Annotated in this window: 52 protein-coding genes and 2 pseudogenes (2 of these 54 running past the window's edge); 24 read left to right on the forward strand and 30 right to left on the reverse strand. The window is 70.8% G+C overall.

From position 1 onward, the window contains the following. The 4 genes from ACFYT4_RS11100 to ACFYT4_RS11115 form a co-directional block, all read right to left on the reverse strand. Nucleotides 1-444 carry the beginning of a hypothetical protein gene (locus tag ACFYT4_RS11100; protein ID WP_389267262.1) on the reverse strand. The gene continues 702 nt to the left of window position 1, outside the view, so the window shows 444 of its 1,146 coding nt (coding positions 1-444); its start codon is at nucleotides 442-444; its stop codon lies beyond the left edge, outside the window. Nucleotides 445-482: 38 nt separating this feature from the next. Beyond that, a complete protein-coding gene (locus ACFYT4_RS11105; protein WP_389267263.1) occupies nucleotides 483-1,406 on the reverse strand; it encodes an N-acetylneuraminate synthase family protein in 924 nt (307 codons plus the stop codon). A 363-nt stretch (nucleotides 1,407-1,769) separates the two neighbouring features. Continuing rightward, nucleotides 1,770-3,434, reverse strand: a complete 1,665-nt coding sequence (locus tag ACFYT4_RS11110; protein WP_389267264.1) for a cytidylyltransferase domain-containing protein — start codon at nucleotides 3,432-3,434, stop codon at nucleotides 1,770-1,772. A gap of 32 nt (nucleotides 3,435-3,466) precedes the next feature. After that, nucleotides 3,467-4,795: a DUF6716 putative glycosyltransferase gene (locus ACFYT4_RS11115; RefSeq protein ID WP_389267266.1), complete on the reverse strand. Its 1,329-nt coding sequence runs from the start codon at nucleotides 4,793-4,795 to the stop codon at nucleotides 3,467-3,469. A gap of 206 nt (nucleotides 4,796-5,001) precedes the next feature. On the opposite strand from ACFYT4_RS11115, the gene ACFYT4_RS11120 reads away from it, so the two are divergent. The 4 genes from ACFYT4_RS11120 (at nucleotide 5,002) to ACFYT4_RS11135 (ending at nucleotide 9,274) form a co-directional block, all read left to right on the forward strand. Continuing rightward, a complete protein-coding gene (locus tag ACFYT4_RS11120) occupies nucleotides 5,002-6,018 on the forward strand; it encodes a glycosyltransferase family 2 protein (RefSeq protein WP_389267267.1) in 1,017 nt (338 codons plus the stop codon). Beyond that, nucleotides 6,018-7,337: an alpha-2,8-polysialyltransferase family protein gene (locus ACFYT4_RS11125; RefSeq protein ID WP_389267269.1), complete on the forward strand. Its 1,320-nt coding sequence runs from the start codon at nucleotides 6,018-6,020 to the stop codon at nucleotides 7,335-7,337. The genes ACFYT4_RS11120 and ACFYT4_RS11125 overlap by 1 nt, the downstream gene beginning before the upstream one ends. Nucleotides 7,338-7,798: 461 nt before the next feature. After that, nucleotides 7,799-8,758 carry a threonine/serine dehydratase gene (locus tag ACFYT4_RS11130; protein ID WP_389267270.1) on the forward strand — a complete coding sequence of 320 codons (960 nt, stop codon included), beginning with the start codon at nucleotides 7,799-7,801 and terminating at the stop codon, nucleotides 8,756-8,758. Nucleotides 8,759-8,983: 225 nt separating this feature from the next. After that, entirely contained in the window at nucleotides 8,984-9,274 is a 291-nt protein-coding gene (locus tag ACFYT4_RS11135) for a dihydrofolate reductase family protein (protein ID WP_389267271.1), read from the forward strand. 98 nt (nucleotides 9,275-9,372) lie between these two features. On the opposite strand, the gene ACFYT4_RS11140 is transcribed toward ACFYT4_RS11135, so the two are convergent. From ACFYT4_RS11140 to ACFYT4_RS11150, 3 genes are read right to left on the reverse strand one after another with little or no spacing between them, the layout of a single operon-like run. Beyond that, the gene (locus ACFYT4_RS11140) at nucleotides 9,373-9,594 is read right to left on the reverse strand and encodes a DUF397 domain-containing protein (protein ID WP_389267272.1); all 222 of its coding nucleotides are present in this window, start codon (nucleotides 9,592-9,594) and stop codon (nucleotides 9,373-9,375) included. Then, nucleotides 9,594-9,809, reverse strand: a complete 216-nt coding sequence (locus tag ACFYT4_RS11145; protein ID WP_389267273.1) for a DUF397 domain-containing protein — start codon at nucleotides 9,807-9,809, stop codon at nucleotides 9,594-9,596. The genes ACFYT4_RS11140 and ACFYT4_RS11145 overlap by 1 nt, the downstream gene beginning before the upstream one ends. After that, nucleotides 9,799-10,599 carry a Scr1 family TA system antitoxin-like transcriptional regulator gene (locus ACFYT4_RS11150; protein WP_389267368.1) on the reverse strand — a complete coding sequence of 267 codons (801 nt, stop codon included), beginning with the start codon at nucleotides 10,597-10,599 and terminating at the stop codon, nucleotides 9,799-9,801. Before ACFYT4_RS11150 ends, ACFYT4_RS11145 begins: the two co-directional genes overlap by 11 nt. 307 nt (nucleotides 10,600-10,906) lie before the next feature. Here ACFYT4_RS11150 and ACFYT4_RS11155 point away from each other — a divergent pair, with 307 nt between their 5' ends. After that, a complete protein-coding gene (locus tag ACFYT4_RS11155; protein WP_389267274.1) occupies nucleotides 10,907-11,152 on the forward strand; it encodes a hypothetical protein in 246 nt (81 codons plus the stop codon). A 1-nt stretch (nucleotide 11,153) separates the two neighbouring features. Next, nucleotides 11,154-11,582 (forward strand): hypothetical protein, encoded by a 429-nt coding sequence (locus ACFYT4_RS11160; protein ID WP_389267275.1) that lies wholly within the window; start codon nucleotides 11,154-11,156, stop codon nucleotides 11,580-11,582. 496 nt (nucleotides 11,583-12,078) lie between these two features. Here ACFYT4_RS11160 and ACFYT4_RS11165 read toward each other — a convergent pair whose 3' ends face one another. Further along, complete coding sequence (locus ACFYT4_RS11165) at nucleotides 12,079-12,924, reverse strand: NAD(P)H-binding protein (protein WP_389267276.1); 846 nt, start codon at nucleotides 12,922-12,924, stop codon at nucleotides 12,079-12,081. A 730-nt stretch (nucleotides 12,925-13,654) separates the two neighbouring features. Here ACFYT4_RS11165 and ACFYT4_RS11170 point away from each other — a divergent pair. Together ACFYT4_RS11170 and ACFYT4_RS11175 are read left to right on the forward strand one after the other, a co-directional pair. Next, on the forward strand, nucleotides 13,655-14,935 hold the full coding sequence (locus tag ACFYT4_RS11170; protein WP_389267277.1) for a glycosyltransferase 87 family protein: 1,281 nt from the start codon (nucleotides 13,655-13,657) through the stop codon (nucleotides 14,933-14,935). A 33-nt stretch (nucleotides 14,936-14,968) separates the two neighbouring features. Further along, nucleotides 14,969-15,427 carry a MarR family winged helix-turn-helix transcriptional regulator gene (locus ACFYT4_RS11175; protein ID WP_389267278.1) on the forward strand — a complete coding sequence of 153 codons (459 nt, stop codon included), beginning with the start codon at nucleotides 14,969-14,971 and terminating at the stop codon, nucleotides 15,425-15,427. Between the two features lie 211 nt (nucleotides 15,428-15,638). Here the strand turns inward: ACFYT4_RS11175 and leuE are convergent, their stop codons facing one another. After that, entirely contained in the window at nucleotides 15,639-16,325 is a 687-nt protein-coding gene (leuE, locus tag ACFYT4_RS11180; protein WP_389267279.1) for a leucine efflux protein LeuE, read from the reverse strand. Nucleotides 16,326-16,505: 180 nt separating this feature from the next. Next, nucleotides 16,506-18,089, reverse strand: coding sequence for a methylmalonyl-CoA mutase (locus ACFYT4_RS11185; protein WP_389267280.1), 1,584 nt, complete (start codon nucleotides 18,087-18,089; stop codon nucleotides 16,506-16,508). Nucleotides 18,090-18,235: 146 nt separating this feature from the next. On the opposite strand from ACFYT4_RS11185, the gene ACFYT4_RS11190 reads away from it, so the two are divergent. Continuing rightward, the gene (locus ACFYT4_RS11190) at nucleotides 18,236-19,207 is read left to right on the forward strand and encodes a peptidoglycan-binding protein (RefSeq protein ID WP_389267281.1); all 972 of its coding nucleotides are present in this window, start codon (nucleotides 18,236-18,238) and stop codon (nucleotides 19,205-19,207) included. A gap of 388 nt (nucleotides 19,208-19,595) precedes the next feature. Here ACFYT4_RS11190 and ACFYT4_RS11195 read toward each other — a convergent pair whose 3' ends face one another. The 4 genes from ACFYT4_RS11195 to ACFYT4_RS11210 all read right to left on the reverse strand — a co-directional run bounded on the left by ACFYT4_RS11195 (nucleotide 19,596) and on the right by ACFYT4_RS11210 (nucleotide 24,703). Then, nucleotides 19,596-20,609: a hypothetical protein gene (locus ACFYT4_RS11195; protein WP_389267283.1), complete on the reverse strand. Its 1,014-nt coding sequence runs from the start codon at nucleotides 20,607-20,609 to the stop codon at nucleotides 19,596-19,598. After that, a complete protein-coding gene (locus ACFYT4_RS11200; protein ID WP_389267369.1) occupies nucleotides 20,609-21,502 on the reverse strand; it encodes an RNA polymerase sigma factor in 894 nt (297 codons plus the stop codon). The genes ACFYT4_RS11195 and ACFYT4_RS11200 overlap by 1 nt, the downstream gene beginning before the upstream one ends. A gap of 516 nt (nucleotides 21,503-22,018) precedes the next feature. Then, a complete protein-coding gene (locus ACFYT4_RS11205; RefSeq protein WP_389267284.1) occupies nucleotides 22,019-22,672 on the reverse strand; it encodes a hypothetical protein in 654 nt (217 codons plus the stop codon). A 531-nt stretch (nucleotides 22,673-23,203) separates the two neighbouring features. Further along, the gene (locus ACFYT4_RS11210; protein WP_389267285.1) at nucleotides 23,204-24,703 is read right to left on the reverse strand and encodes a glycoside hydrolase family 20 protein; all 1,500 of its coding nucleotides are present in this window, start codon (nucleotides 24,701-24,703) and stop codon (nucleotides 23,204-23,206) included. A gap of 609 nt (nucleotides 24,704-25,312) precedes the next feature. Here ACFYT4_RS11210 and ACFYT4_RS11215 point away from each other — a divergent pair. The 6 genes from ACFYT4_RS11215 (at nucleotide 25,313) to ACFYT4_RS11240 (ending at nucleotide 30,428) form a co-directional block, all read left to right on the forward strand. Beyond that, nucleotides 25,313-25,822 carry a 2-oxo-4-hydroxy-4-carboxy-5-ureidoimidazoline decarboxylase gene (locus ACFYT4_RS11215; RefSeq protein WP_389267286.1) on the forward strand — a complete coding sequence of 170 codons (510 nt, stop codon included), beginning with the start codon at nucleotides 25,313-25,315 and terminating at the stop codon, nucleotides 25,820-25,822. Nucleotides 25,823-26,174: 352 nt separating this feature from the next. Next, nucleotides 26,175-26,555 (forward strand): succinate dehydrogenase, cytochrome b556 subunit, encoded by a 381-nt coding sequence (gene sdhC, locus ACFYT4_RS11220; RefSeq protein WP_389267287.1) that lies wholly within the window; start codon nucleotides 26,175-26,177, stop codon nucleotides 26,553-26,555. An 8-nt stretch (nucleotides 26,556-26,563) separates the two neighbouring features. Further along, a complete protein-coding gene (locus tag ACFYT4_RS11225; protein ID WP_389267288.1) occupies nucleotides 26,564-27,040 on the forward strand; it encodes a succinate dehydrogenase hydrophobic membrane anchor subunit in 477 nt (158 codons plus the stop codon). A gap of 21 nt (nucleotides 27,041-27,061) precedes the next feature. Beyond that, complete coding sequence (sdhA, locus tag ACFYT4_RS11230) at nucleotides 27,062-28,816, forward strand: succinate dehydrogenase flavoprotein subunit (protein WP_389267289.1); 1,755 nt, start codon at nucleotides 27,062-27,064, stop codon at nucleotides 28,814-28,816. Then, entirely contained in the window at nucleotides 28,816-29,574 is a 759-nt protein-coding gene (locus ACFYT4_RS11235) for a succinate dehydrogenase iron-sulfur subunit (protein ID WP_389267290.1), read from the forward strand. Before sdhA ends, ACFYT4_RS11235 begins: the two co-directional genes overlap by 1 nt. A 320-nt stretch (nucleotides 29,575-29,894) precedes the next feature. Beyond that, a complete protein-coding gene (locus ACFYT4_RS11240) occupies nucleotides 29,895-30,428 on the forward strand; it encodes a hypothetical protein (protein ID WP_389267291.1) in 534 nt (177 codons plus the stop codon). 245 nt (nucleotides 30,429-30,673) lie between these two features. On the opposite strand, the gene ACFYT4_RS11245 is transcribed toward ACFYT4_RS11240, so the two are convergent. Next, nucleotides 30,674-31,618: an alpha/beta fold hydrolase gene (locus ACFYT4_RS11245; protein ID WP_389267292.1), complete on the reverse strand. Its 945-nt coding sequence runs from the start codon at nucleotides 31,616-31,618 to the stop codon at nucleotides 30,674-30,676. Nucleotides 31,619-31,787: 169 nt separating this feature from the next. Between ACFYT4_RS11245 and ACFYT4_RS11250 the strand changes: the two genes are divergently transcribed. From ACFYT4_RS11250 to ACFYT4_RS11260, 3 genes are read left to right on the forward strand one after another with little or no spacing between them, the layout of a single operon-like run. Beyond that, nucleotides 31,788-32,243 carry a hypothetical protein gene (locus tag ACFYT4_RS11250; protein ID WP_389267293.1) on the forward strand — a complete coding sequence of 152 codons (456 nt, stop codon included), beginning with the start codon at nucleotides 31,788-31,790 and terminating at the stop codon, nucleotides 32,241-32,243. A 6-nt stretch (nucleotides 32,244-32,249) separates the two neighbouring features. Next, entirely contained in the window at nucleotides 32,250-32,678 is a 429-nt protein-coding gene (locus ACFYT4_RS11255; protein WP_389267294.1) for a thiol-disulfide oxidoreductase DCC family protein, read from the forward strand. 11 nt (nucleotides 32,679-32,689) lie between these two features. Continuing rightward, complete coding sequence (locus tag ACFYT4_RS11260) at nucleotides 32,690-33,535, forward strand: TetR family transcriptional regulator (protein ID WP_389267295.1); 846 nt, start codon at nucleotides 32,690-32,692, stop codon at nucleotides 33,533-33,535. Nucleotides 33,536-33,664: 129 nt separating this feature from the next. Here the strand turns inward: ACFYT4_RS11260 and ACFYT4_RS11265 are convergent, their stop codons facing one another. Continuing rightward, nucleotides 33,665-36,166, reverse strand: a complete 2,502-nt coding sequence (locus ACFYT4_RS11265) for an MMPL family transporter (RefSeq protein ID WP_389267370.1) — start codon at nucleotides 36,164-36,166, stop codon at nucleotides 33,665-33,667. 123 nt (nucleotides 36,167-36,289) lie between these two features. On the opposite strand from ACFYT4_RS11265, the gene ACFYT4_RS11270 reads away from it, so the two are divergent. Together ACFYT4_RS11270 and ACFYT4_RS11275 are read left to right on the forward strand one after the other, a co-directional pair. Next, the gene (locus tag ACFYT4_RS11270; protein WP_389267296.1) at nucleotides 36,290-36,976 is read left to right on the forward strand and encodes a response regulator transcription factor; all 687 of its coding nucleotides are present in this window, start codon (nucleotides 36,290-36,292) and stop codon (nucleotides 36,974-36,976) included. A 176-nt stretch (nucleotides 36,977-37,152) separates the two neighbouring features. Continuing rightward, on the forward strand, nucleotides 37,153-38,571 hold the full coding sequence (locus ACFYT4_RS11275; protein WP_389267371.1) for a sensor histidine kinase: 1,419 nt from the start codon (nucleotides 37,153-37,155) through the stop codon (nucleotides 38,569-38,571). 43 nt (nucleotides 38,572-38,614) lie between these two features. On the opposite strand, the gene ACFYT4_RS11280 is transcribed toward ACFYT4_RS11275, so the two are convergent. Beyond that, nucleotides 38,615-40,159 carry a metallophosphoesterase gene (locus tag ACFYT4_RS11280; RefSeq protein ID WP_389267297.1) on the reverse strand — a complete coding sequence of 515 codons (1,545 nt, stop codon included), beginning with the start codon at nucleotides 40,157-40,159 and terminating at the stop codon, nucleotides 38,615-38,617. Nucleotides 40,160-40,259: 100 nt separating this feature from the next. Continuing rightward, nucleotides 40,260-40,439 (reverse strand): annotated as a pseudogene (locus ACFYT4_RS11285) (SCO4848 family membrane protein); the annotation flags it as partial. A gap of 92 nt (nucleotides 40,440-40,531) precedes the next feature. Between ACFYT4_RS11285 and ACFYT4_RS11290 the strand changes: the two are divergent. Continuing rightward, on the forward strand, nucleotides 40,532-40,768 hold the full coding sequence (locus tag ACFYT4_RS11290; protein WP_389267298.1) for an SCO4848 family membrane protein: 237 nt from the start codon (nucleotides 40,532-40,534) through the stop codon (nucleotides 40,766-40,768). 52 nt (nucleotides 40,769-40,820) lie between these two features. Here ACFYT4_RS11290 and ACFYT4_RS11295 read toward each other — a convergent pair whose 3' ends face one another. The 5 genes from ACFYT4_RS11295 to ACFYT4_RS11315 form a co-directional block, all read right to left on the reverse strand. Beyond that, nucleotides 40,821-42,002: a methyltransferase domain-containing protein gene (locus ACFYT4_RS11295; RefSeq protein WP_389267299.1), complete on the reverse strand. Its 1,182-nt coding sequence runs from the start codon at nucleotides 42,000-42,002 to the stop codon at nucleotides 40,821-40,823. A 505-nt stretch (nucleotides 42,003-42,507) separates the two neighbouring features. After that, nucleotides 42,508-42,708 (reverse strand): hypothetical protein, encoded by a 201-nt coding sequence (locus ACFYT4_RS11300; protein ID WP_389267300.1) that lies wholly within the window; start codon nucleotides 42,706-42,708, stop codon nucleotides 42,508-42,510. 90 nt (nucleotides 42,709-42,798) lie between these two features. Beyond that, nucleotides 42,799-43,647, reverse strand: a complete 849-nt coding sequence (locus ACFYT4_RS11305; RefSeq protein ID WP_389267301.1) for a helix-turn-helix domain-containing protein — start codon at nucleotides 43,645-43,647, stop codon at nucleotides 42,799-42,801. 10 nt (nucleotides 43,648-43,657) lie between these two features. Next, a complete protein-coding gene (locus ACFYT4_RS11310; RefSeq protein WP_389267302.1) occupies nucleotides 43,658-44,176 on the reverse strand; it encodes a DUF6879 family protein in 519 nt (172 codons plus the stop codon). Next, nucleotides 44,157-44,423: a hypothetical protein gene (locus ACFYT4_RS11315; RefSeq protein WP_389267303.1), complete on the reverse strand. Its 267-nt coding sequence runs from the start codon at nucleotides 44,421-44,423 to the stop codon at nucleotides 44,157-44,159. Before ACFYT4_RS11315 ends, ACFYT4_RS11310 begins: the two co-directional genes overlap by 20 nt. 160 nt (nucleotides 44,424-44,583) lie before the next feature. On the opposite strand from ACFYT4_RS11315, the gene ACFYT4_RS11320 reads away from it, so the two are divergent. Next, on the forward strand, nucleotides 44,584-45,267 hold the full coding sequence (locus ACFYT4_RS11320) for a hypothetical protein (RefSeq protein WP_389267304.1): 684 nt from the start codon (nucleotides 44,584-44,586) through the stop codon (nucleotides 45,265-45,267). Between the two features lie 751 nt (nucleotides 45,268-46,018). Here the strand turns inward: ACFYT4_RS11320 and ACFYT4_RS11325 are convergent. The 4 genes from ACFYT4_RS11325 to ACFYT4_RS11340 all read right to left on the reverse strand — a co-directional run bounded on the left by ACFYT4_RS11325 (nucleotide 46,019) and on the right by ACFYT4_RS11340 (nucleotide 49,375). Continuing rightward, the gene (locus ACFYT4_RS11325) at nucleotides 46,019-46,516 is read right to left on the reverse strand and encodes a hypothetical protein (RefSeq protein ID WP_389267305.1); all 498 of its coding nucleotides are present in this window, start codon (nucleotides 46,514-46,516) and stop codon (nucleotides 46,019-46,021) included. A gap of 2 nt (nucleotides 46,517-46,518) precedes the next feature. Then, nucleotides 46,519-46,758, reverse strand: a complete 240-nt coding sequence (locus tag ACFYT4_RS11330; protein WP_389267306.1) for a hypothetical protein — start codon at nucleotides 46,756-46,758, stop codon at nucleotides 46,519-46,521. Nucleotides 46,759-46,853: 95 nt separating this feature from the next. Then, entirely contained in the window at nucleotides 46,854-47,168 is a 315-nt protein-coding gene (locus tag ACFYT4_RS11335) for a hypothetical protein (RefSeq protein ID WP_389267307.1), read from the reverse strand. 464 nt (nucleotides 47,169-47,632) lie between these two features. After that, complete coding sequence (locus tag ACFYT4_RS11340) at nucleotides 47,633-49,375, reverse strand: recombinase family protein (RefSeq protein ID WP_389267308.1); 1,743 nt, start codon at nucleotides 49,373-49,375, stop codon at nucleotides 47,633-47,635. Nucleotides 49,376-49,635: 260 nt separating this feature from the next. On the opposite strand from ACFYT4_RS11340, the gene ACFYT4_RS11345 reads away from it, so the two are divergent. Then, complete coding sequence (locus ACFYT4_RS11345) at nucleotides 49,636-50,868, forward strand: D-alanyl-D-alanine carboxypeptidase family protein (RefSeq protein WP_389267309.1); 1,233 nt, start codon at nucleotides 49,636-49,638, stop codon at nucleotides 50,866-50,868. A 365-nt stretch (nucleotides 50,869-51,233) separates the two neighbouring features. On the opposite strand, the gene ACFYT4_RS11350 is transcribed toward ACFYT4_RS11345, so the two are convergent. The 3 genes and pseudogenes from ACFYT4_RS11350 to ACFYT4_RS11360 form a co-directional block, all read right to left on the reverse strand. Next, nucleotides 51,234-52,262: a YihY/virulence factor BrkB family protein gene (locus tag ACFYT4_RS11350; protein WP_389267310.1), complete on the reverse strand. Its 1,029-nt coding sequence runs from the start codon at nucleotides 52,260-52,262 to the stop codon at nucleotides 51,234-51,236. Between the two features lie 40 nt (nucleotides 52,263-52,302). Next, the gene (locus tag ACFYT4_RS11355; RefSeq protein WP_389267311.1) at nucleotides 52,303-53,271 is read right to left on the reverse strand and encodes a decaprenyl-phosphate phosphoribosyltransferase; all 969 of its coding nucleotides are present in this window, start codon (nucleotides 53,269-53,271) and stop codon (nucleotides 52,303-52,305) included. Continuing rightward, nucleotides 53,268-53,525, reverse strand: a pseudogene (locus ACFYT4_RS11360) (phosphatase PAP2 family protein); the annotation flags it as partial. The pseudogene ACFYT4_RS11360 and the gene ACFYT4_RS11355, both read right to left, overlap by 4 nt. A gap of 905 nt (nucleotides 53,526-54,430) precedes the next feature. On the opposite strand from ACFYT4_RS11360, the gene ACFYT4_RS11365 reads away from it, so the two are divergent. Next, nucleotides 54,431-54,990, forward strand: the 5' end (the start) of a protein-coding gene (locus tag ACFYT4_RS11365) for an FAD-binding protein (RefSeq protein ID WP_389267312.1). 826 nt of this gene lie beyond the right edge of the window; only the first 560 of its 1,386 coding nucleotides appear in the window; it begins with the start codon at nucleotides 54,431-54,433; the stop codon falls past the right edge of the window.

Genomic DNA, 54,990 nt, shown 5'->3' on the forward strand with positions numbered 1-54,990 from the left:
CACGACCGTCAGCTCGGTGCTCGCGCGTACGAAGGTCAGCAGCAGCTGCACCAGGCGGGAGAAAGGGTCCCCGATCACGATCCGCCCGGCCCTGTGCAGCAGCGGGGCGAGCCGCCGTACGGCCTTCAGCGGCCCGCCCGCCCCGCCGCGCGCCTCCTGCCAGTCCACGGTGACGCCCTCCGCCCGGGCGAGGTCGGCCATCCGGCTCAGCTGCCCCCGCGTCGGAACGTCGGCCGGGGGCAGCACGACCACGGTGAGCCCGCGGTCCCGGCCGGAGCCCGACTCCCCGGACGGGGCGGCGCCTCCCGTGCCGCCCGGCGCGGAAACGGGCGTGGACGGCGCGGGAACGGACGCGGACGGCGCGAGGCGTCCGTCCCGCCGTCGGTGTGCCCACTCCAGGACGTTGAGGAGCTGGACCGGGCTCTCGACGAGCGCGAGATTCATCTGCGGGGAGGTCACTTCGCGGGGCGGGCGCGGGCGGTTCAGACCGTGGCCGGTTCGCGGTCGCCCGACTCCGCCACGACGCCGGGCACCCGGCGCAGCTTCTTCATCGGGGCCAGCTCCGAGGGGTACACCTGCTTCACGCCGTCGCCGAGCGCGGTCTCGATCGTGCGGATGTCGCGGACCATGCGCGCCAGACCGCCCGGCTCCACGGACGCGGCCTGGTCGGAGCCCCACATCGCGCGGTCGAGGGTGATGTGCCGCTCGACGAAGGCGGCGCCGAGCGCGACGGCGGCCAGGGTGGTCTGGAGGCCGGTCTCATGCCCGGAGTAGCCGATCGGGACGTTCGGATACTGGGCCCGGAGGGTCTCGATCACCCTCAGGTTCAGCTCCTCGGGCCGCGCGGGGTAGGTCGACGTGGCGTGGCAGAGCAGGACGTTGTCGCTGCCGAGCACCTCGACCGCGTGCCGGATCTGGCGCGGGGTCGACATGCCGGTGGACAGGACGACCGTCCTGCCGGTGGCGCGCAGGGCGCGCAGCAGTTCGTCGTCGGTGAGGGACGCGGAGGCGACCTTGTGGGCGGGCACGTCGAACTTCTCCAGGAACGTGACGGCCTCCGTGTCCCACGGTGACGCGAACCAGTCGATGCCGCGCCGGGCGCAGTGCTCGTCGATACGGCGGTAGTCGTCCTCCCCGAACTCCACGCGGTGGCGGTAGTCGATGTACGTCATCCGCCCCCAGGGGGTCTCGCGCTCGATGTCCCACTGGTCGCGCGGGGTGCAGATCTCGGGCGTGCGCTTCTGGAACTTGACCGCGTCGCAGCCCGCCTCGGCGGCGGCGTCGATGAGCGCGAGGGCGTTGTCGAGGTCACCGTTGTGGTTGATGCCTATCTCGCCCGTGACGTAGACGGGGTGGCCGGGACCGGCGGTCCGGTCGCCGAGGGTGCGCAGACGGGACGTGCTCATGGTGCGGTTCCTTACTGTGCGAGGTGCGAGGTGCGAAGGGGGTTCCGTTGTGTGCGGATTCATGGGGAGACGGCGACATCGGCATGAGCCGCCCGGAATCCGTACGGGGCGATCCGTGCCGGTGCCGTGTCCGTATTCGTGTTCGTGTCCGTTCCGTGGGGAGCGGGTGAGGTGGGTACGGGGCAGGGGGTCACGGCCCTGCGCGCTGCCGGGCCGGGAGGGAGCGGGGCCGGGCCCGGGAGGAGGTCGGGCCCGGGAGGAGGTCGGGCCCGGACGCCGTGTCGAGCCCGGGAGCGGGATCACGCCCCCGGGAGCGGGATCACGCCGGAGGGCCGGGTCGGGCCCGGGGGCCGACGGGCCGCGTCATGGGCCAGAGCCGAGCCCTTGAGCGGGGCCGAGCCCCTGTCCCGGGCCGGCTCCCGGGTCCGCCTCCGGCCTCGGGTCCGCCTTCGGTCCCGGGTCCGCCTCCGACCTCGGACCCGCCTCCGGTCCCGGGTCCGCCTCCGGTCTCGGGTCCGCCTCCGGTCTCGGGTCCGCCTCCGGTCTCGGGCCGGGGCCGGCTCCCCGTCCCGGGCCGGATCCCGGGCCGGATCCCGGGCCGGATCCCGGGTCGAGTCGCGGGCCGAGGAGCCAGGCCGCGACTTCGCGGATCGCCCCCTCGCCGCCGCGCGTCGCGGTGACGGCCCGTGCCGCGGTCCGTACGGCGTCGTGCGCGTCGGCGACGGCCACGGGCCAGCCCGCGAGGTCGAAGCACGGAAGGTCGTTGACGTCGTTGCCGACGTAGAGCACCCGCTCGGGCGCGATCCCCTGTTCCTCGCACCACTGCTTGAGCGCGAGGTCCTTGTGGTCGATGCCGTGCAGTACGGGTATCCGGAGCTTGCGGGCGCGGGCCGCGACCACCGGGTTGGCCTCCGTCGACAGAATCAGCAGGGCGAGCCCGGCCGCCCTCAGCCGGGCGACGCCGAGGCCGTCCCCGCGGTGGACGGCGACCGTCTCGCGGCCCTCCGAGTCGATGTGGACCTTGTCGTCGGTCTGGGTGCCGTCGAAGTCGAGGACGACGGCGTCGACGTCGTGCCGGGTGGGACGCGCGGCGGTGTCCAGCAGCGGTGCGAGCGCGCGCGCCCTGTCGAGGTCGTGGGGGTCGTCCACCTCCAGGACGCGCGCGGGATCGGTGGGTACGAGAGCGGTCCGCCCGAAGAACCGGTGCCGGGCCGCGCGGAATCCTCCGGCGTCCATGGCGTACGCGGCGCCGGTCTCCAGGTAGTCCTGCGGCCGGTCCTGGCGCCGCGGCCGGTGGGCGGAGTCGTGGTTGACCCCCTGCCCGCTCCCCGGGGCCGCCCGCCCCGCCCCGGAGCGGGCCGCACCGCGCCCGGAACCCGTCGGCCCGGGCCCGGAACCCGCCCGTCCACCGCGCGGGGAGGAGCCCCGGCCGCCGTCCACGGGACCGGTGCTCCGCTCCCCCGCGTCCGCCGGGGGCCCGGTCTCCGCGCCCGTCGCCGGTAGGGCCTCCGGGCCCGTCCCGCGTACGGCTTCAGCGCGCACGGCACGTACGGCCTCCGCCTCCGTCGCCGGTACGGCTTCGCCGGGCGCGGCCTCCCGCCACACGAACCCGTGGAAGGGCGCCACCGTCACCGCGCTGTCCGCGCCGCCCTCCGCGACCGCCGCCGCGACGCCCTGCACATCCTCCCGGGTCAGGAACGGGCTGGTGCACTGCACGAGCAGCACCACGTCCACCGGCTCGCCCCGCCGCTCCTCGAAGACGTCCATCGCGTGCAGCACGGCCGCCTCGCTCGTCGCCGTGTCCCCCGCGATCGCGGACGGCCGCAGGACGACATCGGCCCCCGCGCTCCGGGCGGCGGCGGCGATGCCGGGGTCGTCCGTCGAGACGACGACATCGGTGACCAGCCGGGCGTCGAGGCTCGCGCGCACGGCCCGTGCCACCAGCGGCACCCCGCCCACGGGAGCGAGATTCTTGGCGGGAACGCCTTTGGAGCCGCCACGGGCGGGGATCACGGCGAGGACGGTCATGCGGTGGTCTCCCGGGAGAGTCGTTACGGGGTTCACAGCTGGCCCATCCGCCGGATCACCGGGGCGACGCGCTGCACACCGTGCCGGTAGGCGCCGCGGGCCACCCCGCGTACGGCCACCCGCATCGCGCGCCGTACGCGGGTGCCTCCCTCCGCGCCCGGGCCGGCCCCGGTCAGCGGGGTGCCGTCGGGGGCGAGATGGTGGCGGGCGAGGAGAGGCGGCAGATAGCCGGAGGCCGAGGTGAGGGTGTAGTACGGCGTGATGGGCGGCAGTTCGGACCGCCGGTCCAGCAGCCCGGCGAGCCGGTCGCGCGCCGTGTCGAAGGCGGTGTCGTACGCACCGCCGGCGGCGACGCCCTGGTCGGCCGTCCAGCCGTGTTCCGGTACGGGCCGGTGGCCCGCGTCGAGGCGGTCGAAGGACGTCAGCAGCCCGGAGCCGATGAAGTGGTGGTTGCCGAGGGCCTCCCGTACGCCCAGGTCGGTGAGGACGGCGGTCGGGATGCCCCGGTGCAGTGACTCCAGCGCGGCCGTCGAGGAGACGGTGACCATCAGGTCCGTACCGTCGAGGACCTCGCCCATGTGTCCGTACACCAGGCTGAGGTTGGGCGGGAGTCCGCCCGGGAGTCCCTCGGCGAGGGTCTGGTACGGGAGTTCTTCGATGTGGGTGGTGTGCTCGCCCGGCCTGGAGCGCAGTTTCAGCCGGACCTCACGGCCGGGGTGGAACCGGGCGTGCTCCACGAGCCGCCGCAGCACATAGAGCCGGTCGGCGCGGGTGGCGGGCACGGAGGGCTGGGCGGCGAACACGAGCGTGTCGCGCCCGGGCTCGGGCCGGTAGGGCGCGCCGCCGAGGAAGGGCAGCGCGGCCTCGGTGACGGCGGAGGCGTCGGCGCCGACCCCTTCGTACACCGCGCGGAACCGCCGTGCGTCGTAACGGGAGTTGGCGAGGACCATGTCCGCGCCGTGCCGCAGCAGCAGCCCGTCGGTGAGCTTTTCGTAGACGACGCCGACGTAGCCGGCGACGAGGACGGGGCGGCGCCGCTGCTTCAGGGCCGCGAGGCCGTGCAGCATGGCCTGGACGGCGCCGCCGACGAGGGCGAGCACGACGACGTCGTACGCGCCGTCCTCCGCTTCGGCGACGGTCCGCAGGAACTCCGGCCCGGTCACCTCGCGCAGTTCGTCCGCGGCCACACCGACCTCGGCGAGCTGCCGGACCGTCGGCGTGGCCCGGCCGCGCAGCAGGAGTCCGGTGAGGCGGGCGGTGTCGGGGGCGATACGGCGCGCGGTGAGGGCGCCCCATTTCCACCGGGTGTCGGAGTCGGCGAGTACGGCGACGCGTACGGCCCTGTCGGTACGTGATGGCACCCCAGGGACACTAAGAAGGTTTTCCATGAATTGGACCAAGGAAAGATAAAGCACAAGTAAAGAGAAGGAAAAGCAGAGATTCCTGCAAGGTACACAGACTCGCCCCGACGGCACGGCAGTTATTACGTGATAGAGAGATTGACAAAAATTTCCCTGACATCTGCAACTTATGAGACCCTCTGGAGCATCAGGGGGCAGCCTTCCGGATGTCGCGCTACATTGCACGAGTGAAACTCTCCGTCATCGTGCCGTTCTACAACGTGCAGACATACGCGCCCGACGCCCTCAGAAGTCTCCAGGCCAACACCAGGGACGACTTCGAATTCATCCTGGTCGACGACTGTTCCACGGACGCGACCCCGGAGATCCTGGAGCGCGGCGCCCGCGACATCCCGGGCGCGCGGCTGATCCGGCACGAGCGGAACGGCGGGATCGCCAAGGCGCGCAACACCGGCATCGACGCCTCGGAGGGCGAGTACCTCGCCTTCCTGGACGGTGACGACTGGACCGCGCCCGGCCACTTCGAGCGGCTGCTGACCGCGACCGAGCGTCTGGGCTGCGACTTCGTCCGCAACGACCATGTGCAGAGCACCGGCAGCGCCCGCACGATCCACCGCGTGCCCGTCGCGCGGCGCGGCGAGGTGCTGCGTCCGCGCGACGCCATCCTGCCGGCGAACCGGTCGACCTCGGTGGACTATCCGTTCCCGTGTGCCGGGCTGTACCACCGCCGGCTCGTGGACCGGGGTCTGCTGCATTTCCAGGAAGAACTGCGAACAGCGGAGGACCGGCTGTGGATCTGGCGGCTGCACCGGAAAGCGGAATCTTTCGCCGCCATCAGTGAGCTGGGTATCTTTTATCGGCGCGGAATCCCGACTTCGCTGACTCAGGTCGGTGACGGGCGCCAGCTCGACTTCGCTGTCGCATACGATCTGATACTCAAGGAAACAGCCGAGGATCCGGACGCGGCGCAACTGCTGCCGAAAGTGGTCCGTACCTACTGCGCGATGATCAGCCATCACCTGGCGAGGGTGGAGAACCTCGAACCCGCGGTGGCCCGGAAATTGCGGAGTACCAGCGCTGCGGCGCTCAAGCGCATGCCGCAGGACGTTCTGCGGGAGGTTCTCGCCGGCATGGATTCCGAACGCGCGACCCGGCTGCGGCGGCTCCGAAGGCGCCCCTCCGCCGGCGGCTCCACCGGCCCCACCGGTGAGGTCGCGGCCTGATGCCCACGACGCAGATCTTCTACGCCTCCTCCCTCTACGGCACCGCCACGCTGGCCGCCGCCATCGACAGTGGCTGCTTCGCCCCGGCGGACCGGCGGCTGCTGCTGGTCGCCAACAACGCCGCCACGCCGGAGACGTCACCGTCCCTCGACACCATGCCGGGCTTCGAACGGCTGCGCGGCCGGTTCGACGGCGTGCTGTCGTGGAACGAGACCGTCGCGCCCTTCCACCCGGGCGGCTGGTCACCCCGCCGGGACGACGTCCCGCTGTGGGAACGGTACCTGCGGATGCTGTGGGACCTCGGCGACGACCGGGTCGAGCTGGCCGTCGAGTCACTCCAGGTGACACCGGCCCTGTCGATCGCCCAGATCTTCCCGGACGCGCCGCTGGACGTCTACGCGGACGGGCTGATGAGCTACGGCCCCACCCGCAACCGGATCGATCCGCTCGTCGGCGGGCGGGTGCGCAGGCTGTTCCACCTGGATCTGGTGCCGGGTCTGGAGCCCCTGCTGCTCGCGGAGTTCGGTGTCGAGGCCCGGGTGGTCCCGGCGGAGGCGTTCACGAAGGTCGTGGCGGACCTGTCGGACGCGGCGTCCCCGGGCCCGTACGAGGAGGGGGCGGCGCTGCTGCTGGGCCAGTATCTGGCCGCGCTCGGCATCCTCACCCCGCAGGAGGAGGAGGACCTCCATCTGCGGATGGTGCGCGGCGCGGTCGCCCGTGGCCACCGCCGTATCGTCTTCAAGCCCCACCCCACCGCCCCCGCGTCCTGGACCCGCGCCCTGGAGCGCGAGGCCGCCTCGCTCGATGCCGAACTGACCGTCCTGGACCAGCCGCTGCTCGCCGAGGTGCTCTACCTGCGGCTGCGGCCCGCGCTGGTCGCCGGCTGCTTCTCGACGGCGCTGTTCACCGCGAGCACCTTCTACGGCATCCCCGCGGCCCGGGTGGGAACCGAACAGCTGCTGGAGCGGCTGACCCCGTACCAGAACAGCAACCGCATCCCGGTGACGATCACGGACGCGGTGCTGCCGGAGCTCGCGGACCTCGGTCGGGGCGTCGCGGGCCCCCTGTCCGTCCCCGAGGGGCTGAGCGGCCTGGTGAACGCGGTCGGTTACGCGATGCAGGCCCAGATACGCCCGGATCTGCGCGAGGCCGCGGAGACGTATCTCGCCGCCCATCTCACCCCCCGTACTCTGCGCTACTTCAAGCGCCGCCGCCTCACCGCCCTGGGCCTGCCGGGTGGCATTCCGGTGCCCCGCCACGCGGCGGTCCGCCGGGTCGTCCGCAAGGCCCGTCGCCTGAAGCGGGCGGCCCGTGGCTGACGGCGACCGCGGGCCCGGGGGGCCACCGCGACGAGGTGCTCGGGAGGGTCCGGCCTGGGCGGTGCTCGGGAGGGCCCGATCGGTTGCGGTGTTTCCGGCGGGCCCGATCGGGCGGTGTAACGGAGGGCCCGTCTCAGCGGGATTCCCGGGGGCTCGCCCCAGAAGGTGTTGCGGAGGGCCCGGCGGCGCGGGTCCTGCGAGACCGCGCCGCCGGGTGCACCGAACGCTCCGGCTCCGGGAAAGGGGACTCCCCGGAACAAAGGGGGCATATCGAAGCGCCTGGTGCAGATCGTGGCGAACGGTCCATCTACACGTGTCAGGTGTCCTGGACCGTTCGTCCTCCGTACGAGAAGCCTCGCCGAGCCCCATACGTCACACAATTACCTCCCAGGTAATCGGCGACGGCGCGGACGCGGCGACGGGACCAGGGCGGATGCCCGCGCATGGCCGATGATGGACGCATGATCGACCTCTCGGATGTGGAAGCGGCTGCCCGGCTCATCGAAGGGCGAGTCGTCCGTACGCCGACGGTGCCCAGCCCGGGTCTGTCCGAGCTGCTCGGGGTCCCGGTGACCGCCAAGCTCGAACTGCTCCAGCGCACCGGCGCGTTCAAGGCGCGCGGGGCGGCGGCCAAGCTGCTGTCGCTCACTCCGGCGGAGCGGGCGGCCGGAGTGGTGGCCGTCAGCGGCGGAAACCACGGGATCGCGGTGGCGGTGATGGCCGGGCTGCTCGATGTGAAGGCGACCGTCGTCATGCCCCGGTCGGCCCCCGCGCGGGCCGTCGAGATCGCGGAGGCGGCGGGGGCGCTGGTACGCCTCACGGACACCATGGACGGCGCCTTCGCGCTGATGGACCGGCTGCGGGCGGAGGGGCTGTCCCTCGTGCACCCCTTCGACGACCCCGTGGTCGTCGCCGCACAGGGCACGGTGGGTCTGGAGTTCGCCGAGGACGCCGGCGAGCTGACCGACGTCCTCGTCAGCATCGGCGGAGGCGCCTTGATCTCCGGTGTCGCCGTGGCCTTCACGGCGCTCCGTCCCGGCGTACGCGTCTGGGGCGTCGAGACCGCCGGAGCCCAGGCCATGTCCGCGGCCCTCGCGGCGGGCCACCCGGTCCCGGTCGAGCTGTCCTCGGTCGTCTCCACCCTCAGCGCACCCGCCGTCTCCCAGCTCACGTACGACCATGTCTCGGCCCTCGTCGAGGACGTTCTCGTGGTCTCCGACGGGGAAGCCATGCAGGGCGTCCTGGACCTGGCCCACCACGCCAAGCTCTGGACCGAACCCGCCGCCGGCTGCCTCCTCCCGGCCGCCCGCCGCGTCCTGGAACGGGTCGGTCCGGATGCGCGGCTGGGCTTGGTGGTGTGCGGCGGCAACGCGACGGTGCAGGACGTGGTGCGCTGGAATGAGCGTTCTATCCAAAGCTGAAGGGGGGCGGCGGGAGGGGGTGGACCCGTCGGCTCCTGAAGATTTCCTCCGCAGTGTGTCGCGTTCGCCGGGGCCCGTTCGACGTGAGAGCAAGGGTGGGAATACCGCCCCCCTCCTGGACGCTGACCCAGGCCCAACGAGTCATGGACTGGCTGGTGGGGCGATGATCCGCCGTACCACCACCCGGTCTTTGTCCTCACCCATCACATCCGGCCGGATCTACCCATGGAGGGAGGCACCACCTTCCACTTCACCGACGCAACGATCGAAGAGGTCCTGAAGAGGGCGTTCGAGGCGGCGGACGGGAAGGACGTACAGATCGGCGGCGGCGCGGCCACCGTGCAGCAGTACCTGCGCGCCGGGCTGATCGACGAGCTGCATCTGGCCATCGCCCCGCTCCTCGTCGGCGACGGCGAACGGCTCCTGGACAACCTCGGTACCGGTATCCAGGGCTACGAGGTCACGGAGGTGGCCAGCTCCCCGGCCGTCATCCACGCCGTGCTCAAGCGGCGCTGAGCACGGCCCGCACCCGAACGAAGGAGGGTGCGGGACAGGGAGAGACCGACCGGGCCCCGCCGCTCCGGGGAGTGGCGGGGCCCGTGGGGTGCGATGGTTCAGGTGAGGGGCTGTTCGCCGTTGATGTGCCGGACGAACGCCGACCAGGCGGGGGCGGGGAACACTAGAGCCGGGCCTTGCGGGACCTTCGAGTCCCGAACGGGAACGCCCTCGTAACCGTCCGCGACCTCCACACAGCTACCCTGGTCCGACCCGCTGTAACTGGACTTACGCCAACCGCCCAGTGCCAGGGCGTTGCGGTTTGCTGGGTTGACTGTCATCAGACGTCCAGTCCGTCGAGGTTCCTGATGAACGCCGTCCAGGCAGCATCCCGGAACACCAGCCCCGGGCCGTCCGGAACCTTCGAGTCTCGTACGGGCACACCCGCGTGGCCATCCGCGACCTCCAGGCAACTGCCCTCGTCCGAACCGCTGTGGCTCGACTTACGCCAGCCCGTCAATACCGAGGCATCGGAGAGTATGTGCTCAGGATTCATGGACTCCATATTCCTTCGCTGTAGTCCTCAGGAGAGTCAGTGACTCTTTCTGGGGAAGTGCATCGCCCAGGGCGAGATCGTATCGGGCCTGGATTCGCTCCACGAGGGCCCCGGTCTCGTGAATCTTGCCCATGTACAGCGCTTCGACGTAGACGATCGGAGGCTGATCCTCGAACCACATAAGTGTGGCCATGCTCTCCAGCATCGAGTGTCCCCCGACTGCGAAGGGAATCACGAAGAAGCGGATACGGTCCCGCTCCACCAGGTCTGCAACGTGGTTGAGCTGTTCAGCCATGACAGCAGGGCCCCCGACAGGACGCCGCAGTACCGCCTCATCCAAGAGCACCCACACGACCGGCGTCACCGGGTCGGCCAGAATGCCTGCCCGCTCAAGCCGAGTGACTACGGCCCTGTCACGATCCTCCGTGCTGAGCGGTGGGAAGCCGGTGCGCATGACAGCGTCCGCATACGCCTTCGTCTGAAGCAGACCAGGCATGTAGCTGACAGAAAACTCTCTGATCACTGTGGCCTGTTGTTCCAGCTGTCTTGCCGCCTCGAAATGACCGGCCACCGGCCTTCCGCTTCCACCTGGCCGGAAGTTGGCCAGAACGTCGCCGGTGTTCAGCGCTCGGTCAAGCCTCTTAGCGTCCTCCTCCGACGGAACCCGGCGCCCCGCCTCGATGTGCGCGATGTGCGTGCGCGTCATGATGGCCGCTTCCGCTAACTCCTTCTGCGTCAGGCCCGCTTTGATCCGCTGTTCCCTGAGCCACTCGCCGTATGTCATGGCCATTACCTTCTCCAACTCCCGTGGGTGACGTGAACGGAGTCAACCGGTCCCCCCTTTCGGAGGCTACCCAGATGGCCCGAACGTTGTCCCGGGATTGAGAAAGAACGAGGGATCGAAGGGCACGGAAAACGACCATGACGGACCGCGCGACAGACACTGCCTCCGCGTTCGAATCGGCGGAGCTGGAGGAGTTGATAAGGGCAGGAGGATTCTGGTGTCTCGCGCCGGATTGGGTTCCGCGCGGTGGTTACGCGGAGGGGAATCCGGAGCTTCTCAGGGCTGTTGAAGACGGACTGAGGAGGCAACTTCCATGAGTTTTGAGGAAAGTGCGCGTGAGCATCCGTACGAGCCCGAGCCGGGGGACGTGGTCCGGGACGCGGCCACGAGGAAGGTGGGCCGGGTGATGGACCGCATGGGGTTACGTGTGCAGCTCAGGCCCCTGAACGGTGGGCGGGAGTGGGACGCGCTGCCCGAGGATCTGAGCCCGGCGGCTCAGTCGGACGCGATGAGCGCGGCGGTCGCGGAGGCCAACGCGCAGAGCCGGCAGGGACGGTAGCGTGCCCGGTACAAGGCCCCGGCATATCTGTGCGGCGACGGCGCGGCTTCCGCTGCCGCTGATTGTTCTCGTCCTGGACATCGTTCCGGACGAGCCCGCGCATCCGATGGAAGTCATCACGGCTCTGCGCTGCGGTCTGGAGTCCCATTCGACGGGCCCGCATTTCGACCTCGTACGCGAACTCACGGACGCGAGCCGGGGCGAGGTATGGGCCCGGTGGGAGAACGGAAACGAGCCCGACCGGGTGTCCGTTCTCGCGGACTGCCCCGCCGACAACGGGCGGCCCGGCCCCTCGAATGACGGATGCACCCTCTTCGCCCGGCATCCCGGGGGCCACTCCTACGAGTTCTCCGACCCCGAGTACGACGCGATGCGCACCAGCCCCGCATACGAACAACTCAAGGCGGAAATCGACAACCGGCTCCGCTGAGCCAAGCCGAACCCGGGCCGGAACCGGCGGAGTTCCGGCCGGATCCGGGCCGGACGCGGCACCGAACCGGGCGCCGTGACGAAGCCGGATCCGGGCCGGGTCCCGGCCGCCCCACCGCCGACGTCCCGCCGGGCCGGGTCCCGGCAGGACGGCCGGGACCCGGGACCCGCTGGGGACCGCACCCAGCCGCACCCGTACCGGGCCCGCGCGCCGGACCCGTACCGCCTGATCCACCGCACCCGGCCGGAGGCCCCCGCCTCCACTCCCCGGCCGGGGCGCGGGCCGCCCGTCCGGCTGCCTCCCCCGCGTTTCGGTGAGACCGGCGAGCACACTGGTGGCACCGAAGACGACGACACCGGCGAGGAAGACCCGGCGTGCGCCATGCCTCCTTGAGGCCGGTTCCGTCCCGTCCGGCAGGGTCCTGGCCGGGGTGAGTCGCGGCGGGCCGGGCCGCCGACCGGGAACGCGTACGACGGAGGGATGGTGCCCCTCGGCGCTACTCCGGGAAGTCCGTGCGGCGGGTGTACTCCGAGAAGTCCTGCGGCTCACGGCCCAGCGCCCGCCGTACGCCGTCCGACAGTTCCGCGCTTCCGCTCTCCCGGATGTGGCGGAACAGCCCGATGAACAGGTCGGTGTACTCGGGCGGGTAGCCGGCGGCGGCCAGCTCCTCGCGGTATTGGTCGTCGGTCAGGGGGGTGTAGCGCAGGGGCCGGCCGGTCGCGGACGAGATGGCGGCGACGGCCTCGCGCATGGTCAGGGCTCGCGGACCGGACAGGGGGTAGATCTGTCCGGCGTGGCCGTCCTCGGTGAGCGCGGCCACCGCGACGTCCGCGAGGTCGTCCAGGCTGACGAAGGGCTCACGGCCTTCGCCGGTGGGCAGCCGCAGCTCTCCCTCGGTGAAGAGGGCGGAGAACTCGGCCAGCTCGGTGAAGTTCTCGGCGAACCAGGTGGGCCGCAGGATCGTCCACTCCAGCCCGGATTCCCGTACGGCACGCTCGGGTGCGAGGAGGGTGCCGCTGCCGTCGTCGAGTTCCGCGTAGGCGCGCGACGCGAGCAGCACCAGGCGTCGGACGCCGTGTGCCACGGCCGCGGCGGCGAAGGCGGTCAGCTCGTCGGCCACCCGCGGGCCCTGGGAGTCGACGATGTAGACGGCGTGGACGCCGGTCAGGGCCGGGCCCCAGGTCTTCTCGTCCGACCAGTCGAACCGGACCGCACCCGACCGCGAGGCGGCGCGCACGGGGACGCCGCGCCGCCGCAGTCGTTCGGCGACCCGGCGACCGGTCTTGCCGGTGCCGCCGAGGACGAGGACGGGGAGCTGGGTGGAGGAATCGGAAGGTGTCATGTGATCCAGTGAAACGGCACAGCGGCGACCGGAGGATGGCTGTTCGTCTCGATTCGATGTCCGTCCGTCTCGCACACGCCCGCCGCGAGGTCGATCCGTCTGCCCGGGCGGTCGATCCGTCTGCCCGGGCGGTCGCCCCGTCTGCCCCGGCGGTCACTCCGGTCGGCCGCTCGCCGCGGGCCCGGCGGATCGGACCGGTGGGGCGGTCCATCGGCCGGGAAAGGTCCCGTGGGCCCGGTCCGGTGAGTTGATCCCGGCCGACGGGATGCCGGGGCTACGCCCCCCTCTTGGTTAAAGAGCTCAACTACCTCCGGGTTGGGGGAGCTGAACCGCCTGGCGAGCACGCGGTGACCCCGAGCGTGCGGGACTGCGCCGTGCTGACGGGCGGGGCGCGCAGGACGGGCGGGGCGCGCAGGACGGGCGGGTCGGGCCGCAGGGGCACGGAAAGCCGGACAGGTACGGGGAACGGGACGGGTGGCAGGAGCGGCGGGGGCGGGAGGCGCCGTGGGCGTCCCACCCGCGCGGCGGCCCCGGCCCCTCGGCCCCCACGGCATGACCGCGTCGCTCGTGGTGCTCGTCGTCGTGGTGCCGCTGTTCCCGTCGGCGGCCCTGCGCACGGTGGCCAGAAACGCCCTCGTCCGCGCCGGTTCACCGTGCCCAGACCGCCATTGGGGTGCCGGTCCGGCCAGGGCACCGGGTCCTGGGCGCGGGGGCGTGTAGGACCACGGACATGACGATCCGAGCGATCACCGTCCTGCGGGACTTACGCCGGTGGGCCGTGGGCCATGCCGCCCTGCTGCTGTTCTGTTCGCTGGCCGCCCATGTGCTGACCGTGGCCGTCACCCGCCCGGACATGCTGGATCTGCGGGTGTACTGGACCGCCGCGCCCCGGGTGCTGAACGGGCAGCTGTACGACTTCCGGCTGTTCACGAGCGGTTCGTTCCCGGCGCTGCCGTTCACGTATCCGCCCTTCGCCGCGCTGCTCTTCCTGCCGGTGTCGGCCCTGCCCTGGGCCGTCGCGGCCTGTCTGTGGCAGGCGGTCTCGGTGGCGGCGCTCGCGGTGATCGTCGGCTGCGCGGGCAGGCTGCTGCCCGGCGGACGGCTCGGCCGGGAGCGGATCATGCTGTGGGCGGGCGGGGCGCTGTGGCTGGAGCCGGTGCGTCACACGCTCGATCTGGGGCAGGTCAACCTGATCCTCGGCGCGCTGGTCCTGTGGGGGCTCACGGCGGCGCGCGAGTCGGTGAGCAGAGGGGCCGCCGTCGGGGTGGCCGCGGGGGTGAAGCTGACACCCGGGATCAGCGGCGCGTATCTGCTGCTCACCCGGCAGTGGCGGGCGGCCGCCTGGGCGGCCGGGGTCTTCCTGGGGACGGTGGCGCTGGCGTGGGCGCTCACCGCGCGGGAGTCCTCCCGGTACTGGCGCACGCTCGTCGTCGACCCGGACCGCGTCGGCCGCGTCTCCTCCGTACGGAATCAGTCCCTCAGAGGGGCGCTCAGCAGGTCGCTCGGGCAGGACGCCGGGTTCGGGCCCGTGTGGCTGGCGGCGGCTCTCGCGCTGGCCGCCCTCGCCGGGTGGGCGCTGTGGGCGGCGGCCCGGCGGCGGGATCCGCTGGCCGTCCTGGTGACGGTGCAGCTCACGGGTCTGGTGCTGTGCCCGATCTCGTGGAGCCATCACTGGGTGTGGTGTCTGCCGGCCATGATCTGGCTGGCCCACGGGCCCGGCCGGCGGAGCCTGCCGAGCCGGATGGCGCTCGGCGCGTGGGCGGTGGTGACGGCCGCCCGGGTCGTACCGCGTCTGACCCGGCTCCAGGAGGGCCTCGGCGCGGGGAGCGGGGTTCCGGCCGGGGGCGGGTTTCCCGCGCATCTCGCCCTGCTCGGGTGGGTGTACGTCCTGTGCTCCGTGCTGACGCTGCTGGCGGTCGGCGCGGCCACCGCGGACGAGCCCGTGCCGGCCCCGGCGGCGCCCCCGTCCCCGGCCCCGCCCTCCGGCGGAGCCGATCCCACAGAGGCTTGACCTCAAGCGCACTTGAGTTCCTACGGTCGCCGGATGGACTACTCACACGACGACGCCGGGCTGGTGCGCCAGCCCATCGGCTACTGGAGCTGGGCCGCGCACGACGCGGTCGTCACCCACATCCGCGCCGAACTCGCCGGGCTGGGGCTCAGCCAGCCGCAGTGGTGGGTGCTGAGCCAGCTGGCCGAGTCCCCGGAGGGCCGCGACCGTACCGAACTGGCCGGGTTCCTCCAGGGGTACCTGGGTGTCGGGGGTCCCGCCATCGGCGACGAGATCGACACCCTTCTCGGCCGGGACCTCGTCGCCCTCGGCCCGGACGGGCTGCTGCGCACCACCGCCTCCGGCGCGGGGCTCCAGGCGAGGGCCGCGGAACGCCAGCGGGCCGTGCGCGCCGGAATCCACGAGGGCATCGAGGACGAGGAGTACGTCCGTACCCTCAAGGTCCTCCAGCGGATGATCCACAATGTGGGCGGCCGGGCCTGGCACCACTGACAGCGGCCGGTCCACCGGACCCGCTCCCTCCGCCGGCCCCGCCTGCTCCACCGGACCGCCCGGTCCGGCGCCCGGTCCGGCATCCGGCGCCATGGCCGCTTCCCGCCCGGCACCGTCTCCACACCCCCGCTCCCCGTCCCGCACCCGCGCCACCGCGGGTCCCGCCACCGGTCCGGAAGGACGCCTCGGGCACGGAAGGCGCCAGGCGCCCTCAGGCGCTGGTGAGCGACAGCTTGACCGCGAAACCGAGGAAGAGCCCGCCCGCCGCCGAGGTCGCTCCCGCCGACAGCCGCCTGCGGCGGCGGAAGGCCGCGGCGAGATGGGTACCGGTGAAGATCAGCAGGGTCAGATACAGGACGCTCACGATCTGCGCGAGCGTTCCGAGCACCACGAAGGAGAGCGCGGGGTAGGCGTACGCCGGGTCCACGAACTGCACGAAGAAGGCGATGAAGAACAGGATCGCCTTCGGGTTGACCAGGCAGATCAGCAGCGCCTTGCGGAACGGCCGCTCGGCGGGCCCCGGAGGGCTCGCGGCGCCGGCGCCCGGCATGGCGGCGGAGCCGTCCGCGGCCGGCTCGGGGCCGGGCTCGCGCCGGGAGCGCCACATCGCCCACGCCGCCCGCAGCATCCCGAACGCCAGCCAGGTCAGATAGCCCGCGCCCGCGAACTTCACGATCCCGAACAGCAGGTCGTTCGCCGTGAGCAGCGAGGCGACACCGGCGGCCGACAGCACCATCAGCACGGTGTCCCCGACCCACACTCCGGCGGCGGCCCGGTATCCCGTACGCACACCGCGGCGGGCCGCCACCGAGAGCACGTACAGCGAATTGGGCCCCGGCAGCAGCACGATCAGCACCAGGCCGACCAGATAGGTCGGCAGATCGGTTACACCCAGCATGAGCCGGAGTGTCGCACATGGTTACGGCATTCCGCTTTGCGTTTCGGTGAGAGGTCCGGGGCGGGGAAGCCGGGAGGTGCCGCTGAGCCGGGCGAGGTTGGCGGAGCGGGTCGGCGGGGCGGGTCGGCAGAGCGGGTCGGCGGGGCGGGTTGGCGGAGCGGGTCGGCGGGGCGGGGAAGGTCAGAACGCGTCCGCGGGAATGTAGGTGCCCCACACGGCCCGCAGCGCGTCGCACACCTCCCCCACCGTCGCGCGCGCCCGCAGGGCGTCCTTCATCGGGTAGAGGACGTTGTCCGTGCCCGTCGCCGCCGCCGTGAGCGCGGCCAGGGCCGTGTCCACCGCCCGCTGGTCGCGCTCCGCCCGCAGCCGGGCCAGCCGCTCCCCCTGGCGTACCTCGATCGCCGGGTCGACGCGCAGGGGCTCGTACGGCTCCTCCTCGTCGAGCGTGAAGCGGTTGACGCCGACGACGACCCGCTCGCCGCTGTCGGTCTCCTGCGCGACGCGGTAGGCGCTGCGTTCGATCTCACTCTTCTGGAAGCCGTGCTCGATCGCGCTGACCGCGCCGCCGAGGTCCTCCACCCGCCGCATCAGGGCGAGCGCCGCCTCCTCCACGTCGTCCGTCATCCGCTCGACGGCGTACGAACCGGCGAAGGGGTCGACGGTGGCGGTCACATCCGTCTCGTACGCCAGCACCTGCTGGGTGCGCAGCGCCAGCCGGGCGGACTTGTCGGTCGGCAGGGCGATGGCCTCGTCGAAGGCGTTGGTGTGCAGGGACTGGGTGCCGCCGAGGACGGCCGCGAGGCCCTGGACCGCCACCCGTACGAGATTCACCTCGGGCTGCTGCGCGGTCAGCTCGACGCCCGCGGTCTGGGTGTGGAAGCGCAGCATCAGCGACTTGGGATCGCGCGCCCCGAACTCCTCGCGCATCACCCGCGCCCAGATCCGCCGCGCTGCCCGGAACTTGGCGACCTCCTCCAGGATCGTCGTCCGGGCGACGAAGAAGAAGGACAGCCGGGGCGCGAAGTCGTCGACGTCCATGCCCGCCGCGACGGCCGTGCGGACGTACTCGATGCCGTCGGCGAGGGTGAAGGCGATCTCCTGCGCGGGCGAGGCCCCGGCCTCCGCCATGTGGTAGCCGGAGATGGAGATGCTGTTCCACCGGGGCATCTCGTCCCGGCAGTAGCGGAAGCTGTCCGCGACCAGTCGGAGCGAGGGCTCGGGCGGGAAGATATAGGTGCCGCGGGCGATGTACTCCTTGAGGATGTCGTTCTGGACGGTGCCCGTGAGATGGGTCGCGAGGACGCCCTGCTCCTCGCCGACGAGCTGGTAGAGCAGGAGCAGCAGGGCGGCGGGGGCGTTGATCGTCATCGAGGTGGAGACCCGGTCCAGCGGGATTCCGCCGAACAGGATCCGCATGTCGTCGACGGAGTCGATGGCGACCCCGACCCTGCCGACCTCGCCGTGCGCGGCCGGGGCGTCGGAGTCGTGGCCCATCTGGGTGGGCAGGTCGAAGGCGACGGACAGGCCCGTGGTGCCGTGGGCGATCAGCTGCCGGTAGCGGGCATGGGACTCGGCGGCCGTGCCGAAGCCCGCGTACTGGCGCATCGTCCAGGGCCGGCCGGTGTACATGGAGGGGTAGACACCGCGGGTATAGGGGTACGCGCCGGGTTCACCCAGCTTCTCGGCCGGGTCCCAGCCCTCCAGCGCCTCCGGTCCGTAGACCGGCTCGATGGGCAGTCCCGACTCGGACTCACGCGCCGGCATCTCTCCGCCTCCCGCCTCGCACGCCGAGCCGCCCGGAGCGGCTCACAGGTGTCGTTTTCACAACTTCTTCCCCATCATGCGCGGGAATGCGCAACCAAGCAGGGTGTCCGTCCCTCTGTTCAGCAGAGGGACGGACAGGGGGACGAATGCCGATCACCACCGGAGCCCAGGGGGCGGACACAGTGCGCGAAACAGATGGAACGGATGGAACGGGCAGGAGCCCCGGCACGCGGGCCCGGCGCGGGTCCGCCGTCGTCGGCCGGGCGCTCGCCGCGGCCGTCGTGCTCGCCGTGACCGTGGGCTGCTCCGCGCAGAGCCCCGACCGGCCGTCCACGGCGGTCGACGACAAGCCGGGCGGCGCGGCCACCGCCGAGGGAGCGGCACGGGAGCCGTCGACGGCCACGCCGGAGGCGGCGACGCCGTCCGCCGAGCCGTCCGGCGAGACCTCCCCGTCTCCGTCGGCCACGGCGACACCCGCCCCGGCCGAGGTCCTGATGGAGAAGGGCTCCCGGAGCGAGAAGGTGCGCGAACTCCAGGCCAGGCTCGCGCAGATCGGGTGGTTCGACGACACCCCGACGGGGACGTACGGGCAGATCACGGCCGACGCGGTCAAGGGCTTCCAGGGCAAGCGCGGGCTCACCGCGACGGGGCGGACGGACACCGTCACCTGGCAGCGGCTGCTCGGTATGACCAAGCGGCCGACGAAGGACGAGCTGGCCGGAAAGACCGTCAACAAGCCGTCCGTGAAGCTCGACCCGCGCTGTCTGACCGGCCGGGTGCTGTGCATCAGCAAGACCACGCGCACGCTGTCGTGGGTCGTCGACGGCACGGTGAAGTCGACGATGGACGTCCGCTTCGGCTCGCAGTACACCCCGACCCGCGAGGGCGTCTTCTCCGTGTTCCTGAAGTCGAGGGACCATGTCTCGACGCTCTACGACACCCCGATGCCGTACGCCCTGTTCTTCAGCGGCGGACAGGCGGTGCACTACTCGGCGGACTTCGCGGCCAGCGGCTACAACGGTGCCTCGCACGGCTGTGTGAACGTCCGGGACCGCGGTGCCGTGGCCTCCCTCTTCGACCAGGTCCGCAAGGGCGACAAGGTCGTCGTCCACTGGTGAGGGCCGGGGCCCGCCGGAGGCGGTGAGAAGGGCGCGGGCGGGACCGGGGGAACGTGTCCCGCCCGCGCCATGTGCGCCCAGCCGCAGGTACGGGGGGAACCCCGGCTCCTGGCGCTGCCGATGACCAGTCGGCTCACTCTCTACTGCGCCGAACGGCCCAGAAACGTCACACCCCCTGACGGGCCGGGAGAAACGGCTGGTCAGGGGGTTGCGGTGCGCCGGGGGCGCAGTGGACCACTCAGGGGTTCGAGAGGCACGCGGCCCGGGTCCGGGGGTGGGCGGGGGTCCGGGGAGACCGGACGCGGGGTGGTGACGAAGGGAGCGGAGGCGGAGGGCGGAGATCGGCGGGCAGCGGGCTCGGGCGCTGCCGGACAGGGCCGCCGGGCCGCTACGCGGCCGGGAAGCCGTCCGCCGGGTGGGAGGAATCCCCGTAGTGGATCTGGCTGCTTCCACCGCTCTGGTTGCTGCCACCGCGGTTTCCGTTGGTGCCGTTGCCGGCATTGCCGTTGCCGTTGCCGTTGCCGCTGTTGTTGCTCTCGCTGGTGGCGTTGCCGCCGCCCTCCCCCTCCTTGTCCTTGTCCTTCTTCTCCTTCTTCTCCTTCTTCTCCGTGTCACCGTTGTCGCCGTCGCCGTCGGACTTGCGCAACAGCTTGTCGCAGAACTGGTCCACCCGGCTCTCGCCCTTGGCGGTGATCTCCAGGCGTCTGCGGCGCTCCGGATCGATGGTTCCGCTGCGGTACTCCCGGCAGGCGTCGAGCGTTTTCTGATGAAGCTCGGCCTTGCGCTGCTTCTTCTTGTCCTTGTTCTTCTTGTCCCTGCCGTTCTTCCCCTTGGGACCCGGGGGATCGGTGTCGCTGCCCTCGCTGCCGGGCCCCCCGCTCTGCGAAGGGATCGGCGGGGACGGGCCGACCGCGCCCGGCGGGGTCTCGGCGCGCCCCTGGGGCGATTCGGACGCCAGCGGGCCGGGAGGATTGGCCGAAACCGTGCTCCTGGGCCCCGGAGAGCCGCCGAAGGGCGAGGGCAGCAGCCCGCTGCCCGACGCGACCGCGACCCCGCCGAAGGCGAACCCGGCGACGACGGCCACCACGCCGAAGCGGACCGGCCGGCCCCAGCCCGAGGACGAGCGGCGCGCGGCGGCCAGCCGTACGATCCCGAGGTTCTGGCCCCCGGTGGCGCGGGCATCCGCGCGGGCCTTGCGGAAGGCGGCCGTCGCGGCGGCCTCACCGGGCATCTCGCCGTCGTCGGGGTAGCCGGGGAGACGGGGGCGCGCGACGCTGTGCAGCGCCCTGTTCAGTCGTGCGGCCTGGGTACGCGCGCGTTCATCGAGGGCTCCGACCGGCTCCCCGCGCAACAGACGTTCCGCTGTCTCCTTGTCGAGCCACTCGTACCGCTCGTCGGCCATCACATGTCCTTCTGCGTCCGCGGCCGGGAATGCGTCACACCGGCGGGTGCCGTCGCACCCGGCCCCGGACCGCGCTGTGGTGGTACGCCGTCCAGATCCGCGCCGTGCCCGGCGGGACCGGCGCCCGTGTCCGCCCCGTCGGCACGGCAGGGCCCCTGCGGGGTACCGGTGTCGTTCGCGTCCACCGGTCCGGCGCCGTCCGCACCGTACGCCCCCGGAGGCGGATACCCGTACCCGGGGCCGCCGGACCCGTCGGATCCATCGGCCGGATCGTCACCTTCCGGCCGCGAGCGGCCGTCCGGGCGGCGGTGTGCCGGCAGCGGCGGACTGGAACCCTCCGAATCATCGGCGCCCAGCAGCTCGGCGAGCCGCTTGAGTCCGCGATGGGCGGCGGTACGGACGGCTCCCGGCCGCTTGCCGAGGGTCTTGGCCGCGCTCTTGGCGTCCAGGCCGACCACCACACGGAGCACGACCGCCTCGGCCTGGTCCTGCGGCAGCCGGGCGATGAGCGCCATCGTGCTTCCGGTGGCCAGGGCCTCCATCGCCTCGTCGGCGGTGTCCGACTCGGCGGGCCTGCCGTTGAGTTCGGTCTCGTCCCCGCCGACGGCGGGGCGGCGCCCCCGCATCCGTATGTGGTCGAAGGCGCGGTTGCGGGCGATCCGCGCGGCCCAGCCGCGGAAGCGGTCCGCGTCTCCGCTGAACCGGTCGAGGTCGCGGGCTATCTGGAGCCACGCCTCCGAGGCGACGTCCTCGGCATCCGGCTCGCCGACGAGCGTCCTCACATAGCCGAGCAACCGCGGGTGCACCGCGCGGTACACAGTACGGAAGGCGCCTTCGTCCCCGTCCTGAGCCGCGAGCACCGCGGCGGTCAGCTCCGCGTCGTCCCCCAGCACTACCTCTACCTGTTCCGAATCGCAGCTGGTCACCACTGCAGTGGCCTGCGCCCGTCGTACGCGAGTCAGCACGCTACGTCGTTCCAAGGGGCTACGTCCATGGCTTGTACAACTTGCAACAATATGCCGACTCCGGGGGGTGTGACAGAAAACGCCCGCCCGGCGCTGAGTGGAGTACGGGGACGCACAGCGACCCCGTCGAAGGACGACCGAGGCCTCTCCTGTGGGGGGTGGCGGCCCCGGTCGTCCTTCCCTGTGCCGCCTCCGGCACCGCGTGAACCTCGGTGATGCCCCTCGCGTGATCACACGCGGGGCTCTTGCGCTTGCTTCTGACAACGGGGACGCACACTCCGGGATCTTCGTGCGAGACCAGGGACGGCCGAGAAGGCCGGGACACCTGGATGATTCGACACACCTGACACACCTGCAATACCTGACCCACCTGACATACCTGGGACATCTGACACATCCGCACCATCTGGACGGTCCGCGACACCCGACGGACCCTCCGCCGCCTCAGCGCTTCACACGGGCGCGCCGGGAGACGACCGCGCGCAGTACCCGCTGCCCCTCCGTGGACACGACCAGCGCCTGCCTCAGCCCGACACCGCCCTCGGTACCGGCGAGGATCTCCAGGACCCGGATCTGGCGCCGCAGCTCGCCGTTGACCAGGGGACCGGCGCCCTCGGACGCGCCCTCGCGGCAGCCCTTGAGCAGACCGGTGACATCGGCCGGCTCCCCCGCGCCGGCGGCGCGGGCGGGCGGGGCGGAGCGGGCGTCGAAGCGGTGGTGGAGTTCGAGCGCGGCCAGTGAGCACGCGTCCGCCCAGGCGCGCAGGACGCCGGCCGTCCACACGGGGGGCGCGGTGGCCAGCATCCGCCGCACCAGAACGACCCCTTCATCCCGCATGCCGCTTTCGCCTGACTCATCCTCTCGGCTCGTACTGCCACCTTCGCCCGGGACGGAGGGACTCATCAGCGGGTCCCTGATCTTCGCCAGGCCCGTGGACCAGTCCTCCGCACCCTTCGCAAGACCGGCCCACAGCGGGCGCAGCGCTTCGGCGTCGGACGAGATCAGCGGCAGACAGCGTTCCAGGCACGCGAGCCCGCTCGCGGCCAGGCCACGCTCATCCGCCTGCGCGATCCGTTCCCTCAGGCACTTCGACGTCACAGGACGCCTCCCATCGCGGACGCAGCATGTCACTCCCTGTGCGAACTACCGCGCCCCATGGCTCATTTACGGCAAACCCAAAGGCGCTTGGCGCAAAGTACCCCTTCCGGGGCATCGGCCGCCATGGGTTCCGCGGAGCCGGACGTCCTCGTATTCATTCATCAATCGAGCGCCGGTCGCACACACTTGCGCCACACCTCTGTTACATTCGGGCCACCCGGAACGTGGCTTGCGGAGCCCTTGTGGATCCGTTCGAGCCCCGGGCAGCGCGGTGTGAGCACGCACACCCCCGGGCGGGCTCACACCGCGACCTCCACCGGGCCCGCGGGTGCGCGCCCTCCGATCCGGCGCCGGAACGGGACAACGCGCGAGCCGGTGATTCCGGCACGCCACCCGCTCGCGGGAGCTCCGCGGCCGAAGACCGGGCGCGAGCGCCCGGACAGGGCGGCGGGACCAGAGGGAACCGGACGCCGCCGAGGCCGGTCGCCGCCGCAAAAATGACGCTGAAGTGCGGATTCGACGGGGTACCGCTCAGCCGCCCAGCCGGTTCGCCAGGTTCTCGAAGTCCTGCCAGCTCCTGGTGGGGGTGCGCGGGTCCCAGAGCTTCTGGGCCGTGGCGCGCAGGGGCAGGGCGATGCCCCGGGCGATCTCTTCCGGTGTCTGGGACTGCGCCAGATCGCACCAGATCGCGAAACTCCCGCCCAGGATCTGGGCCGAGTACTTCGCCGGGACCGGGCGCGTCCCCCGCAGCACCAGCGGTGTCCACTGCTCGTAGATGCGCTGCCCGGTCGGGTAGAAGAACTCGTTGGGCTCGCCCAGGACGTAGTACAGGTACTCGTCGTTGAAGTTCAGGACCTTGCGGCCCTCGGCGAGGTACTCCTCCGGCGGGCGCGCGCCGATCTCCTTGCCGGTCCAGTAGGCGACCGTGATGTCCTTGTCGACCGTGACGACACCGCCCCGGAAGAATCCGTCGTTCCACGCCCTGAGCTTTCTGCCCAGGGGGCGCAGCACGGCCGCGCGGTCGTTCACCCAGGCCGTGGCCAGGTCCTGGATCCGCCCCTCGGGGCCGTACTTCTGCCGGGCGAGGGCCGCGAGTTCCGGGAAGGACGCCTCGGGGTTCTTCCGGGTCAGCGCCTGGTACTCGTCACCTCCGAGGTGCCAGTACGCTCCGTCGAACAGATCCGCGTACTCCCGCAGCAGTTGGTCCACGAGCCGCGCGGAGGCGGGGTTGCCGATGTCGATGGCCCCGCTCACCGGATCGCCCTCCGCGTCCTTCAACTGGAGTTCCGGATGGGGGGCGAGGACGGCGCCGAGATGGCCGGGCGAGTCGATCTCGGGGACCACGGTGATGTGGAGGGAGTCGGCGAGGGCGAGGACGCGCCGGACCTCGGCCTTGGTCAGATGCTCGCGGGAGACCACCTCGGGGTGCGTCCGCGACTCGATACGGAAGCCCTGGTCGTCCGAGAAGTGCAGCCCCAGCTGGTTGAGCTTGAGGTCGGCCATCTCGCGCAGCCGGGCCTCCAGCCACGCGGCGGTGAAGTTCTTGCGGGCGGTGTCGACCATCAGTCCGCGCTGCGGGCGGCCGGGAGCGTCCCGTACGAGCCCTTCCGGCATCGCGCCGCCCGAGCGCACGGCCTGCTTGAGCGTGCGGGTGCCGTAGAAGACGCCCGCCTCGGCGGGGCCGGAAATGACGACCCGGCCGCCGGAGGTGCGGACGGTGTACGACTCGGGGCCGCCCTTCCGGGCGGTGTCGAGGGCCAGCTCCACATCGCCCGCGCGGGCGGGGACCACGCCCCGGTAGACGGTCTTCAGCTCCCCGGCGAGCAGCCTGCCCTCGTCCGCGAGGGCCTCGCTGCCGCGGGCGACGACGACCCCGGTCCCGGGCCCCGGCCGCCAGCCGGGGCCGCGGGCGGGTTCATGGGTGCGTACGGCGGGGATGGTCGCGGGCGCGGTGGAGAGGGGGTACGTCGCGGAGGCCGAGGGTGCGGTGGAGCGGGGGGCGGAGGTGCCGGCCGACGGGGTGGTGCCCATGACGGAAACGGACTCCGTCCCGGAACCAGAGGAGCACCCGCCCAGGCCCGCGGCCAACACGGTCGCCAAGGCGGCGACCGCACTGCGGCGCCCGGACAGCGGCACCCGCCGACCGCGGAAACCCGCCCCGGAACCCACGACACGCCCGAACCCGCCCCCGGCCCCCCGACCGGCCCCTGTCGGCGCTCCGAAGCCAGAACCGGAACCCGTACCGGAGTGGGGTCCGGAACCCGCGACACGCCCGGAGCCGGAATCGGGCCCGTCCAGTCGACCCCACGCTGAGTGGCGCATCACGTACATACCTCCGCGTTTGGCGTAAATTCTGCTAAATGCCCCTCAAGTCGTCTATCACATGAGCTGAAACTCTCCCGTCCGGGTGAAAATCGCGCATCCGTCGGACAGCCCCTCGCGCACGTCGATAGCGTGATGTCTCACCCACCTCTCCCTTCCCAGCGGTACCGCTGTTCTGTTTTCGAGGAGCCCACGCTGTCCCGCGATTCCCCCGACGGCCTCCCGAAGCGACCGCCGGCACTCCACCACCAGGGCCATGCCGCCCGCCCGGCCGCGTTACCTTCACAGCCTCGGGCCCAGGAAGGACCGCGGCCACCGGTGCGGCGCACTGGAGTGGCGGCCGGGCTGGAGCGCTTCAACGACGCGCCCAGGGAGAGCGCCGTCGCGACCCTGCTGGCCTGCTGCGGCAGCCTCCGCTGGGCCCAGCGGGTGGCCGCCCACCGGCCGTACCCGGATCTCGGCTCCCTGCTCGCCGCCGCCGACGAGGCCGCCTACGACCTCTCCCCCGCCGATCTGGGCGAGGCGCTGGCCGATGAGTACCCGGCCGGGGCGCAGGCGGACGCGCCCCAGGCCGCCCACACCGCGCTCGCCGCCGCCCACGCCGCGTACGAGAGCCGTTTCGGCCACTCGTTCGTGATCTGCCTGGACGCCTACCGGCCGGACGAGTACCTCGACCAGATCCTCGCGGGCATCCGCACCCGGCTGGCACACGATCCCGACGACGAGCGGGCCGTCTCCGCCGAGGAGCTGCGCGGACTCGCCCGCTCGCGGCTCACGCACGCGGTCGCCGGACACCCGGAGTCGGGCATCGCCGGCACGCCCCGCTGACCGTTCCCGGCGGGCCGTTCCCGCAGGCCGGGCCGGGGCAGGCGGGGCGCACGCACGGGTCCCCGCGCGGCGGGCGGCGGGCCCGGCGCGGCGCCCCCCGCACCCCCGGGCCGATACGAACGGGTGAACGGTAACCGGCCAACTTTCCGCAGGACCGATTCGGCTGGTCCGAGGGGTTCCCGATAGCCCGTCCGAGGCTGTTTGATTGCCTGTTTGATCACACCTATGGACCCCGCGCGAACGAACCGACAACTCGTCGCTACGATGGCCGGGGCCGGTGGACCGTACCCGGCCGGGCCAGACCGACCCCCCAAGCCGGCCGGCCCCAGTCCCCGCTCCCGGAGGGTCATCCGTGCCGGCTGGAACGCTGTACCGCGGCCGGGAAGGAATGTGGTCCTGGGTGGCTCATCGAGTCACCGGCGTCCTCATCTTCTTCTTCCTGTTCGTCCATGTGCTGGACACCGCTCTTGTCCGCGTCTCACCCGAGGACTACGACAAGGTCGTAGCCGTCTACAAGACGCCGATCGTCGCGCTTCTCGAATACGGCCTGGTGGCCGCGATTCTCTTCCACGCCCTGAACGGCCTGCGGGTCATCGCGGTGGACTTCTGGTCCAAGGGCCCGCGCTACCAGAAGCAGATGCTCTGGTCCGTGATGGGAATCTGGATCGTGCTGATGGCGGGTGCGCTCTACCCCGTCCTCGGACACGCCTTTCGTGAAGTCTTCGGGAGCTGACGCCGGACATGTCTGCTGACACCTCTTCCGCGATCGGTCCCGTCGAGAGCGGCACACGCTACGACGCCGACAACCCGGCCCCTCTGATCGAGGCCCCCCGCAAGCGCACCGGGAGGACCCCGCGCTCCACCCGCGGCAACTTCGAGATGGCCGCCTGGCTCTTCATGCGCCTGTCCGGCGTGGTGCTGGTGGTCCTGGTGCTGGGCCATCTGCTGATCCAGCTGGTGCTGGACGGCGGCGTCTCCAAGATCGGCTTCGCGTTCGTCGCGGGCCGCTGGGCGTCCCCGTTCTGGCAGGTCTGGGATCTGCTGATGCTCTGGCTCGCGATGCTGCACGGCGCCAACGGCCTGCGTACCGTCATCAACGACTACGCCGAGCGCCCGAACACGCGCCTGTGGCTCAAGGGCCTGCTGTACACCGCCACGGTGTTCACCATCCTGCTGGGCACGCTGGTGATCTTCACCTTCGACCCGAACATCCGCTAGAGCCGGGGCTGACGACACCTCATGAAGATCCACAAGTACGACACCGTCATCGTCGGCGCCGGCGGCGCGGGCATGCGCGCGGCCATCGAGGCCACCAAGCGCAGCCGTACCGCGGTGCTGACGAAGCTCTACCCCACCCGCTCCCACACGGGCGCGGCGCAGGGCGGCATGGCCGCCGCGCTCGCCAATGTGGAGGAGGACAACTGGGAGTGGCACACCTTCGACACCATCAAGGGCGGTGACTACCTGGTCGACCAGGACGCCGCCGAGATCCTGGCGAAGGAGGCCATCGACGCCGTCCTCGACCTGGAGAAGATGGGCCTGCCGTTCAACCGGACCCCGAACGGCACCATCGACCAGCGCCGGTTCGGCGGGCACTCCCGCAACCACGGCGAGGCCCCGGTCCGCCGGTCCTGCTACGCCGCGGACCGCACCGGTCACATGATCCTCCAGACGCTGTACCAGAACTGCGTGAAGGAGGGCGTGGAGTTCTTCAACGAGTTCTACGTCCTGGACCAGCTGATCACCGAGGTCGACGGCGTCAAGACGTCGGCCGGGGTGGTCGCGTACGAGCTGGCGACCGGCGAGATCCACATCTTCCAGGCGAAGGCCGTGATCTACGCCTCCGGCGGCACCGGCAAGTTCTTCAAGGTGACCTCCAACGCGCACACGCTGACCGGCGACGGCCAGGCGGCCTGCTACCGGCGCGGGCTGCCGCTGGAGGACATGGAGTTCTTCCAGTTCCACCCGACGGGCATCTGGCGCATGGGCATCCTGCTCACGGAGGGCGCCCGCGGTGAGGGCGGCATCCTGCGCAACAAGGACGGCGAGCGCTTCATGGAGAAGTACGCCCCCGTCATGAAGGACCTGGCCTCGCGTGACGTCGTCTCCCGGTCGATCTACACCGAGATCCGGGAGGGGCGCGGCTGCGGCCCCGAGGGCGACCACGTCTATCTCGACCTGACCCACCTGCCGCCGGAGCAGCTGGACGCGAAGCTCCCGGACATCACCGAGTTCGCGCGCACCTACCTCGGCATCGAGCCCTACACGGACCCGATCCCGATCCAGCCGACCGCGCACTACGCCATGGGCGGCATCCCGACGAACGTCGAGGGCGAGGTCCTGGCGGACAACACCACCGTCGTCCCGGGTCTGTACGCGGCGGGCGAGGTCGCCTGCGTGTCCGTGCACGGCGCGAACCGGCTGGGCACCAACTCGCTGCTCGACATCAACGTCTTCGGCCGCCGCTCCGGTATCGCCGCCGCGCGGTACGCCGCGGACCACGACTACGCGGAGCTGCCGGACGACCCCGCCTCCCTGGTGCGGGAGCAGGTCGAGCGGCTGCGCAACTCCACGGGCAACGAGCGGGTCGCGGACATCCGCCGTGAGCTGCAGGAGACCATGGACGCCAATGTCATGGTGTTCCGCACCGAGCAGACCATCAAGTCGGCCGTCGAGAAGATCGGTGAGCTGCGCGACCGCTACACGCGCGTGTCCGTCCAGGACAAGGGCAAGCGGTTCAACACGGATCTGCTGGAGGCGATCGAGCTGGGCAATCTGCTCGATCTGGCCGAGGTCATGGCCGTCTCCGCGCTGGCCCGCAAGGAATCCCGCGGCGGTCACTACCGCGAGGACTACCCGAACCGCGACGACGTCAACTTCATGCGCCACACCATGGCGTACCGCGAGGTGGGCGACGACGGCTCCGAGTCGATCCGGCTCGACTACAAGCCGGTCGTCCAGACCCGCTACCAGCCGATGGAGCGTAAGTACTGATGGCCACACCAGTCATGGACAAGGTCGAGGCGGAGTCGGCCGCGTCGCCGTACATCACGGTCACCTTCCGGATCCGGCGCTTCAACCCGGAGGTGTCGGAGCACGCGGTCTGGGAGGACTTCCAGATCGAGATCGACCCGAAGGAGCGGGTGCTCGACGGTCTTCACAAGATCAAGTGGGACGTCGACGGCACCCTGACCTTCCGGCGGTCGTGCGCGCACGGCATCTGCGGCTCCGACGCGATGCGGATCAACGGCAGGAACCGGCTCGCCTGCAAGACGCTGATCAAGGACCTCAACCCGGAGAAGCCGATCACGGTCGAGGCCATCAAGGGCCTGACGGTCCTCAAGGACCTGGTCGTGGACATGGAGCCGTTCTTCCAGGCGTACCGGGACGTCATGCCGTTCCTGGTCACCACGGGGAACGAGCCGACGCGTGAGCGCCTCCAGAGCGCCGAGGACCGTGAGCGCTTCGACGACACCACCAAGTGCATCCTGTGCGCCGCGTGCACCTCGTCGTGCCCGGTGTTCTGGAACGACGGGCAGTACTTCGGCCCGGCGGCGATCGTCAACGCGCACCGCTTCATCTTCGACTCGCGTGACGAGGCCGGGGAGCAGCGGCTGGAGATCCTGAACGACAAGGACGGCGTGTGGCGTTGCCGTACGACGTTCAACTGCACGGACGCCTGCCCGCGCGGTATCGAGGTCACCAAGGCGATCCAGGAAGTGAAGCGCGCCCTGATCACGCGCCGTTTCTGACGGTCCGCCGCGTTCGGGCGGCGGTGCGTACGGAGGGCTCCGCGTCCCGGCAGGGAGGCGGGGCCCTCCGGCGTGTCCGGGGCCCGTGGGGCACTCCCGCGGGTCCGGAGCGCGGTCGGGGGCTGCCGCGGACGGGCGGGGCGGAGGGCCGGGGACGGGTGGCCGAGGCCGGGAGCGTTCCCGGTGCGCCTCGGTCGCGGGGCGGGGGCGCGGAGCCTATGAATCGGGACGTATCACCGGGCGGGGTTCTCCTGCCCAGGCGATACCTGGCAGGATCGAGGGGCCTCTGAGTTGACGCAGTGGAAAGCGGGGAGCCTGAGATGACCGAGCCCAATCCGTACGCGGCCGATGGACAGCCCGAGTACCAGTGGGGTCCGGACACGCCTCCCGGGACTCCGGCCTACGGCTACCCCGCGCCGGGGTACGGATATCCGCACGGCGCTCCCGGGCAGACCCAGCCGGCGGGCGTCCCGGTGCCGATGCACACTCCTCCGCCCGGCGGCGGCGGTGTGCCGCTGGTGTCGATCGGGGACATCACCGTGCTCCAGGACACGATCGTCACCCCGGCGGGGACGATGCCGCTCAAGGGCGCGGTGTGGAACGCGACGGACATGTCGCGGTACGAGGAGAAGATCCCCACCCACGCGATCGTGCTCGCGATCGTCTTCTTCATCTTCTGTCTGCTGGGACTGCTGTTCCTGCTGATGAAGGAGAAGGTGACGACGGGCTTCATCCAGGTCACCGTCACCAGCGGCGGACGGCACCACTCGACGATGATCCCGGCGCAGAGCCCCATGACCTTCCAGCAGGTCATGGGACAGGTCAACTACGCGCGGTCGATCAGCGCGATGTGACACGGCGTCGGCCCGCCCGTCTGCCCCCGGGGGGCTCGGGCGGGCCGTACGCGCCCGCCCGCCGAGTCCGGCCCGCGGGCGTGGCGGGCCGACCTGCACGGCTGCCGCCCGCGTGGCGGGCCGCCGGGCCGGGCGGTTCGGCCGCACGGCCGGAGCGCGCCGGGCCGCCGGGAACGCCCGGGCGGCCGGGAAGCAAGCTCGCCTGCGGGCGCGCGGAGGGCGCCGGCCGCCTCCGTACCGGAAGTTCAGCCGGCCGCCGATGAGGCCAGGAAAGCGGTCAGCAGGCGGGTGATCTCCGCCGGGCGCTCCAGGCTCGGCAGATGCCCCGCCCACGCCTGTTCCTCGTGGCGGGCCCCGGGCAGCAGGGCCGCCAGCCGGGCGGCGGACCGCCGGAACTCGGGCATGTCGTGCGCGCCGGAGAGGACGAGCGCCGGGACGCGTGCCGTGGCGAGCGCGTCCGGGTCGAAGTCCCGTGCCCCGCTGTGCTCGTCGGCCGCGGCCAGGGCGTGTTTCGAAAGTAGCGCCGTCCGCCCGGAGGGCGGGGCCTGCGGCGTCCGGTGCGTGCAATCGCAAGGCGGAGGGTCGCCCTCGTACTGGACGTACTTGGGGGATTCCGACAACGCAGCGAGTGTGCGTGCTGGGCGTCGCAGGCCAGGCGGGACTTTCGATACACGCCCTAGCTGCACCTCGTACGCGTGCAGCTGCATCTCCGCCACGGCGGCGAGGGTCGCGGCGTCGGCCTCGGGGCCGAGCCAGGTGCGGGCGGACAGCTCCGCCGCGCCCCGCACGTCGTCCCGCTCGACGAGTTCCACCTCGCGCCGCTCGTAGGCGGCGGTCTCCTCGCTCTCCCCCTGGTCGGGCAGGCCCGCGCAGAGCAGCGCCAGCGCGGTGATCCGGTGCGGCTCGCGCGCGGCGATCTCCAGGGCGATCCGGCCGCCGTACGAGGCCCCGACCAGGGCGGCCCGCTCGATCCCCAGCGTGTCCATCAGGGCGAGCACATCGCCGGCGTCGCTGTAGGCGCCGCCGGCGGACGGTGTGGAGCCGTAACTCCTGAAGTCGGCGCGCACCACACGGAGTCCCGCGTCGGCCAGCGGCCGCCACTGCGGCTCCCACATCCGGCGGTCGCAGACGGTGGAGTGCAGCAGGACGACGTCGGGTCCGGTTCCGGTCATGTCATGGGCAAGGATCACCGGCCGACCCTACGGCCTGCCGCGCCCTGTGGGCTCCCGGGTTTCCCCCGGCGCGGGCCGCCTCCCCAACCCCCGTTCCGGAAGCCACAATTCCGCGTTGAACATGTTCAAAAACAGCGCTACATTCTTCCCGTCGGATCTTTTGAACACGTTCAGAAAGGTCGGGGGAATGGATCTCACTGTTCTCGGGTACGTCATCTACCTGCTGATCAGCGTGGCGTTGACCGTCTGGGTGGCCCGCACGCTGAGCCGCAACGGCCGGATCTTCCTGTCGGATGTGCTGCAGGGCAACGAGAAGCTGGCCGACGCCGTGAACCACCTGCTGGTGGTCGGCTTCTATCTGGTGAACCTGGGCTTCGTGGCCCTCTACCTCCGGGTCGCGGACAGCGTGAAGGACACCCGGGGCCTCTTCGACGCCCTCTCGGTGAAGCTGGGCGTGGTGCTGCTCGTCCTCGGGCTGATGCACCTCACCAACGTCTATGTGCTCAACAAGATCCGCAGGCGCGGTGTGATGGAGCGCGAGCAGGTTCCCCCGGTGGGCCCGCAGGGCTGGACCCCTCCCGCCGGCACCGGATCGTGGAGCCCGCCGGGCTCGCCGCCGGCGGCACCTCCGGCCGGAGCGTGAGCGGCCGTGGCCGCCGCCGTCCGCCGTCGGGGCACCCCGGTCACCCGGCTCACCGTCCTCTACGACGCGGGGTGCTCCCTCTGCGTCCATCTGCGGCACTGGCTCACCCGCCAGCGCCAGCTCGTCCCCCTGGATCTGGTCCCCGCGGGGTCGGACGAGGCACGGCGCCGGTATCCGGGCCTCGACCACACCCGTACGCTCAGGGAGATCACCGTCATCGGGGACGGGGGACAGATCTTCGCCGGGGCCGCCGCCTGGATCGTGTGCCTGTGGGCGCTCGCCGAGCACCGCCCCAAGGCGCACTGGCTCTCCACCCCGTCCGGCGCCCCCTTCGTCCGCGTCACGATGCTGGCCGCGGCGAAGTACCGGGACGCCACCTCGTCGGGGACGGAGGCCGGTCCGCCCTGTGACGACCAGTGCGCCGTACCCGGTTAGGCTCGGTCACCGTGACGGACGCGAAGGCCCCCGCAGATGTGAACTCCCGCAAGAGTGCCCCCAAGAGCGCCCCCAAGAGCGAGCAGACCCGCACGCTCATCCTCGAAACGGCGCTCCGGCTGTTCCAGGAGCGCGGCTACGACAGGACGACCATGCGGGCCATCGCCAAGGAGGCGGGGGTCTCCGTGGGGAACGCGTACTACTACTTCGCCTCCAAGGAGCATCTCGTCCAGGGGTTCTACGACCGGATCGCCGCCGAGCACCGGGCGGCGGTCCGGCCCCTCCTGGCGACGGAGACCGATCTCGGGACCCGGCTGGCGGGAGTGCTCGGCGCCTGGCTGGACATCGCCGAGCCCTACCACGAGTTCGCGGCCCAGTTCTTCAAGAACGCGGCCGACCCGGAGAGCCCCCTCAGCCCCTTCTCGGCCGAGTCGGAGCCCGCCCGCGAGGAGGCGATCCGGGTCCACCGGGAGGTCCTGTCCGGGACGAAGACCAAGGTCCCGGAGGAGTTGGCGGACTCCCTCCCGGAGCTGATGTGGCTCTCCCAGATGGGGCTGGTCCTCTACTGGGTCTTCGACCGCTCCGAGGGCCGTCAGCGCAGCAGGAGACTCGCCGAGCAGGGCGCCCGGCTGACCACCCGGGGCATCGTCCTCTCCCGGTTCCGGGTACTGCGCCCGCTGGTCGGCGATGTGCACGAGCTGCTCACGGACCTGCTGCCGGGGATGGCCGGGACGGTCGCCGCGCGGAAGTCCGCCGCGGCACGCAAGCCGCCCGCCGCGCGCGGGAAGCCCGCGGCCGGCATACGGAAGGGGCGGACCGCCCCTGAACCCGCGTCGCCCTCCGCATCCGAGGACTGAGGGCTGTCGGGCGCGGTACTCCCCGGTCCCGCGCGGTGCTCCCCGGGTGTTCCCCCCGGAGAAGGTCTCCGGGGGAACACCGCGCGCACCGGACCGGGCGCCCCGACCCGGCCGGGCGACCGGGAGGGCTCAGCGTCCGGCGCCGACCTCCGTCAGGACCACGTCGTGGACCAGCGGTTCGGCGCCGACGACGATGTGCCGTGACCAGAGTGACTGCGCCCCGGCAGCGGTCAGCAGATACGCGCCGGCAGCCGGCGCCGACAGGATGTACGAGCCGTCCGCCAGCGAGGCGACCCGGTCGACCGTACGGCCCTCCGGCGAGACCAGCGAGAGCTCCGCCTCCCCGACCGGCTCGCCCTCCGGCGTACGGACGAAACCGTGGACGACCGATCCGCTCGGACCGTTCGGCACCGCGGACTTCACCGTGGTCACTCCCGCCGGAGCCTCCACGGGCCGCTCCGGGGGCTCGACCGCCAGATGCGGCAGGCGCTTCTCCAGGCCCGCGGGCAGCCACCAGTTGGACTTCCCCAGCAGATACATCAGCGCGGGCACCAGCGCCGTACGCAGGATGAACGCGTCCAGGGCCACCGCTCCGGCCAGACCGAGGCCCGCCATCGCGCCCTCCATGTCACCGCTGAGGATGAACGCGGCGAACACGCAGATCATGATGAGGGCGGCGGAGTTGATGACCCGGCTGGTCTCGGTGAGACCGACCCGTACCGCACGCGCGTTGTCCTTGGTGTTCACCCACTCCTCGTGCATCCGGCTCACCAGGAAGACCTGGTAGTCCATGGAGAGCCCGAAGAGCAGGGACAGCATGATGACCGGCAGGAACGCGGTGATCGGGCCCTCCTTGCCGATGCCGAGCGCCTCCGTCCCCCAGCCCCACTGGAAGACCGCCACCAGCAGCCCGAAGGACGCGGCGGCGGCGATCAGATTCATCAGCGCGGCCGTCAGCGGCACCACCAGCGAGCGGAACGCGACCATCAGGAGCAGGAATCCCAGCACGATGATCGCCGCCACGAAGTACGGCAGCCGGTCACCGGTGACCTGGGCGAAGTCCTTGAAGACGGCGGTGATCCCGCCGACGTGGACCGTCTCGCCGGACTCCTTGATGTCGGCGCGCAGGGTGTCGATGAGCCGGTCCGTCTCCACGGACTGCGGCGAGGTCGTCGGGACGACCTGGACCACCGAGACGTCGGAGCCCGGCGGCATGGGCAACGCGACGACCCGGGCGACCCCGTCGGTCTGGCGCACCCGCTCCACCAGCTCCCGTACGGCCTCCGGCTCCGTGCCGTCGGCGACCAGCTGGAGCGGCCCGTTGAAGCCGGGCCCGAAGCCGTCGGCGAGCAGGTCGTACGCCTGCCGGGTGGTGGAGTCCTCGGGGTGGTTGCCCTGGTCGGTCGTGCCCAGCCGCAGCGACAGCACCGGGATCGCGAGGGCCACCATCACCACCAGCGCGATCAGCCCGACGGCCCTGGGCCGCCGCTCCACGACCCTCGCCCAGCGGGCGGCGGCGCCGTCCGGCTCCGCGGTCCGCGGGCCCTGCTCGGCGAGCCGGCGCCGCTGCCGCCTGCTGAGCACCCGCGTCCCCAGGATCCCGAGCAGCGCGGGCAGCAGTGTCACGGCGGCCAGCACGCTCAGGACGACGGTGAGGGAGGTGGCGAGCGCGACACCGTTGAGGAAGCGCATGTTCATCACGAGCATCCCGGCGAGCGCGATACACACCGTGGCGCCCGCGAACAGGACCGCGCGGCCGGAGGTGTTGAGCGCGGTGACCGCGGACTGTTCCGGGTCGACGCCCCGCAGCAGCCCCTTGCGGTGCCGGGTGACGATGAACAGCGCGTAGTCGATACCGACCCCGAGGCCGACCAGGGTGCCGAGCACCGGCGCGACCTCGGGCACATCGGTGACATGGCCGAGCAGGTTCGCCGTCAGCGTGCCGGTGCCCACCGCGAAGACGGCGATCACCAGCGGCAGCAGCATCGCGTAGAGCGAGCCGAAGGCGACGAGGAGCACGATCCCGGCGGCGACGATGCCGACGAGTTCAGCGGTACCCTCCGCGGGCTCGTTGGCGAAGACGATCGCCTGCCCGCCCAGCTCCACCTGGACGCCGTCCCCCCGGGCGTCCTCGGCCGTCCGCACGACGTCCTTGACCAGGTCCTTGGAGATCGCGTCGGCCTGCTCGGTGAAGACGACCCGCGCATAGGCGATCCGCCCGTCCTCGCTGATCTGCGCCGCGCCCTGCGGGGAGTACGGGCTCGCGACCTCCCCGACGCCCTTCATGGCCGCGATCTTCTCCAGCGCCCCCTCCAGCCGTTCCCTGACGGCGGGGTCGCGCACCGTGCCGTCCGAGGCCCGCCACACCACCGTGTTCTCGTCACCGGAGCGCTCGGGGAAGGCCGCGGTCATCAGATCGGTCGCGCGCCGGGAGTCGGTGTCCGGGAGGCTGAAGATGCTGGAGTACTCGGTGCCCGCCACACTTGCGGCCGCACCCAGACCGAACAGCGCGCCCACCCACAACAGCAGAACCGCCCACTTGCGCCGATAGCACCACCGTGCCCATGCCTCCACGATCCCTGCCCCTTCGTCGTCCGGTCTTCCCGTGTCCCCCGGGCCGGGCTTCAGCATCGGGCGGGAACCGGCCGGGCGGCGGGCCGCGGCCATGACTCTCAAGGAACTCCCAGACAGCGGCCCCCCTCACCGGCGCCCGGTGCGCGGATACTGAGTCCACTGACGAAGGGGGCTTCGGTCATGGACCACGAGGGAGCGACCGTCCTGGTCGTCGAGGACGAGCCGAGCATCGCGGACGTCCTCACCATCGCCCTGCGCCACCACCGGTTCGAGGTGATGGCCGCGGGGAGCGTACGGCAGGCACAGCGGCTGTCCGAGCGGACCCGGCCCGATGTGGCGCTGCTCGATGTGATGCTCCCGGACGGCGACGGCCGGGTGCTCGGCCGTGAGCTGCGCGACCGGCACCCGCAGACGGCGGTCGTCTTCGTCACCGCGCGCGACGCCCCGGCGGAGATCGTGGGCGCGCTGGGCTTCGGCGACGACTACATCACCAAGCCGTTCAACGTCGACGAGGTGGTGGCGCGGATCACCGCCGTGCTGCGCCGGACCCGGCCCGCCGATGTGCTGCCCGTACGGCCGCCGCTGCGGTACGGGGACCTGGAGCTGGACGAGACGACGTACGCGGTACGGCGCGCGGGCCACACGGTCCAGCTCACCCCGACCGAGTACGCGCTGCTGCGGTTCCTCGTGCGCAACGAGGGGCGGGTGGTGCCCAAGGAACAGTTGCTGCGGCATGTGTGGCAGTACGAGCACCAGGCGGAGTCCACCGTGGTGGAGACCTACATCAGCTATCTGCGGCGCAAGCTGGACCCGCTGGGGCCACCGCTGATCACCACGCGCCGGGGCGTCGGATACGGGCTCGTATGACGGCGCGCGAGACGGCGGAGCCGGGCCGCGGGAAGACACGGACCGGCCGCGAGAAGGTACGGACCGGTCGCGGGAGGGCCGGGACCGGCTACGAGCAGGGACGGACCGGCCGCGAAGGAACCGGGGCCGGTTCGCCGCACGCGCTCCGGGGCTGGGTGCGCGACCGGCGGCGGCGGATGCGGTCCCTGCGCACCAAGCTCACCCTGGTGAATCTGCTGCTGTTGCTGCTCGGTGTCGCCGCCGCGATCGTCGTCAGTCTGATGACGATGCAGCACTATCTGCTGGAGCGGGTGGACGCCGAACTGCTCGCCAGCCGCACCGCGCTGGAGAAGACCGGGTTCACGCAGAGCGAGATCGACTCGATCCAGGCCATCGCCACGCTCGTCGACCATGTCGGTTCTCCCAGGAAACCGGAGCCGAGCGGTCTGCCCCGCTCGCACACGGTCCTGATCGCCGTCGACGCGCAGAACCGGCCGATCCCCTTCGCCCGGCTCGAACCCACCGCCCGCCAGCGGAACCTCGCCCATGCCGTCCGCGATCCCGCCGCCCTCGCCGCGTCGCGCACGGTGCGGAATGTGACGGTGGACGGCGAACCGTACCGCGTCGCGGGGAGCCGTCTCGACGACGGCACCATCATCCTGACGGCCACCGGCACCGGTGCCGTGCACTCCGGGATCAGGCAGGCGCTGAAGCTCGACATCGCCTTCGGGGCCTTTCTGCTGGCACTCCTCGCCGTGATCACCACGATGGGGACCAGGCATCTGGTGCAACCCCTCGAAGGCATGGTGGAGACGGCGTCCGCGATCGCGGAGGGCGATCTGACCCGGCGGGTACCGGCCGGACGGCATCCGGTCAACGAGATCGAACAGCTGAGGGTCGCCCTCAACTCCATGCTCCACCAGGTCGAATCGGCCTTCGAGACCCGGGAGCGCAGCGCGGCGCAGCTCCGCCGCTTCGTCGCGGACGCCTCGCACGAGCTGCGGACCCCGCTGTCCGCGATCCGGGGCTATCTCCAGCTGTACGACCGGGGCATGCTGCGCCGGCCCGCCGACCGGGCACGCGCGCTGGCCCGGATGAACACGGAGGCCGACCGGATGGGCCGGCTCGTCGAGGAACTGCTGACCCTGGCCCGTCTCGACCGGCAGCCCGAGGTGCGGATGGGCTCCGTGGATGTGAGCCGGCTGGTACGGGACGCGGCACACGATCTGGTGTCCCAGCAGCCGGACCGTCCCGTCACGGTACGGGCCGAGGGGGCGGCGACCGTACGGGGTGACGAGTCGGGCCTCGGCAAGGTCGTCGGCAATCTGCTGTCCAATGTCCGCGTGCACACACCCGCCGGTGCGCCCGTCCTGGTGGAGGTGGTCCGCGAACCGGACGCCACGGTACGGCTGCTGGTCTCGGACCAGGGTCCCGGCATGGCTCCCGAGGACGCGGACCGTATCTTCGACCGTTTCTTCCGGGCCGGCTCCGGCGGCGGCAGCGGTCTCGGGATGGCGATCGTCCACGCCGTGATCGCGGCCCACGACGGCGAGGTCACGGTCCGCACGGCCCCCGGCAAGGGGCTGACGGTGACCGTGACGCTCCCGCCCCCGTGAGCGCGTGACACCGCCCGCGGGAGCAGACAGGCGCACGGGTCGGCTACGCCTGGCGGGACGCCAGTTGGACGACGGTGATGTCGGACGCCGCGCCGACCCGTACGGGCGGGCCCCAGGCGCCCGCGCCCCTGGTCACGTACAGCTGGGTGTCGCCGTAGCGTTCGAGCCCGGCGACGGTGGGGTTGGCCAGTTCGGCGAGGTAGTTGCCCGGCCAGAGCTGGCCGCCGTGGGTGTGGCCGGAGAGCTGGAGGTCGACACCGTGCTTCACCGCGTCGTGGATGACGACGGGCTGGTGGGCGAGCAGCACGGACGCGCGGGCGCGGTCCCGGTCGCCGAGTGCCTTCTCGAAGTCGGGGCCCTTGCCCTCGCTCTCGCCCTCGACGTCGTCGACCCCGGCGAGGTCGAAGCCGCCCGGGATCTCGACGCGCTGGTTCTCCAGCGGTCTGAGCCCCAGCTCCCGCACATGGTCGAGCCACTGCTCGGCCCCGGAGAAGTACTCGTGGTTCCCGGTCACGAAGAACGCCCCTTGGCGGGCCTCCAGCTGTGCGAGGGGCACGGCCGCGGATCCGAGGTCGGCCACATCGCCGTCGACCATGTCCCCGACGACGGCGACCAGATCGGGCCGGGTGGAGTTGATGGTGTCCACGATGCGCTGGGTGTGGGCCCGTCCCAGGATCGGCCCGAGGTGGATGTCGCTGACCACGGCGATCCGGAAACCGTGGGCCGCGCGGGGCAGCTTGGCGAGCGGTACGGTGACCCGCTTGACGCGGGGCCCGCGCAGTACGCCGTACGTCCCGTAACCGACGGTCGCGAGCGCGGCGGCGGCGGCTCCCCCGCCGACGACGCGTGAGACGAAGAGCCGCCGCGAGACCGCGGGAGCCGGTGACTTGGCATCGGCCGGGGCGGACCCCGGGGCGGGGGACGGGGCCTGGGACAGGGTCCGGGTCTCCGCCTGCGTCCCGGGCGCGTCCGGGGTGAGGGAGGGCGCGGGTGCGGTGGCCGCGTCACCCGCCGTGGCGGAACCGCGCGCCGGGGCGGGTCCGTTCGCCGTGAGGGGCGCCTCCGACGTCGCGGGCCGATCCGTCGTGTCCGCCGTGTTCATCGCGAGCGCGGTGGTGGTCTCGCGCCGCGCGGGGGCCGCCCGGGACGCGTCGGAGGAGGGGGAAGCCGCTGGAGAGGGTGTCCCCGGGGACGGATCGCCGGAGGCACCGGACGGCACCTCGGCACCGGCGGAACCCGCTCCGCTTCCCGGCGGGAGGCCGTCCCGCTCCCCCCGCTTCACCCGCCGCAGCCAGACCGCGCGGACGACCTCACCCGCCACCAGGAACAGGACCAGGTACAACAGCAGCGCCAGCCACAGATAGCCCGGCCAGGCCAGCACCCGCTCCAGCCAGAAGGGCACTCCGGAACGGGCCGACACCATGGCGGCGATCGACAGCAGCGGCAGGACCGTCAGCACCACGGCGCCGGTGCGCCGTGCCGTGCGGTTCGTCGTGGTGTCGCGGACGAGCCGCCGCCAGACATACCAGTGCGCCCCGGCGAGCAGCGAGATCACCGCGACCACCACGAGCAGGACGACCACGATCACAGGCTGCTCCCCTATCCTTCGCGTGCTCCGCGGGCGTCAGATGCCCACGCGATAGCTAACGCGCCGGATGTGGTCCTTGTGCCCGAGGTGATCGAAGAAGTTACGACTCGGCCGTCTCCGCTGCTCCGCGCCGCAAGGCCCGCAGACCACGGAACCCGATGACGCCGACCGCCGTCCCCAGAAGAAAGGACGCGATGGCGAGCACGAGATGCACCCAGAAGTATCCGGTCGGGTCACCCGCGTCGTCGAACGCGAGCCCGCTGCCGTCCTTCCAGAGGTTCGACCACTAGCGTACCGAGACCCACCCGCAAGCCCACCGCAGGCCCGTTCGATACTGCCAGGGCACGAGCACCCCACCCCGAAGGACCCCCGATGAAGCTCAGCCGCCGCGTCTCCTGGTTCCTGCTCGCGTTCGGCGTCTGGTCTTGGGTGATCTGGGTGACCTTCGCGAAGAACCTGTTCAAGGACGCCAGCGGACTCGCCTTCGACGACGCGGGAAACCCGACGGCGTACCTGTGGGTCCATCTGGCACTCGCTGTCACATCGTTCATCCTAGGGACGGCCGTGGGCGTGATCGGCTTCCGGGGTGTCCGCGCGGGCAAGAAGTAAAGCCCCGCCCGTGCGCCACGGGGGAGGCGCACAGACGGGGCGGACTTTCGGATCAGCCGGCTACGGGAACGGGCCGATCGGGAGTGTCCAGCCACGCGGACTCCCCCTTCGCGGTCACGGTCAGACCGAACCGATCCGGGCCGGGGCGGTCATGCAGCACCCACCAGGCATGGGCAGCTTCCACTTCGTTCCAGAGCCGACGCGGGCCGTGCTGCCACACCGTCCACCGGTCGTCCGACTCCCCGTCCCAGTCGACGGCAGCCCACGACATGGCGTCGGTCGTCGCGACCCACAGTCGGGACGCCACCCCGTCCACGTCGGGGTTGTCGTGCCACGTCCACCACGCGTCGCGGAGCTGTAGCCCCATGGCGAACTGAGCTGCGAGATCGTCACCGGTCACCCGCCACGGCGGAAGGCTTGTGGTCGACTGGTCGGGCTGGTGGTCATCGCGCACGACGTCCCGGAAGATCCGTAGGTCGGTCCGCTGGTTCCGCATGAGCATGAACGCGGAGTGCGGCGCGAACGGTCCCGACGCGCTTCCGCTGTCGTCCACTGTCATGCGGAGCAGCCCGTAGCAGACCCACGGACTTTCCCACGGGGTGAGGATGACGCCCCCGGGCTTCACCTGGTCGACCCACGGACGCGGGACGGACCGTACGGAGCACGTCGCCACGAGCCGGTCATACGGCGCGTTGTCCGTGTACCCCTCGGCCCCATCCCCCGTCACCACGGCAGCGGTGACGCCCTCTTTTCGCAGACATTCCCCGGCTTCCCTCGCCAACGCGGGGTCCACTTCCACGGTCGTCACGTTCTCCGGGCCGGCGACATGGGCCAGGAGACCCGCGTTCCACCCGGTTCCGGTGCCGATCTCCAGGACCCTGTGTCCCTCGTGCACGTCGAGCATGTGCAGCATCCGGAACACGATGCTCGGGGCGCTCGCGGACGATGACGCCCACCGCTCGCCGTCGTCGGGGTCCTCGCCGTCGTTGATCTGCGTCACGACGGAATCGTTGGCGTAGACCGCGCGAAGCCACGTTTCCGGGGCGTCCGCCCGGTTGCACGGCTCCAGGCCCTCACCCAGAAAGATGCGGTCGGGGACGAACGCGGATCGGGGAACATTCCATGCCGCACGCTCCCACTCGGGCGTCACCGGCGCGTCCATGTCGTCGTTCACCGCGCCGAGCAGACCGCGCAGGGCGATTCGCTCGGACTCGGCGAATTTCGGTGTCGTCACCTGCGTCAGTCTTCCTTCTTGTGCTTCGGCGGGTCCTTCGGCTTGGCAGTGTCGGACGACGGCTTGGACGTGCCCGGGTCCTTCCCCCCGGAGTGCTGCCCGTTGCCTCCGCTGCCGCCCTTACCCGTTCCCCATCCCATGGCATTCCCTCTCTTGGTTACGTACGGATCTCGGGAACCCGCCCGGTGGGCTCAAGTGCCCACAGGGGCCCTACCGGACGGGTGTGGTGCACCCGAGCGCACCGGCCTGAATCGCGGAAGTGTGCTCGGGGAGTCTTCGGGCCTACTCGTCCCCGCCGGCGAACTTCGGCGGCGTGGCGCCCGACGGGAAGTACACGACCCCGGATCGGGGATCTTGAGCCCCGCCGCACTCCGTCCACCAGCCCTCGGGAGAGTCCGCGTACGGGCTGTCAGGGCTGTCAGGGCTGTCAGGGCTGTCGAGGAGACTCACCAGCTCCGGGGCCGGTAACGGTCGCACAGGACGCCTCTGGAGCCGCGCAGGGTCATCAGACACTCCGGTACGGCTTGGCGCACTTGCTGTGCCGGTAGACCACGGCGGGCGGTCCCGACTGCCGTTCCACCGATCCCCGGCGGCAGGCCTCAAGCACCCCGATCGCCTGGTTGCACTCGGGGCAGGTCACCCCCTCGGGCGCGTACGTCGCGTACTCGTCCCTGCGAGCGTCCGTGTCTCTGGTCGTACTCGCCATCGCTGGTATCCCCTCACGTGGTCCGACGACGACCAAGCTAGGGAGAGAGGAACCCCAACTCCCATGCGATTGCATGAGGTTGCACGCGAGTTATCCGAGAGCATCCAGCGCCGAGGTGATCAACGCACGAGCGGCGGCCCCGTAGACAGCCAGCGCCGCCAGTTCCGCAAACGTCTCGGCGTACATGGCCACCTCACTGGGCTGCGTGATCGTGAGGTAACCGGAGACCAATTCGACGTTGACTTGGGCCGTGTCGTAGATCCAGAACCCCTCAGCCGGCCAGCGCTCCCTATCAGGCTGCATGGGCACAACTCCCAAGCTGACATTGGGAAGTGAGGCAACCGAGATCAGGTGACCAAGCTGCCCGGACATGACCTCGGGGCCGCCGATTCCGGCCCGCAACACGGACTCTTCAACGAGGAACGCAAACCGCCGGTCGCCTTCGTACAGCACTCGCTGACGTTCCATGCGAGCGGCTACGGCGTCGGCCACATCGTCCACCAGGCCGCGCCGTCGCTGGATCGCTTGGAGCGCTGCCGTGGTGTACGGCTGCGTCTGGATCATGCCGGGCACGAGCCACGACGAGTAGGACCGGAAACGGCGGGTCCGTTGATACAGCGGCAAGCGCGCTTCCTGCGCCTGTTTGAGTCCGGCCCTCTCCATACGGCGCCAGTTGACCCACATGCCCTCTGCGGTCCGCAGCGAGGCAATCAGGTCCTCGGTCTGGTCCTCGGCACCGCATGCCTGACACCAGGCCCGAATGTCGTCAGCGGACGGGGGTGTCTTGGCGTTCATGATCCGGGACGACTTGGACCGGCTCCACCCGCAGCGCTCGGCTAGGTCGAGACCGGTCAACCCGGCATCCCGGCAGAGATCCGCGAGACGTTTCGCGAGAGCCTGCCGGGCCTGCTGGGCACTGGAAGATGCAGAGACAGCCATGGGTACGTGATCAGGCGGGCCGGTACTCCGCGTGAGGAATCGCGCGCTCCCACGCTGCCTCGTACGCGCTGACGTACTGCGCCGCCAATGCCGGGTCGTGCAGGACTTCCATGCGCGGACCGGTCCACTGGCCATCGCCGCTGAAATGGTGGAGGATCACGGTTTCCTCATCCATGACCCACCCGTCCAGTGCGGGGAGCAGCAGATCACGCGCCCGCGAGCGCGGCAGCCAACGGACGTCCTCGCCGGCTGCGACGTTCGTGAAGGTGCCGTCGTACTCGTACCGGACGTAGTCGCTCAGCGGCTCCGAGACCACACGCAGACGGCGCATGTCGACACCACGCCCGGTCGTCTCGGACACCACGTCCAGCCACGACCGCCACCACGACTCGCGGTCTGCCGGGTCGTACCGGTGCCCTTCCTGCCAACGGATGAACTCCGGGTCATCCCGCATGTAGCTGTCCCGCATCTCAAGGTGCATCGCCGAGCGCTGCGCCTTCGCGAGACATTCACGTACCGCTGTTGCCACCGTTGCCCTCACTGTCCGGACGGGGAATGAACTGGAGCATGTTCGCAGGGAGCCGGATCACGGTCTCGTGCTCCGGCACGTCCGTCGAGTGACCCGGCACCGAGCCGACTTCCTGCGCCTGCCGGATCGTCTCCGCGTCAGCCTTCCATGACTGGATGACGAGGTCACCGGTCGTCTCGTCCAGCCAGATCGTAGGCGAGCCGTCATCAGGGGTGTTGGGCCAAATCCCCAGGAACTGTAGGGCCATTGGGCACTCTCCTAGCGAGTCGGTTGCACAGACGTGCACGAGCCTCACCCCTACGGCTGGCAGGCGCAAGAGGGCAGGTCCAGACGCCAACGAAGCCCGGGTAGGAAGAGTTGCGCCGATGAGCCATGCGCTGTCAGGGGTGGACCCTACGCTCAGAGACATGGACGCCTCATCGACCATCGCGCTCGTCGCCCTAGTGATCTCCGTCCCCACTGCACTGACGACATTCATTTACAGCCACAGACAGACAGCGACGGCAGCCAAAGCCAACGCGCTCACGGAAAAATCGCAGCGCGAACAAGCAGATCCGTACGTGATCGCCGATATCCGACCCAGGGTGCCAGGGTCCTCACTCATGGTCTTCTCTATTGAGAACATCGGCCCAACGCTGGCGCGCGACGTGCAGATCGCGATCGATCCGCCCTTGAGAACCACCCGGGGCGAGGAACGAGATGCCGCCATAAATCGCGCAATCACAAGAAAAATTCCGACGCTTCCACCTAAGCGGACTCTCCTTTTCAACCTTGACGCTGGCTTCAAGTTCTTCGACTCCGACCTTCCTCTGCTTTATACCGTGACGGTCGACTCATTCGGCCCGTTCGGCAAGGTAGAGACCTTGACTTACATCATCGACCTAGAGGTCCAACGCAGCACCGGGCTCGATAGAGAGTCCTTGGAGTGGAGCACTCACGTCATGGCCGAGCAGGCAAAAAAGTCAACAAAGGCTCAGGAGAAGCAAGCGGGCGCATTGAGCTTCCTTGCGGAACAAATTGGAAACGAGCTGGAGTTGAGAAGGGTGGTAGACACTGAACCACCCAGCCTTGACCCACCGCCGGAGCAATAAACGTCTTCGAGGGCGGCACTAAGGCCCACCGAAACGCCCCAATGAGCCATGCGAGTTTTTTGCCTCCCGCCCGCTCTGGAACCTGATGGATCGGGAGCACCCCCCCTGGTCAGAACGGCGGACGCTCGGACGCCTCACGCCGTGAACGTGCTTCGGCAGCGAATCCGCCAGGTTGATTGCGTGCTGTCTCGCGGTTATGGCATTTCGAGCAGAGCGGCCGAAGATGCTTCCACGCGTCCGGGTTCGCCTCACCGCGTGATATCAACTCGCGTCGGCTGAGCGGGAAATGGTCAGCCACATTCGCGGACTGGCCACAGAGCACGCACCACGGATTGGCATACAGGTAAGCGCGTCGAGTGTGCTGCCACTGCGTGGTGTACACAGTGCCACCACGTGAGGCACGGTCCTTATTCGCCTGCCGCTGGTGTGCCTTGCAGCGGCCCCCTGCCGTCAGCTCGGGACACCCGGGTATCGGGCAGGGGGTACGGGGCTTACGCGGCATGGGGGGTATCCGGCGGGATAACCGGAGGGTCGATGACGGACCCGTCCGGGAGGCGGGGTGTGAGATCCAGGGCCGTAAGCCGGCGAGGGTCGCCCGGATCGCGCATGTACTGAATCCAGCGTGGCATGACGGTCCCGCCTTCAGGGTTCCCCCTCGGCGAGTCGGACCACATGGGGCGGCCCTCGGCATCGCGCGGGAAGTACAGGTAATCCCCATTCGGTCCGGGGTCGAGTGCGTCAGTCGCCATGGTCAGTCCGTTCCCGAAATGTAGGTGTCGCGCTTGTCGGTCAGTTCCTGGTCGAACTCTGCGCCGAGTTCGGCAGCCTTTCGGTCAGCGTGCGACACCATGTCTTCCAACAGCCTTGCGTCATACCAGCGCTGTTCGGGAACGGTCTGCACCACGCCCAATGCGGTCTGTGCGCGCTGCGCCTCGGTCAGTACGTGCCCGCGCTTGTGGCGGGCTGCCCGGTATTCGACGTATGCCGCGAACCAGGGCTCTGCGGAAAGAGCAGCGAGGAAGGTTTCTCGCGCGGTGTCACCGGAGTTAGTCACATCCTCGGCGCGCTCGCGCCACGTCTCGACAACCTCACGGTTGTACTCTGCGGCTCGTTCCGCACGCCGCGCCAATTCCGCCTCCTGCGCTGCCCGCAACTGTGCTTCGGCGTCCGCAAGCGGGGCGGATGCCTTCTCTGCCTGCGCCCGCAGCTTTGCGACTCGCTCGGCTGCCTTCTGAATGTCGGTCGTCATAATCAGTTGCTCCCCTTCGTCACGTCGCGGCCGTGCTCGGCAGCAATCCTCTTGTCGTTCTCGTAGTAGCCAAGGCTCATCCGTACGGAAGTTCCCAGCGTCTCGAATACCTCGGGGCGAGAGTCGCGCAGTTCGGCGAGCGCTTCCATGCGCTCATCTCGCTTGAATGCGTCGGCGCGAATCCGTCCCTTATCCCGCTTTCCGTCCAGGAACTCGGCGCGGTCGAGAAATTCATTCATCATTGCTTCCTTGCTGCGCGTTAGGGCATGAAAAAGCCCCTGCGTGCATCACGTCAGGGGAGAAACAGAGTTCAGGTCATTGCCTGATGTATTGAAGGTCAGCTCTGCGCAGGAATACCTTCCGGGGCGTTGATCAGCGCTCGCGCAGCCATCTGCGTGGCCTGGTATATGTCCGTGCGGCAGTCCGCCGAGCAGTAGAGCGGGCGACGCCCCCGCCCGACGTAGTGCAGTTCGTTCGAGCAGTTCGGGTGTGCGCAGATGCCGGAACCCGTATCCTCGGCGCGCTGCCGCGCGTCGGCCACGAGGGCGAGCGTTGTACGTGCGGCGGCCTGGTCGCCGTTCAGTGCGTCCCGTGCGGCGCCCTCAGCGCGTCGCAGCAGCGCGCAGACCTCGATGTGTCGTGTGGTGTCCATCGCGCCTCTCAGACGGGTTTCAGGCGCCGCGACGGGCCCTGAACGTGGTTCGTGTGGACGGAAGTTGCCCGCATGTTCCGGGGCCGGTGACCCCCGAGACTGGGCCGCTTCCTGGTTCACGGATAGTAGGGACCAAGGGTTGTCCGCAAAACTATTCAGGTCAGACGAATCGGACACCAAGTGTGATGCAGGCAACATTTCAATGTGTCGGAATCCTCGGCAGCCACCGTCGAGTGGACGGAGGGCAGCGAAGGGGTGTTGAGGGTGACGACAGAGACCCCCTGCTCTCTTCTCTCTAGGTTTTTCTTGGCTTCCCCAAAAACAGTCGAAGTTCGACACCCCCAACACCTTTTCGCCCCTCGCTGTTGAGCGGCCCCACCATGGCTCCGCCCGCTGGTCGGCTAACTGCGGGCACAGCGAAGCCCCGGCGTTCCGCGAAGGACTGCCGGGGCTGTGGGGAGGCGTCAGAGGGCGGACAGCGCCTCTTCGTCGTCCTCGTGGTCCTCATCCGACTCAAGGCGACGCCAGTTCAGCGTCACCCGGTCCTCGACCGCGATGTACTTCCGGGTCTCAGGGTCCCGGCCAGGGCCGACGGAGACGCCCTCAAGGAAGAGGTCGAGGAACTCGCGGCGCTTGAACACGTCCCACCCAGCCCACGGGGAACCAGGGCCCAGCGGGTTCTCTCCCGGTTCGTGCCATTCCGACGGAACCCGGATCGCTGCGGAGGTCACTTCGCTCAGTTCTTCCAACTTCGCCGTGCACTGGTCCTCGAAGCTCCGGTACTGCGTCATCGTCGCCCGCCACATGGCGAGTTCGTCGCGCCCTCGGTAGAGCCCCGCCTTGCGGTCGGCCTGGAGTTCGGCGATGGAGTTCCGGACGTGCTCAAGGTGCGCTTCCGTCTCGCGCCGCTCCTCCTGGACTCCGGACAGGTCACGCTGTAGCGCGAATCGGAGTGCCGCCTCCGCGAGCCATTCCCTGTCCTCTTCGTCGTCGATGTCCGCAGCGTGGAGCCGTGCCCAGACACAGCCCGCCACGTAGCCGTCGAGCTGGTCGCGTTTGATGCTCAGGCCGCCGTGGCCCTTGGGATTGGCGCACATGTAGTAGTCCTGCCCGCCGTTGTTCTTGCTCTGACCCATGGAGCCCGAGCAGATCCCGCAGGTCGTGAAGCGCCAGCCGCTCAGGAGGGTGGGCGTGGCCTCCCCGCCGGGCTGCCTGTTGGCCTTCGTGCGCTTGCTTCGCCGCTCCTGGAGTTCCAACCACCTGGCCCCCTCGATGACTCCCCGGTGGGGCGTCATCGGTACCCCTGCCTCGTTCCTGGCGATCACGTTCACGTACGCCTTGCCCCGCTTCACTCGTTCACTGGCGAAGCCTCCGATGGCCGGGTGGGAGAGGATCCAGCGCACCGTCTGAGGACGCCACCGGATGGGGCTGTCATCCTTCGACACACGCCGCTTCTTGATGGACTGCATCCGCTTGTCGGTGGCCCGTCGTTCGGCCTCACCGGGCGCCGGTACTTCCTCTGACGCCAGCGTCGTCGCGATCTTGTTGTCCGAGATCCCGGCCAGCGACATTTCCACCATGCGCTCGACGATCGCGACGTGCTCCGGGTTGTCCTCGTCCGGCTCAAGGACCGACACCACAAGGTTGCCGATCTTCTCTCGGACAGCGCGCATCGCGTACGGAGCTGAGCTGGAGTGCCGGCCGCCGACCGCCTTGATCTCGTCCTTGGCTCCGCGCAGGCGTTCCGCCTTGATGTCGCTGTCCTGCTTCGCGAGTGCCGCGATCAGCGCGAAGATCGCGACGCCGATCGGATTCGACGTGTCGAGGAACGGTTCGAGTACGGAAACGAAGCGAACGCCGTACTTCTTGAACTCCTTGTCGATGTCCAGCGCGTCATGCGCGCCCTTGCGGGTCAGCCGCGACAGCTCGTTGACCACCACCACGTCGACCTCACCCGCGCGCACGGCGGACATGAGGTCTTCGAAAGCCGGGCGGACCGCGTTGGGATCCCAACCGGACCTTCCGACGTCTTTGAAGGCGTGAACGACCTCCCACCCCCGGCTCGCCGCCAGCGCCTCACCGGCCGCGAGCTGTGCCTCTGGGGACGCCTCGGACGAGTCCGAGCGGGCCTTGCTCTGGCGCGCGTACACGGCGACTCGCACCGTGTCGAGTTGTTCGGATCCGACGACCGACACGAACGGGGTCAAGATCTCTCACCTGCTCTCTTCTGTTGTTGAAGCTCTACCAAGCTCTACCGGTTAGTTACCCATAGAAAGTGACCCAGATGACCCAGCTCCACAGCCCGAAGGCGAGCAGGAACAAGGACACGGGGCGGCTGAGCTTCATACCCCCAGTATCCTGCCCGCCCTCCGCCGGGACGTCCGGGGGTGGGCTGTCCCGGCGGCCTTCACGGCGAGTCATCAACCCGATAACCATATTTTCCCTGTCTCCGGGTACTTTTCCGTCCGTGTCTGTACTGAAGAAGACCGCGCTGACCGTCGCCGCCGCCTCCCTGCTGCCACTCCTCGTCGCCGCCCCCGCCTCCGCGACCGCCCACGACGACAAGGCCGCGAAGGAGCGCAGGTCCACGGCACCGAAGCAGCCGATCCCGCCGGCCACCATGTCCACCGTCGGGGGCACGCTGCTCGGGAAGCCGGGAACCCAGGTCCGGCTGGGCGCCAGCGCTCCCGTACTCCCCGGGGAACTGAGCGGACGGTCCTGGATCGTGGCCGACGCGGAGACCGGTGACGTCCTGGCCGCGCACAACTCGCACTGGCGGCTGCCCCCCGCCTCCACGCTCAAGATGCTCTTCGCGGACACCCTGCTCCCCAAGCTGCCCAAGAAGGCCGCCCACACGGTCACCGACGAGGATCTCGCGGAGGTCGGCTCGGGCAGCAGCCTCGTCGGCATCAAGGAGGACCACGCCTACACGGTCCACGACCTGTGGCTCGGAGTCTTCCTGCGCTCCGGCAACGACGCCGTCCACGTCCTGTCCGCGATGAACGGCGGCATCCCCCGGACCGTCGAGGACATGCAGGCGCACGCCGAGGAGCTCCAGGCACTGGACACCCGGGTCGTCTCCCCCGACGGTTACGACGCGGCCGGCCAGGTCTCGTCCGCGTACGACCTCACCCTGATCGCCCGCAGCGGTCTCCAGAAGAAGGACTTCCGCGAGTACTGCTCCACCGTCAGCGCCGAGTTCCCCGGCACGATGAAAAACGGTGTGCGCGACACGTTCGAGATCCAGAACACCAACCGGCTCCTCACCGGCGACGACGGGGTGCCGCTCTACAAGGGGATCGCGGGGGTGAAGAACGGCAGCACCACGCACGCGGGCGCGACCTTCACCGGTGTCGCCGAGCGGAACGGCAAAGTGCTCCTCGTCACGGTCATGAATCCGGACTCCGGCGAGGGCCAGGCCGTCTACAGGGAGGCCGCCCGCCTTCTCGACTGGGGTTTCGCGGCCTCCGGGAAGGTCACCCCGGTGGGCGAGCTGGTGGCGCCGAGGGGCGCCGAGCCGCCGGTGCCCGCCGGGGCCGAACCGGCCAAGAACGGCCCCCAGGCGCAGACGGTCGCCGCCGCCGGGGACGGCTCCTCGGGGGGTGTCGGCACGGCGCTCGCGATCTCGGGCGGTGTGCTGGTGGCCCTGGCCGGGGGCGTGTTCCTGGTCAACCGCCGCTGGCCGTCGGGGCGCGGCTGAGGCGGGAGGAAGCGGGAGAGGCCCACGCCGGGCCGGGGGTGCGAGGGGGCCTGCGGCCGACGCGGGCCCTCGCTCAGGCACCGGCCGACGCGGGCGGCGCCGGTGCGCGGGCCCTGGCTCACACGCGAGCCGACCGGACGCGGGCGGACTCAGGGGCGCGGGCCCCGGCTCATCACGCGAGCCGGTCGGACGCGGGCGGACTCAGAGGCGCGGGCCCCGGCTCTCACGCGAGCCGGTCGGACGCGCGGGGGCCCGGCGCAGGGCGTCCTGCCCGGCGCGGACCCCGCACGGGTTGTCGGCCGGGCGCGAGGGCCTGCCCGTGTACGCGCGGGCGGCGCCGGTCACCCGGTACGGCTCCCGCCGGTTCACCCGGCCCGTCGGGCGGAGGTTCCGCCGGAGGAGCCGCTGTTCTTCGTCTCCCCCTCACGCGCCGATTCCCCGTGGGACTTCCCGTCCTCGCCCGGTGTCCCGTCCCCGCCCGGTGTCCCGTCCCCGCCCGGTGTCCCGTCTTCGGTACGTGTCCCGCCCTCCTCACCTGCCCCGTCCTTGCTGCCCGTCGCCGTCCAGGCCGCGCAGAACAGCAGCAGCTTCGCCGTGAAGTTGATCCACAGCAACAGGGCGATCGGCACGCCGAAAGCCCCGTACACGCTCTTGCTCGCGACCCCGCTGAGATAGCCGCTGAGCAGCAGCTTGAGCAGTTCAAAGCCGACCGCGCCGATCAGCCCGGCCGTCAGCAGGCGGTGGCGCGGCGGATGCACACCGGGCAGCAGGGTCAGCAGATACAGCAGCATCAGGAAGTCGGCGACGACGGCGATGGCGATCGCCGCGATCCGCAGCAGTACGCCCCCGGCCCCGCCCTCGCCGAGGCCGAGCCGGTCGGCCGACCAGCCGACGGCGGTGGAGCCGAGTGCGGACGCGGCGAGCGAGGCCAGCACGACTCCGCCGAGGCCGAGCAGGACGGCACCGTCCTTCACCTTGCGGATGACGGGGTTGTCGTCGCCCTTGTCGTCGAGCCCCCACACCGCCCGCAGACAGTCCCGTATCGAGCCGACCCAGCCGATACCGGTGAGCAGCAGCAGCGCTCCGGCGACGACCCCGACCGTGCCGGCGTTGGCCACCAGGGAGTTGATGTCGAGCTGGTCCGAGATACCCGGCACCTGCTGGCTGAGCTTGTTCTCCAGCTCGGTGAGGCGGCCCTGGCTGAGCAGCGCGGCGGCGATGGCCGCCGCGACGGTGATCAGCGGGAACATCGCGAGGAAGCTGATGAAGGTGATCGCGGCGGCGAGCCGCGTCCAGTGGGCGCGCTCCAGGGTCTCGTACGAACGCCAGGCGTGCGTACGCATCAGCCGGGCCACCAGGGGCCCGATCACGGGGAGCCTGCTCAACCAGTCCATGGCGTACGCGTACCCTTCTGCCGTTCGGCCACCGGTGCGCTCACAGGTCGGCGACCGCCAGCCCGTACATCCCCGCCCACACCAGCCCGATGACGGCGAGCGCGCGGTCGCGCAGCACCACGTCCTCGGGGGCTCCGGCGGTGCCGCGGTCGGCGAAGACCGCGTACCGCAGCACCGCCAGGATGAACGCGATCATCGACAGCTGCCGCCAGGGCAGCAGCGCGGAGTCGGCGACTCCACCGCTCTCCAGGGCCCAGAGGCAGTACGCGAGCACCGCGACCCCGGCCGCGAGCTGCCACACGAAACGCAGATACCCGGTCGTGTACTCGTTGAGGAGCGCACGCGTCGCCCCCTTGTCGCCCTCCATCTGTACGGCCTCCGAGTACCGCTTGGCGGCGACCATGAACAGCGCGCCGAAGCCGGTGGTGATCAGGAACCAGCGCGAGAGCGGGATGCCGAGTGCGACCCCGCCGACCATCGCGCGCATCAGAAAGCCGGTCGTCACGACGGCCATGTCGACGACCAGGACGTGCTTCAGCCAGACACAGTAGGCCAGCTGCATGGAGAGATACGCGGTGATCAGCGCGCCCGTCATGGCGTTGCACAGGGTCACGGCGCCGGTGACGGCGAGGGCGGCGAGGATCGCGCCGGTGATGTAGGCGACCGGTACGGGCACGTCCCCGGCGGCGACGGGCCGGTGGCGCTTGACCGGATGGGCGCGGTCGGCGTCGGCGTCACGGGCGTCGTTGACCAGATAGACGGCCGCGGCGGCGGCGGTGAACAGCGCGAAAACGAGGGCCAGTTGACGGGCGGTGTACGGGGACGCCAGCTCCCCGGCCGCGGCGGGCGCGGCCATGACCAGGACGTTCTTGACCCACTGCCGGGGCCGGGCGGTCCTCAGCAGCCCCCTGGGCAGACTGAGGGCCCGGGGCGGCACGGGCTTTCCCGGCTGCCGTCCGGATCTCTCCGGCTCCGGCCGTTCGAGCAGTGCGGTGCGGTGCTCGGTCACCGCCCCCGCCCCCCGTCCCCGGCTGCCCACCGCGCCCCCAGCCGTGCGGCGATCCCTCCGAGCGCGACACCCGCGACGACGTCCGTCGGGTAGTGCACCCCCGCGACCAGCCGCGACACACACATCGCGGCGGCGACCGGCGGCACGAGATGCCGCCCGGCGGGCATGAGTGCTCCGAAGGCGACCACGGCCGCGGCGGCGGAGGTCGCGTGCGAGCTGGGAAAGGAGTGCGCACCGGCCGTGCGGACGAGGGGCGTACGGCTCCCGGCCCCGCTCCCGTCGGCGCGGGCGCCGTCCCGCCCGCCGGGCCGCTGCCCGCCGCCTCGTACCGTCGCGGAGATGTCCGCCGAACCGGACACGGGCCGGGTCGCAAAACCGGTCGTAAAGTCGGCCACCGAACCGGACACGGGTCCGGTCACCGCACCGATCACGAAGCCGGGTGGGGAACCCGTCAGGGATCCGGCCTCCGCCCCGGACGCGGAGCCGTCCCGGACCCCTGCCACCGAGCCGTCCCGGGACCCTGGCACGGAACCGTCCCCGCCCCCGGCCACCGAGCCGGACACCAAACCGACCCGGGACCCTGCCGCGAGCCCGGCCTCCGAACCCGCCGCCGGACCGGACACCGAGCCGACCCGGGACCCTGCCGCGAGCCCGGCCGCCGAACCCGCCGCCGGGCCGGACGCCGGAGCGGTCATGGGTCCGGCCCCGCGCCCCCCTGCGGCCGGCTCCGCCATCCCCGGCCGGGGACGGCGGACCACGCGCTTCACCGCCATGCTCGCCAGATGCGCGCCCGCGACCAGGGCCGTGGCCCGGAGCCAGGGGCCGCGCCTGGCGCGGTCGGCCGCGGCGCCCGTGAGCCCCGTAGCGAGCCAGAGCGCGCCGTGTTCTCCGGCGAAGGAGAGCGCGCGGGCCGCCGCCGCGATACCGGGCTGGTTTCCGCAGTCGCGCATCGCCGCCAGCAGCCGTCTGTCGGCCGCCGCGTACGGCGCGTGGTCGACGTATCTCATTCGCCACCCCTTCTCATGAGCCGGACGTGACTCTTCTGGGCGATCGGCCGACTTTCACGTCCTTCTTTGATGACACTCGTTTAATCACCCATTTCGGCGAGTCCGTGAGGCACTGCAAAAATGTGGGCATAAGCGGCGATACGGTCACGAGTATGGCTGCCGACACCCGCACCACACCCACCACCGACTTCGACGACTCGTTCGTGTCCGTCACCGGCTGGGGGCGTACCGCTCCGACGGTCGCGTATCTGATGCGGCCCCGAACCCACCAGGAAGCCGCCGCGGCGGTACGGGAGTGGGGCGCGCGCGGCGGGATCGCGCGGGGGCTCGGCCGGGCGTACGGGGACGCGGCGCAGAACGCGGGCGGCACGGTCCTCGACATGACCGCCCTCGACCGCGTCCACTCCATCGACGCGAGCGGCGGAACCGTCGTCTGTGACGCGGGGGTCAGCCTGCACCGGCTGATGGAAGTGCTGCTTCCGCTCGGCTGGTTCGTGCCCGTGACACCGGGCACCCGGCACGTCACCGTCGGCGGTGCGATCGGCGCCGACATCCACGGCAAGAACCACCACGTCAGCGGCTCCTTCTCACGCCATGTCAGCTCACTGGAGCTGCTGACCGCGGACGGCACCGTCCACACCGTCCTGCCGGGCACGGACCTGTTCGACGCGACCGCGGGCGGCATGGGCCTGACCGGGGTGATCCTCTCGGC

Origin of the sequence: Streptomyces sp. NPDC004609, assembly GCF_042873655.1 — a bacterium.
Lineage (GTDB): Bacteria > Actinomycetota > Actinomycetes > Streptomycetales > Streptomycetaceae > Streptomyces.

Excerpts from the sequence above, each read along its gene's own strand:
- ACFYT4_RS11105 (WP_389267263.1), bottom strand. The coding sequence starts at position 1,406 with ATGAGCACGTCCCGTCTGCGCACCCTCGGCGACCGGACCGCCGGTCCC.
- ACFYT4_RS11110 (WP_389267264.1), bottom strand. The coding sequence starts at position 3,434 with ATGACCGTCCTCGCCGTGATCCCCGCCCGTGGCGGCTCCAAAGGCGTT.
- ACFYT4_RS11120 (WP_389267267.1), top strand. The coding sequence starts at position 5,002 with ATGTCGCGCTACATTGCACGAGTGAAACTCTCCGTCATCGTGCCGTTC.
- ACFYT4_RS11125 (WP_389267269.1), top strand. The coding sequence starts at position 6,018 with ATGCCCACGACGCAGATCTTCTACGCCTCCTCCCTCTACGGCACCGCC.
- ACFYT4_RS11130 (WP_389267270.1), top strand. The coding sequence starts at position 7,799 with ATGATCGACCTCTCGGATGTGGAAGCGGCTGCCCGGCTCATCGAAGGG.
- ACFYT4_RS11135 (WP_389267271.1), top strand. The coding sequence starts at position 8,984 with ATGGAGGGAGGCACCACCTTCCACTTCACCGACGCAACGATCGAAGAG.
- ACFYT4_RS11140 (WP_389267272.1), bottom strand. The coding sequence starts at position 9,594 with ATGACAGTCAACCCAGCAAACCGCAACGCCCTGGCACTGGGCGGTTGG.
- ACFYT4_RS11145 (WP_389267273.1), bottom strand. The coding sequence starts at position 9,809 with ATGAATCCTGAGCACATACTCTCCGATGCCTCGGTATTGACGGGCTGG.
- ACFYT4_RS11150 (WP_389267368.1), bottom strand. The coding sequence starts at position 10,599 with ATGGCCATGACATACGGCGAGTGGCTCAGGGAACAGCGGATCAAAGCG.
- ACFYT4_RS11155 (WP_389267274.1), top strand. The coding sequence starts at position 10,907 with ATGAGTTTTGAGGAAAGTGCGCGTGAGCATCCGTACGAGCCCGAGCCG.
- ACFYT4_RS11165 (WP_389267276.1), bottom strand. The coding sequence starts at position 12,924 with ATGACACCTTCCGATTCCTCCACCCAGCTCCCCGTCCTCGTCCTCGGC.
- ACFYT4_RS11170 (WP_389267277.1), top strand. The coding sequence starts at position 13,655 with ATGACGATCCGAGCGATCACCGTCCTGCGGGACTTACGCCGGTGGGCC.
- ACFYT4_RS11175 (WP_389267278.1), top strand. The coding sequence starts at position 14,969 with ATGGACTACTCACACGACGACGCCGGGCTGGTGCGCCAGCCCATCGGC.
- leuE (WP_389267279.1), bottom strand. The coding sequence starts at position 16,325 with ATGCTGGGTGTAACCGATCTGCCGACCTATCTGGTCGGCCTGGTGCTG.
- ACFYT4_RS11185 (WP_389267280.1), bottom strand. The coding sequence starts at position 18,089 with ATGCCGGCGCGTGAGTCCGAGTCGGGACTGCCCATCGAGCCGGTCTAC.
- ACFYT4_RS11190 (WP_389267281.1), top strand. The coding sequence starts at position 18,236 with ATGCCGATCACCACCGGAGCCCAGGGGGCGGACACAGTGCGCGAAACA.
- ACFYT4_RS11195 (WP_389267283.1), bottom strand. The coding sequence starts at position 20,609 with ATGGCCGACGAGCGGTACGAGTGGCTCGACAAGGAGACAGCGGAACGT.
- ACFYT4_RS11210 (WP_389267285.1), bottom strand. The coding sequence starts at position 24,703 with ATGGGCACCACCCCGTCGGCCGGCACCTCCGCCCCCCGCTCCACCGCA.
- ACFYT4_RS11225 (WP_389267288.1), top strand. The coding sequence starts at position 26,564 with ATGTCTGCTGACACCTCTTCCGCGATCGGTCCCGTCGAGAGCGGCACA.
- sdhA (WP_389267289.1), top strand. The coding sequence starts at position 27,062 with ATGAAGATCCACAAGTACGACACCGTCATCGTCGGCGCCGGCGGCGCG.
- ACFYT4_RS11235 (WP_389267290.1), top strand. The coding sequence starts at position 28,816 with ATGGCCACACCAGTCATGGACAAGGTCGAGGCGGAGTCGGCCGCGTCG.
- ACFYT4_RS11240 (WP_389267291.1), top strand. The coding sequence starts at position 29,895 with ATGACCGAGCCCAATCCGTACGCGGCCGATGGACAGCCCGAGTACCAG.
- ACFYT4_RS11250 (WP_389267293.1), top strand. The coding sequence starts at position 31,788 with ATGGATCTCACTGTTCTCGGGTACGTCATCTACCTGCTGATCAGCGTG.
- ACFYT4_RS11265 (WP_389267370.1), bottom strand. The coding sequence starts at position 36,166 with ATGCTGAAGCCCGGCCCGGGGGACACGGGAAGACCGGACGACGAAGGG.
- ACFYT4_RS11270 (WP_389267296.1), top strand. The coding sequence starts at position 36,290 with ATGGACCACGAGGGAGCGACCGTCCTGGTCGTCGAGGACGAGCCGAGC.
- ACFYT4_RS11275 (WP_389267371.1), top strand. The coding sequence starts at position 37,153 with ATGCGGTCCCTGCGCACCAAGCTCACCCTGGTGAATCTGCTGCTGTTG.
- ACFYT4_RS11290 (WP_389267298.1), top strand. The coding sequence starts at position 40,532 with ATGAAGCTCAGCCGCCGCGTCTCCTGGTTCCTGCTCGCGTTCGGCGTC.
- ACFYT4_RS11300 (WP_389267300.1), bottom strand. The coding sequence starts at position 42,708 with ATGGCGAGTACGACCAGAGACACGGACGCTCGCAGGGACGAGTACGCG.
- ACFYT4_RS11305 (WP_389267301.1), bottom strand. The coding sequence starts at position 43,647 with ATGGCTGTCTCTGCATCTTCCAGTGCCCAGCAGGCCCGGCAGGCTCTC.
- ACFYT4_RS11315 (WP_389267303.1), bottom strand. The coding sequence starts at position 44,423 with ATGGCCCTACAGTTCCTGGGGATTTGGCCCAACACCCCTGATGACGGC.
- ACFYT4_RS11320 (WP_389267304.1), top strand. The coding sequence starts at position 44,584 with ATGGACGCCTCATCGACCATCGCGCTCGTCGCCCTAGTGATCTCCGTC.
- ACFYT4_RS11325 (WP_389267305.1), bottom strand. The coding sequence starts at position 46,516 with ATGACGACCGACATTCAGAAGGCAGCCGAGCGAGTCGCAAAGCTGCGG.
- ACFYT4_RS11330 (WP_389267306.1), bottom strand. The coding sequence starts at position 46,758 with ATGATGAATGAATTTCTCGACCGCGCCGAGTTCCTGGACGGAAAGCGG.
- ACFYT4_RS11335 (WP_389267307.1), bottom strand. The coding sequence starts at position 47,168 with ATGGACACCACACGACACATCGAGGTCTGCGCGCTGCTGCGACGCGCT.
- ACFYT4_RS11350 (WP_389267310.1), bottom strand. The coding sequence starts at position 52,262 with ATGGACTGGTTGAGCAGGCTCCCCGTGATCGGGCCCCTGGTGGCCCGG.